This window comes from Mesorhizobium sp. CA12 (assembly GCF_020165255.1).
Lineage (GTDB): Bacteria > Pseudomonadota > Alphaproteobacteria > Rhizobiales > Rhizobiaceae > Mesorhizobium.
Genome location: NZ_JAIUHT010000008.1, coordinates 170028 through 226298, shown reverse-complemented (window position 1 = coordinate 226298; position 56271 = coordinate 170028). Strand labels below are relative to the sequence as shown.

The following is a 56271-nucleotide window of genomic DNA, read 5'->3' as shown; positions in this document are numbered from 1 at the left end:
TGCCGTGATATTCGAAATAGGAGAAAAGCAGGTTCTCCGGCCGCTTCAGGTAGATCGAATAGTTCTTGATGTTACAGGCCGAGATCATGGTCAGCACGTCCGGCCAGACAGCAGCGTGAAGGCGGACATATTCTTCGACCTTTTCGGGCTTTAGGCCCAGCACCATTCCCATCCGCTGCATATCCGTCTCCCTATTTCGCGATCGCCGTGGTGAACTCGGCCATGCTCTTTGCCTTCACGGCGTCCCAGTCCCAGTCGATGCCGATGCCGGGCTCACTGGGCGCCAGCGCATGGCCATTCTCGATGCGCATCTTGTCGCCCGTCAACTCGTCGAGTTGCGGAATATATTCGACATATTTGCCGTTCTGGATGGCGCAGACCAGGCTGACATGCAGTTCCATCAGGAAATGCGGGCAGACCGGCATGTCGAAAGCCTCCGCGGCGTGGGCGACTTTCAGCCAAGGGGTGATGCCGCCGATGCGACCGGCATCGACTTGGACGATGTTGCATGCACCCTTCTGCATGTATTCGCGAAAATGCCTTATCGAATAGAGCGACTCGCCGACCGCGATCGGCGTCGCGGTCGAGTTCGACAGCCGCACATGGCCGCCGATGTCGTCTGCCGGCAGCGGCTCCTCGATCCAGGCGAGATCGAGATCGCGCAACCGCTCGGCGCGGCGGATCGCCTCGTCGACGGAAAAGCCCTGATTGCAGTCGGTCATGATCTCGTAGCCGTCGCCGACCGCCTTGCGCACTGCCGACAGCCGCGCGACGTCCTCAGAACCGTGCGGCTTGCCTATCTTCACCTTGGAGCCGGCAAAGCCCTTGGCCTTCGCTTCCAGTGAATCGTCGACCAGTGCCTGCGTCTCGATATGCAGCCAGCCGCCCTCTGTCGTGTAGAGCGGGCAGCGGTCCTTGGCGCCGCCGGCGAGCTTCCAGAGCGGCAGGTTCTGTTTTCTCGCCCGCAGGTCCCACAAGGCGATGTCGATGGCGGCGAGCGCGATCGCGGTGATGGCGCCGATGGTGGTGGCGTGGGTGGCGAATTCGAGCTCGTGCCAGATCGCCTCGATCTGGTCGGCGTCGCGGCCGATCAGGCGTGGCGCAAGATAGTCGGCCAGAAGCCGCATCACCGACGAGCCGCCGGTGCCGATCGTGTAGCTGTAGCCGGTGCCCGATGCGCCGTCGGCATCGGTGATGGTGACAATCGGCGTCTCCTGGCTGACGAAGCTCTGGATGGCGTCGGTGCGCTTCACCTTCGGCACGAGGTCGACCATGCGCAGCTCGATTTTCTCGATTTTCGCCATGTCAGCTCCTCAGCGACTTGCCGGTTTCGGCGGAGAACAGATGCGCGCGGTTGAGGTCGAAGCTCATGCCGATCCTGTCGCCGGCTTTCAGCGGCTTGGGATTGAGCATGCGCGAGACCCAGTCGGTGCCGTTGAATTCGGCGAAGACCAGCGTTTCGTTGCCGAGCGGCTCGGTGATGCTGACCGGCAGCTCGATACGATGGACTTCCGCTTCGCCGCCGGAGCTCAGGCCGTGGCCGGTCGGATAGAAATCATCGGGACGGATGCCGAACACGACCTTGTCGCCGGCAGCCGTCTTCGACTTGAACTGGCCGGGCAGCGGCAGGCTGTCGCCGCCGCTGAACATCAGTCGCCCGCCGCTCACCGTCGCCTGGTGCAGGTTCATCGGCGGCGAGCCGATGAAGCCGGCGACGAAGTGGGTCGCAGGCCGGCTGAACACCTCGTCCGGCGTGCCGACCTGTTCTATATAGCCGGCGCGCATGATGACGATGCGGTCGGCCAGCGTCATCGCCTCGACCTGGTCGTGGGTGACATAGATCACCGTCGACTTGACCTTGGCGTGCAGCTTCTTGATCTCGGTACGCATCTGCGTGCGCAGCTTGGCGTCAAGGTTGGAGAGCGGCTCGTCGAACAGGAAGACATCCGGATCGCGCACGATGGCGCGGCCCATGGCGACGCGCTGGCGCTGGCCACCCGAGAGCTGCGAGGGGCGGCGCTCAAGCAGCTCGTCGAGGCCGAGGATGGCGGAGGCTTCGGCAACGCGCCGGTCCATGTTGTCCTTGGCCGCACCCGCGATCTTGAGCGAGAAGCCGAGATTCTCGCGCACCGTCATGTGCGGATAGAGCGCATAGGACTGGAACACCATGGAGATGTTGCGCGAGCGCGGCGGCAGGTCGTTGACCGTGCGGCCGCCGATATCGATGTTGCCGCCGCTGATATCTTCCAGCCCGGCGATCATGCGCAACGTCGTCGATTTGCCACAGCCGGAAGGGCCAACCAGCGCGATGAATTCGCGGTCGGCGATATCGAGATCGATGCCATGCACAATCTCCATATTGCCGTAGCGCTTGGTGAGCTGTTTCAGCGAAACCGTTGCCATGGAAATCAACCTTTCACCGCGCCGGAGGTCAGGCCACCGACGAGGTGTTTCTGGACGATATAGGTGAGGGTCAGCGCCGGGATGATCATCACCACGGCCAGCGCGCACATGCCGCGCCAGTCGATGGTGAACTCGGCCGTATAGTCGAGTAGGCCGACCGGCAGCGTCTTGGAATTGACGGAACGAGTGAGCTGCGAGGCCAAAGCGAACTCGTTCCAGCAGGTGAGGAAGGCGAAGATGGCGGCCGAGGCGATGCCCGGACGCGCCAGCGGGAATTCGACCTGCCAGAACGCCTGCCAGCGCGTGCAGCCGTCGATCTGGGCTGCTTCGGCAAGGTCCTTCGGAACCTGGCGGAAGAAGCCGTCGATCAGCCAGATAGTGAACGGCACGTTGAGCGCGACATAAGCCAGGATCATGCCGATATGGGTGTCGATGATGCCCAGCCGCACATAGAGGAAGAACAAGGGCAGCGAGAGCGCGATGCCGGGCACGGTGCGCGTCAGCATCAGGCCGAGGAACATGCCCGACTTGCCGCGGAAGCGGTAGCGCGCAAAAGCGTAGCCGCCAGCCATGCCGATGGCCACCGCGATCACCGTCGAGGTGACCGAGATGATCAGCGAGTTGCGGAAATAGTCAAGCACCGGGATGCCGCCTTTGCCGATGCCGCTGAACATGGCGACATAAGCGTCGACGGATAGCTGCTGCGGAATCCAGACCGGCGGCTTGGCCATGATCTCGACCGTCGGCCTCAGCGACGACAGCACGATCCATATGCCCGGGAGGCAGATCACCAGCATGGCGAGGAATAGGCCGACACGGTGCGCGATAGTCAGCGCGCGGCGCGTGAGGCGGGCGGAGGCGTTCTCGTCCATTCTCACCACTCCGCGCCGATCTGCGCGCGCGCCGCGGCGAGCTTGTTGTAGAAATAGACGGTGAAGGCGATCGACAGCAGGATCGAGAAATAGGCCATCGCATTGGCGAGGCCCATGCGGGCATCGCTGTAGGCGGTGCGCCCGACCAGCGTCCACAACAGCTCGGTGCGGCCGGCCGGGCCGCCATCGGTCATGATCTTGACGATGTCATAGGCGCGCGCGACATCGAGCGAGCGGATCGTCATGGCGATGTAGGCGAAGGGCATGACGAAGGGCCAGGTGACATAGCGGAAGGTCTGCCAGGGCGTGCAGCCATCGACGCGCGCCGCCTCGATCGGCTCCTTGGGCATGGCGAGCAGGCCGGCCAGGATCAGAATCGCGAAGATCGAGGTCGACGACCAGATCTCGGCGATCGAGATGGCGATGAAGGCGAGATGGCCTTCGATCAGCCAGGGGATGGCGTCCTCAGTGATGCCCAGCGACTGCAGCGCATTGTTCACCAGGCCGATATTGTCGTTGAACATGAATTTGAACTGGAAGCCGACGAGGATCGGCGAGAACATCATCGGGAACATCATCAGCGTGCGCAGGATGCGCTGGCCGCGCGTTGCCTTCTCGACCAGCATGGCCAGGCCGAGGCCGAGCAGCATCTCGAGGTTCAGCGCGATGGTGAGCAACAGAACGGTGCGGCCGAAGGCCCACCAGAAATCCGCATTGGTGAGGATCGACAGATAGTTCCTGAAGCCGACGAAGACGAAGAAGGTCTCGGGCCGCGTCAGGCGGAAGGGCGTGAAGCTGGAATAGAGCGACAGGATCAACGGTAGCACCACCACAGCCGTCAGCACGACCATGGCCGGAAGCAGCAGCAGGAACGGCGCGGATGGCTTGAAGTCCTTCATCAGGATCCTGTGGTGTATTGCATTCATTTCGGGCCGCCACGGGCATGGCCCCGGCCGGAGCGGAAAGTCAGCGGCGACAAGACGCTGTCGCCTCCCCCATTCACGATGGGGGAGGCAGCCTTGGGAGTGCTGCTTAGAGCTTGCCGGCGTCCTGAAGGATCTGCGTCGCCTTGGCGGCCGCCTCGTCCAGAGCCTGCTTGGACGTCTTGTCGCCAAGGATCGCCGCCTGCAGCTCCGGGTAGACGGCGTTGGAGATTTCGATCCATTCAGGCGTCTGCGGCACGGCGAAGGCGTGCTTGGCTTCCTCCTGGAAGGCGGCGAGGACCTCCTTCTTGTACGGATCGTTCTCAGCCTGCTTCAGGTCCCAGTCCCAAACCGCGGTGCGGGTCGGCAGCGGGCCGGCGGCGGCTTCCAGCTTCTGGCTGTCCTCATTGGTCAGCCACCACGCCAGAGAGGCGGCGGCTTCCTTGTTCGGGCAGTTCTCGGTCACTGAGAAGCCATGGAAACCCGACCAGCCGGTGCGCTTGCCGGAAGACCCCTTGGGCGCGACCTTCACGCCGACATTGCCGGCGACCTTCGAGGACTTCGGGTCGTTGAAGAAGCCGGCCCAGCCCGGCCAGTCGAGGTTGATCGCCACGGTGCCCGAGGCAAAGCCTTGGCCGAGATCGTCCCAGAGATAGTTGGTGGTGCCGGCCGGCACGGCCTTGGCCTTGTAAAGATTGACGAACCAGTCCAGCGCACGGATACCGGCCTCGGAGTTGAAGACGGGCTTGCCGTCCTTGTCGAGATATTCGCCGCCCTCGGCGACCACCATCTCATAGAAGCGGCCGTTGATCGCCTCTTCCTTTCCGGCGAACTGCGTGCCGTAGAAATTGGGCGGGTTGGCGAAGAACTCGGCCTGGTCGGTGACTTCCTTCCAGGTGTCCGGCGGCGCAAGGTCGTAGCCGTATTTGGCCTTGAACTTGGCCTTGTTGTCGGCCTTCTCGTAGAGGCTCTTCTGGTAATAGAGCGCTGAGACATCGAACTGCGCGCGCGGCAGCATTTCCAGCTTGCCGCCGATGGTCGCGGCCTTGATCGTCGAGGGCACGAAAGCGTCGATCTCTTCCTTCGGCAAGAGCTTGCTGAGGTCGGTGTAAAGGCCCGTATATTGCGGCGCGAAGGACGAATGGTTCCAGCCGACGCACCAGTTGGTGCTGCCCGAGGCGATGTCGGACTTCAGCTCCTTGTCGATATCGAAGCCGTTCTTCTTGGTCAGGATGTTGACCTTGGCGCCGGTCGCCTTCTCCCATTCGGGGATGCGCTCGTAGAGCTTTTCATATTGCTGGCCGCCGATCAGCTTCACGTCGATCGTCACGCCCGGAAATTTGCCGGGCAGATCGGCCGAAAACGCAGTGCCGCTCAACAGCAGGCCAGCCAGGCCGGCGGAAATGCCTCGAACCAGTCTCGTCATGTTCTCCTCCCATGGGCTCGTAGCGACGGCCTGCCGAGTGCGCGACCGATCGCTTGAGCTTCATTCATATGCAAATAGCATTTTCATTCCCGGGTCAAGCCGATTGTGCTTCCAGCGGAATGAAGTTCATGCATATATGCAGATCGAAATTCACTGGAGGGACGGGTGGCAGAGGAAGAAGACGGGGACCGCTACCGCGCGCCGGCGCTGGACAAGGGGCTGGATATTCTCGAGCTGTTGTCCAGCGTGGACGGCGGGCTGACGCAGGCGGAGATCGCCAAGCGGCTCGACCGCAGCCCGAACGAGTTCTACCGCATGCTCGACCGCCTGGTGCGGCGCGGCTATGTCACCAAGATCGACGGCGACCGTTACTCGCTGACGCTCAAGCTCTTCGGCCTCGCGCAATTGCACGCACCGGTTCGCCGGCTGGTGTCCTATGCGACGCCGATCATGCGGGAGCTGGCCGAAACCTCATCGCAGGCCAACCAGCTGGTGGTGTTCGACCGGGGCGCCGCCGTGGTCATTGCGCAGCAGGAAGCGCCGCGGTATTGGGGCATCTCGATCCGCGTCGGCTCGCATATCAGCCTGTTCGACACCGGTTCCGGCCATGTGCTGCTTGCCTTCCGCTCGCCCGAGGAGCGCAAGATGATGATCGCCGAGCATCTGCAGAGCACCGAGCATCTCGACCTGACGCCGGAATTCTTCGCCCGCCTCGACCAGGTGCGCGACCGCGGTTACGAGATGATGGCGTCGCTGCAGACCGCCGGCGTCTACAATCTTTCGACGCCGGTGCTGGGGCCGGACGGCAGAGCCATCGCGGCGCTGACCATTCCCTACATCACCTTGGTCAACGCGCCCACGGCGCCGGACATCACACTGACGATCCGGCATCTGCAGGATGCAGCGGCAAGGCTCTCGCAGCTCGCCGGATCGGATGTGCCACAATCGTCGTAATTTCTTATTTGAATAATAGATTTTTCGGCGAGATAGTGTCGGAAGCCGGGGAGGATACGCCGTCATGATCATCGACACACATCTGCATCTGATCGACCAGAGCGCGCTTCGCTATCCGTGGCTGGCCGGCGTGCCGGCGCTGAACCGCGATTTCTCCTATGCCGAATATGCCGCCGATGCGCGGCGCTCAGGCATTGAAGCCGTGTTGCATATGGAGGTCGACGTAGACCCCGCCGACATGGCCGCCGAGACGGCGCACGTCAAGTCGATCGCCGGCCAGGCGGGCAGCCTAGTCAAGGGCGCGATCGCCTCCTGCCGGCCCGAGGAGGCCGGTTTCGAGGCTTATCTGGAAACGGTCAAGGCGGAGCCGTTCGTCAAGGGTTTCCGCCGCGTGCTGCATGTCGTTCCCGACGATGTCTCGGAAGGCGCGCTGTTTCGCCAGAACATCAAGCGGCTGGCCGGCACTGGCCTGACATTCGATCTTGTGGTGCTGCCGCATCAGATCCCAAAGGCAATGGCGCTCGCCGACCTCGCGCCCGACGTCCAGTTCGTTCTCGATCATTGCGGCGTGCCCGACATCAAGGGCAATGCCGAGCATCCGTGGCGAGAGCATATGGAAGCAATCGCCAAGCGGCCCAACGTCACGGCCAAGATCTCCGGCGTCGTCGCCTATGCCGATCCGGCAACCTGGACGGTCGAGACGCTCCGGCCCTATGTCGAGCACACGATCCGGTGCTTCGGCTGGGACCGGGTGATCTGGGGTAGCGACTGGCCGGTCTGCACGTTGGGCGGCGGGCTGACGACCTGGGTCGCCGCCACGCATGCGCTGCTGGCCGGTGCAAGCGATTCAGAGCGGACCCGCCTGCTCTCGGGCAATGCACGCCGGCTGTGGCGGATATAGACGTCAAGCTCGCCGAGCGTCGCGGCGGCGATCGGCACATCTAGCCGGCGGCTGGCGCGAAACTCTCCCGGAACAGGCGATTGATGTCAGCGACGACATGGCCGGCGTCCTGTCGGCCGGCAAGGCCTTCATTGATGCGGTCCGAAGCCAGCTGCTGGAAGGCCATGTAGCCGTCATGGCGAGGGCGGACCCAGGCGCCCTCGAGTGTCGCCCGCGTAGCGCGATAGAAGTCGCCGGTCACGGCGTTGACGGCATCGTCCTCCCAGGCCGCGGCGTGGCCGGGCTGGCCGCCTGCGGCAGCATAAGGGCCGCGCTGCACGTCGCCGCTGGCGATCCAGTAGGCGAAGTCGATAGCCGCCTCGCGCGCGGCGGAAAAGGCTGAGACGGCAATGCCGGTGCCGCCAAGCGCCGAGCCGACCGGGCCGTTGCCGCTGGCGACCGGCATGTCGGCGAAGGCGAGGCGGTGCGGGCGGAAACCCGCCACCGCATAGGGAACATAGCCATAGATCAGCGGCGCGCAGGCGATACGGGAATTGGCTTCCGCCATCCTTTCGAACACCGCGATCGGATCCATCGTCAGGCATGCGGGATCGACGAGCGCCGCGATCTCGCGCAGCATCTCGAAAGCGGTTTCGCCGGTCTCGGCGTCAACAAGGTCGGCCGGACCGTCGACGATGCATGGCCGGCCGAGATCGGCGGCCAGAGTGTAGAAGCACATCAGCGAATGCGGCGGCCGAAGCGGCAGGAGCACGCGGCCCTGCTCGGCAAGCGCCAGCACCTCGGTCCAGATCGCCGGCGCGGCTTCGATCAGATCGGGCCGCCAGGCCTGCACCTGGGTCGCGGCGTCGATCGGGAAAGCCCATTGCCGGCCCTGCCAGCTATAGCTCGGATAGGACTGGCCGACGCTTGCCGCAGCCAGCGCTTCGCGTTCCGCCTCGCGTCCGGGCACATCGAGCGGCGCAAGGCATTTCTCGGCGGTGATCTGGCCGACATGCGGGTGGTCGATAACGATCAAATCATAGGCGCGGGCGAGTTCTTCCACCGGGAAGGATTCGAAATCCTGCAGCGAGCGTTTTTCCCATTCGATCGAGACGCCGGTCCTTTCCTTCCACAGCGCCGAGCATGCCACCATCGGGTCGTAGCCGCGCGGATGGCTCCAGGTCATGCCTTTCAACGAAATATCGCTCACAGGCCGAACTCCGCGCGGATTTTTTCGCTGTGCTCGCCGATCCGCGGGGCGGCGCGATCCACCTTGGCGCGCGCGCCGTCGACGCGCAGCGGCGAACGCGTGGTGAGGATCGAGACATTGTCCTCGCGGGTCACGGTCTGCAGCATGTCGAGCGTCTTGAAGCCGTCGCTCGCCATCAATTCCGGCCAGATCAGCACCTTGGCGCACCAGACGTCGGCGGGCTCGAGGATGGCCAGCCATTCGTCGATGGTCTTTTCCGCGATGCGTTTGGCGATGATCGCCTTGATCTCGTCGCGGGCGGTGAACCAGGTCTCCGGCTTGTCGCGGAAAGGGTCTAGCTCGGGCAATTCGAGCAGGTCGGCTATCTTCGGGATCGGCGTCATGGCAATCGCCAGGTAGCCGTCCTTGGCCGGATAGACGCCGTAAGGCGCCGAGAGATAGGCATGGGCGCTGCGGAAGGACGAGCGCTTAGGCAGGCGGCGACCGTCATTGAGGTGCGTGGTCAGCACTTCGAACTGGAAATCGACCAGCGCCTCGAGCAGGCTGGTCTCGACATGGCCGCCCTCGCCCGTGATGCCGCGCCGCACCAGCTTGGCGAGGATGCCTTGCGCGCAGCCGGCGCCCGCCAGCATGTCGGCGATCGCCAGGCCGAACGGCACCGGTCCCTGCTCCTCGTCGCCGTTCAGCCACATCACGCCGGAACGAGCCTGCGCGAGCAGATCCTGCCCAGGGCGCTTTACCCATGGCCCTTCCTCGCCATAGCCGCTGATCGAGGCGTAGACGAGCCGGGGGTTGATCGTGCTGACATGCTCATAGTCGAGGCCGAGCCGCTCAATGACGCCCGGCCGGAAATTCTGGATCAGCACGTCGGCCTTGGCGACAAGACCGCGCAGCGCGGCGAGGTCGGCTTCGTTCTTCAAATCGATGGCAAGGCTTTCCTTGCCGCGGTTGATGGCGTGGAAAATGGTGGAATCGCCGCCGATCTCGGTGTCGCTGAGATAGAGCCGGCGCGAAAGGTCGCCGCCATCGGGCCGCTCGATCTTGATGACGCGCGCGCCGAGGTCGAGCAGGCGCAGCGAGCAGTAGGGTCCCGACAGGAACTGGCTCATGTCGACGACGACGAGGCCGGTCAGCGGAAGTTCTTTATCAGCGGCCACGGTTCACTTCTCGGTCTTGCCGACAAAATCGGCCGGGTTCTTGTATTTCACGGTCTGCAGATGCTCGCAGTAGAGCACCAGCTCCCCTTCACCCTTGAAGACTTCATAGCTGGCGCGGATCAGGCCCATATCCTGGTAGCGCGGCTTTTTGTCGAGGTTGGTGCGGATCGAGTAGATGGTGTCGCCGATGAAGACCGGCTTGATGAAGCGCAATCTGTCGTAGCCATAGGAAAACGCGTTGATGCAATTGGTGGCAACGAGGCCGAGCCCGGCCGAAAAGACGAAGGCGCCCGCCACCAGCCGCTTGCCGAAGATACCTTCCTTCTCGGCGAACATCTGGTCCTGCACGTAAGGATGGATGTCCAGCACCAACGCGTTGAACATATGGCTTTCGCCCTCGGCGATGGTGCGGCGAAGCGAGCGGATTTTGTGGCCTGGCTGCCAGTCCTCGTAGAACCAGTTTTCCGAATTCCAGACAGGGATGTCGGCATGCGCCTCAGGCATGTCGGCGGGATGCGTCGAGGCGACACCGACGGTCGGCGAGAATGCGCTCATGATCCTCTCCGGCAGCTTCCGGCGCGGCCTGCAAGGCGGTTCCGGGCGCGGTGCCGGATGGCGAGATGCATGGTCGCTTTCCTCCCACAGTTTTCTTTTGTGAATAATATTTTCACATATGGGATTGCCTTGCAAGCGACGATCGACGAAATTTTTCGCAAGGCCGGCACCAGAGGAGCCGCCGGCGACGCCAGGAAGATCGATGCAAAGCGCCTGTCTTGCCTTTGTTGGCAGCCTCAATCGCGAGGCGCCCTACTTCCAGGGCGTGGCGTCTACGACGAGGCGACGCTCGCCGTGCAGAAGCTTGCCGAGACCGACGAGGTCGGAACGCCGATGTGCGTGCGGATCATCGGGGACCGGCTTCAATCCTAAACTTAGCGAGTGGAGTTCTTAGCGACTGACTTTGCTCACTGGCCGATCCGCGCGAACGAGCCTGTATAGGTCTGACCGGCAAGCGCGTAGGTGACGTTGAGCGTTCCCGGCGACGCCATCGTGGCGGTGATATCGGCGCCGTTCGGCAGGCGCCCGAGCTTCAACGTGCTGCCGACGATCCTGCCGGAGCCGTCGGCGACGCCGGGCTTGTTGTCGGCCAGATCGCCCCATGCGTAGCTAGCCGTCACCTGCCCGCCTGAAGACACGGTCAGGATCGCCAGCTTGCCGTCATACATGCCGTTGAGCTGCCCCGCCCATATGCCGGAGAATGCGGCGTATCTGGCGGGAACGCCCTTGCCGGGTGGAACGACCGCAGCCGCCTCATCCAGCACCGCCGAATTCGGTGAGGCCGGAGCGGGAGCGGCGGCCGGAGCGGGTTGCGGGTCAGCAACAGGCTGTGTGTCCGGGGTCGATTGACAAGCAGCAAGCGCGGCTGCAATGCAAAGCATCGGCAAGAGATTGTTTTGTCGCGCAAGCAGCCCGGATCGAACACGTCCCTGCGCCGGATTTCCACCCAAAGCCGGAATTCTCATAAGCATCCCTCTGACAGGAAGCCCTTAGCCTAGTTGCGGCCACCAGCATAGGGATTTCCTCCGGCGCTTGTTTCGCCGGATACGAGCTGCGTTCGCTTCCGTTGGAGCAGCTTTCCCGACATCTCGACTTGCAGGCATCCATCGACGCTCCGTCGCGGGCATGATGCCGGAACTCCCGCCAATGCCCAGCGTTCCAAAAGAAACCAGTAGCGAGCGCGCTCCGCCGATCCGAGCAAAGATCGTTCGTGAATTCTTTCGAGAAGAACGCGATAGGTGCACGGAGTTCCAGCCATGGCTTTCACGATAGAGAGTCCAGCCTTTGAAAACGGCCAGACCATTCCCGAGCCCTATGTCCGCAACGGAGGCAATTTGTCGCCTCCCCTGCGGTGGAAGAACGCGCCGGCCGGGACCAAAAGCTTCCTGCTCGTCGTCGAGGATCCCGATGCGCCGCGCGGCATGTTTCGCCATTGGGCGGTCTACGACATTGCCGCCGGGCGAGACCGCTTGCCGGAAGGCACCGCTGGACCGGAAACTTTCCACCAAGCCGTGAACGACTTCGGCAATGCCCATTATGACGGTCCCCAGCCGCCAAAAGGGCACGGCGTTCACCACTATCACTTCCGCCTTTCAGCACTCGACGTTGAGGCGCTGGAACCCGGCGGAGAACCGGAAATCGCGAATCTTCTGGCCCAGGCGGAGCCGCATATGATCGCCACTGCCGACCTCGTCGGCACATATGAAAGCCGCTGATGCGCGATCCGACGCATCCTGTCGGCATTCGATCATGCCCCCGTTCGAACGAGGAGAAAGACAATGCCGGACAAGAAAACCATCGAAAAGGCGCGCGAGGACAAGCGCGAAGGCAAGTCGGCAAGCACGCAGGCCGGTGAATTCGTTCACGCGGAAATCGACAAAGTCCGCAAGGGCAAGCATGGCGCCCGCTCCACCAAACAGGCGATCGCCATCGGCCTTTCGGAGGCGCGCCGCGCGGGCGTCGACCTGCCGCCTCCGAAGAAAGGCGATGTGAAGGAGAGCACGCGCAAGAGCGCCAAATATGCTTACGAGGCAGGCCAGGGCGAACGGAAGCCGAAGCGCCAGCCGAAGGTCTCGAAGGCGGTGTCGAAGGTGCTTGAGGGCGAGCCGAAGAGCACCGCCTCCCACAAGGCTCTGTCGAAGCAGGCCAAGAGCGCCGCAGCTGGTCGCACAGCCGAAGAGCAGTCGGCGGCGGCAAGGAAGGCCGCGCAGACCAAAGGCGCAGCCGGACGATCGGCTGCAGCGCGCAAAGCAGCCAGAACCCGCGCCCAGCGCGGTTAGAGCAATTTCAGGAAAGACTGTTTGGTGGAGCCAATCGGAATCGAACCGACGACCTCTTGAATGCCATTCAAGCGCTCTCCCAACTGAGCTATGGCCCCACTCCCGGCAGTCGGCCGGCGCCGTTTCCGGCGAAGAGATCCGGCGCGATTGGGAATCGCGCCGTCGTTTAGTGCTGGCGGCTTCTAGCGCCGCCTTCGGTCAAGATCAAGCCTTGAAAAGCCGCTTTTTCGTCACAGGCCAAAATGGCCGGCAAACGAACTCAGACTTCGTCATCGTCGTCGCCGACGCCGATCATATCGGCGACGTCATCGTCCTCTTCCTCTTCGTCGGCAAGGAAGGTGTCGTCTTCATCGTCGCCGAGATCGACATCCTCTTCATCGTCGCCAAGATCTGGAAGGTCGTCGCCGCCGCCCTTCACCTCGTCATCGGCCTCCTCGAGCGAGACGACTTCGGCGCCTTCCTCTTCCTCGGCGTCCACTTCCTTCTCGGCGACTTCCTCATCTTCCTCGAGGGCGGAAATCTTGCCTTCCTCGAAATAGGAGCGTGGATAGCTCTTGCCGGTATAGGGCGAGACGATCGGGTCTTTGTTGAGATCGTAGAATTTCCGACCCGTTTCGGGGTCGACACGCTTGGTGCCAAGTTCAGCTTTTGCCACAGCAGGCCTCGTCAATAAAAGAGTGGTCCCCATAACGGCAGTTTTGAGCGCTGTCAAAGCCAAAAGCCGGCATTGTAAAATGCTCGTATTCGAAGGCCTCGCACAAGGGGATGACCATTGCAACGCACCGTGATACGAGACCGCCGCAGCATGACGAACCGAGCCGGTCAGCCGGCATTTCATTTGGAAGACAAGGATGTCTCACTCCGCCGCCGCTAAGCCGGCCACGGCCCGCAAATCCCCTGCCCTTGCCGGCACCGCGCGCGTGCCGGGCGACAAGTCGATCTCACACCGCTCGTTCATGTTCGGCGGCCTTGCCTCCGGCGAAACCCGCATCACCGGCCTGCTCGAAGGCGAGGACGTGATGCGCACGGGCGCCGCCATGAAGGCGATGGGCGCGCATATCGAAAAGAACGGCGGCGAATGGGTCATCCGCGGCACCGGCAACGGCGCGTTGCTGCAGCCTGAAGGCCCGCTCGACTTCGGCAATGCCGGCACCGGCTCGCGCCTCACCATGGGGCTCGTCGGCACCTATGACATGGAGACGACCTTCATCGGCGACGCCTCGCTTTCGGGCCGGCCGATGGGCCGCGTGCTCGACCCGCTGCGCCAGATGGGCGTGCAGGTGCTGAAGGCCGCTCCCGGCGACCGCATGCCGATCACGCTGCGCGGCCCGAAGCATGCAGCACCCATCACCTATCGCGTACCGATGGCATCCGCCCAGGTGAAGTCGGCGGTGCTGCTTGCCGGCTTGAACACTCCCGGCATCACCACGGTGATCGAACCCGTGATGACGCGCGACCATACCGAAAAGATGCTGAAGGGTTTCGGCGCCAACCTGAGCGTCGAGACGGATGAGCGCGGCGTGCGCCACATCTTTATCGAAGGCCAGGGCAAGCTCACCGGACAGACGATCGCCGTGCCAGGCGACCCCTCCTCTGCCGGCTTCCCACTGGTCGCGGCGCTGGTCGTGCCGGGTTCGGACATCGTCATCGAGAACGTGCTGATGAACCCGACCCGCACCGGGTTGCTGCTGACCCTGCAGGAAATGGGCGGCAAGATCGACATCCTCAATCCGCGCAATGCCGGCGGCGAGGACGTGGCGGACCTGCGCGTGCGCTCCTCGGAGCTGAAAGGCGTGGTGGTGCCGCCCGAGCGCGCGCCCTCGATGATCGACGAGTATCCGGTGCTGGCCGTCGCCGCGAGCTTCGCCGAGGGCGAGACGCTGATGCAGGGGCTGGAGGAATTGCGCGTCAAGGAATCGGACCGTCTGGCGGCGGTCGCCAGGGGCCTGGAGCTCAACGGCGTCGACTGCTCCGAGGGCGAGGCCTCGCTCGCCGTGCGCGGCAGACCGGGCGGCAAGGGACTGGGCGCTCATCCCAACGGCCCCGATACGGCGGTGAAGACGCATCTCGACCACCGCATCGCCATGAGTTTTCTGGTGATGGGCCTAGCCACCGAGAAGCCGGTGACGATCGACGACGCCAACATGATCGCGACGAGCTTTCCGGAATTCATGGGGCTGATGAAGGGGCTGGGCGCGGAGATTGGGTGAGGTCGATGGGTTTAAGCCAAACTGAAACGCCGGCGGGACAGCGCCCCCCTCTGTCCTGCCGGACATCTCCCCCTCAAGGGGGGAGATTGGCGGCTTTGGCGTTCCGCTCAATCCTGCAACACAGACAATTGGCGAAAGCCGCGATGACGGCTGATCTCCCCCCTAGAGGGGGAGATGTCCGGCAGGACAGAGAGGGGCGCGAAGGATCGCGGCGTCCGTCTTATTCAGCGCGTCTTCCGATCGCTGTGCCCGTCCAATGAGCACCCCCTTCACCATCGCCATCGACGGGCCTGCCGGTGCCGGCAAGGGCACACTCGCGCGCCGGCTTTCCGACCATTACCGGCTGAACCTGCTCGATACCGGCCTCACCTACCGCGCGGTCGCTCACAAGCTGCTCGAACTCGGCCTGCCGCTCGACAATGTCTCGGCGGCGGAAACCGCTGCGCGTCAGGTGGACCTCTCCAACCTCGATCGCACCGTGCTGGCCGCGCATGCGGTAGGCGAGGCGGCCTCCAAGGTCGCGGTCATTCCGACCGTACGGCGCATCCTGGTAGAGAAGCAGCGGGCCTTCGCCAAGGCACCGCCGGGTGCTGTGCTCGACGGCCGCGACATCGGCACGGTGGTGTGCCCCGATGCCGACATCAAGCTCTATGTCACGGCAAGCGCCGAAGTGCGCGCCAGGCGCCGGCTGGCCGAGATCGAGAGCATGGGCGGCAGCGCCGATTTCGCCACCATCCTTGCCGATATCGAGCGCCGCGACGAGCGCGACATGGGCCGCGCCGACTCGCCGCTGAAGCCGGCGGCAGACGCGCACTTGCTTGATACCAGCGAAATGGCTATAGAAGCCGCGTTTCTGGCGGCGATGGCGATCGTTGACGACGTCCTTGCCAAGAGAAACAAGGCCTGATCAGATTTTTCGATTGCCGTTGGCGGCGAAAATACCCATATCGGGCACGAACCAGCCTGCCAGCATTCTTCATGCGCCGGACTTGCCGCCTGAACAGCGGCCAAGGGCTTTCAGCCCGGAACGCCGGCAGGCTCACGCAACGCTAACCCACGGCGCCCGCCCCGCTTGAAGACCGGGGTATTCCAGGAGAAACAATGTCAGTAGCTAATCCGTCTCGCGACGATTTCACGAGCATGCTCGAAGAATCATTCACCGCCGGCCATTCCGGCGAGGGCCAGGTTGTCCGGGGCACGATCACCGCGATCGAAAAGGACATGGCCATCATCGATGTCGGCCTCAAGGTCGAAGGCCGCGTGCCGCTGAAGGAATTCGGCGCCAAGGGCAAGGAATCCTCTCTCAAGGTCGGCGACACCGTCGAAGTCTATGTCGAGCGCATCGAGAACGCGCTTGGCGAAGCCATGCTGTCGCGCGAGAAGGCTCGCCGCGAAGAGAGCTGGGTGCGTCTCGAAGAGAAGTTCACCAAGGGTGAGCGCGTCGAAGGCGTCATCTTCAATCAGGTCAAGGGCGGCTTCACCGTCGACCTCGACGGCGCCGTGGCGTTCCTGCCGCGCAGCCAGGTCGATATCCGCCCGATCCGCGATGTCACCCCGCTGATGCATAACCCGCAGCCCTTCGAGATCCTTAAGATGGATCGCCGCCGCGGCAACATAGTGGTGTCGCGCCGCACCGTGCTCGAAGAGAGCCGCGCCGAACAGCGTTCGGAAATCGTGCAGAACCTCGAGGAAGGCCAGGTGGTCGAAGGCGTGGTCAAGAACATCACCGACTACGGTGCGTTCGTCGACCTCGGCGGCATCGACGGCCTGCTGCATGTCACCGACATGGCCTGGCGCCGCGTCAACCATCCGACCGAGATCCTCAACATCGGCCAGACGGTCAAGGTGCAGATCATCCGCATCAACCAGGAAACCCACCGCATCTCGCTCGGCATGAAGCAGCTCGAGTCGGATCCGTGGTCGGATATCGGCACCAAGTTCCCGATCGGCAAGAAGATCAAGGGCACCGTCACCAACATCACCGACTACGGCGCGTTCGTCGAGCTGGAGCCGGGCATCGAGGGCCTCATCCACGTTTCGGAAATGTCGTGGACGAAGAAGAACGTGCATCCCGGCAAGATCCTGTCGACGACGCAGGAAGTCGACGTGGTGGTGCTCGAGGTCGATCCGGCCAAGCGCCGCATCTCGCTCGGCCTCAAGCAGACGCTGGAAAACCCGTGGCAGGCTTTCGCCTCGAGCCATCCGGTCGGCAGCCAGGTCGAGGGCGAGGTCAAGAACAAGACCGAGTTCGGCCTGTTCATCGGTCTGGAAGGCGACGTGGACGGCATGGTGCACCTCTCCGATCTCGACTGGACCCGTCCGGGCGAGCAGGTCATCGAAGAGTACAATCGCGGCGACATGGTCAAGGCGCAGGTGCTCGACGTCGACATCGAGAAGGAGCGCATCTCGCTCGGCATCAAGCAGCTGGCCCGCGACACTGTCGGCGAAGCGGCCAGCAGCGGCGAGCTGCGCAAGAACGCCGTCGTCACCTGCGAGGTCATCGGCGTGAAGGATGGCGGCCTGGACGTGCGGCTGGTCGACAGCGGCATCGAGACCTTCATCAAGCGTTCGGACCTTTCGCGCGACCGCGACGAGCAGCGCCCCGAGCGCTTCACCGTCGGCCAGAAGGTCGATGCCCGCGTCATCGCCTTCGACAAGAAGACCCGCAAGCTGCAGGTCTCGATCAAGGCGCTGGAAATCGCCGAGGAGAAGGAAGCGGTCGCTCAGTACGGCTCGACCGACTCCGGCGCTTCGCTGGGCGACATTCTGGGCGCCGCGCTGAAGAAGCAGGGCAACTAAAGCCTTCCGGGAAAGCCGTTTGCGGCTTTCCCTCGGAACTGCGTAAGCCCTTTGGCGAACAGCAAAAACCCCGCCGGAGCGATCCGGCGGGGTTTTTCTATTGCCTGGATTTCTGTGCGGTCAGGCGCGTCCGTAGAGCGGCACCAGCGTACCGCTCATCGCGAGGTTGGCGGGCGAGGCGAGGTAGGCGATCGCTTCCGCCGCGGCCTCCAGGCTGACCCATTTGGCGAAATCGGCATCGGGCATGTCGGCGCGGTTGGCGGGCGTGTCGAGCGTCGAGGGCGCCACGGCGTTGACGAGGATGCCCTTGCCCTTCAACTCCTCGGCCATGGCCACAGTCATCGCCGCGACCGCCGCCTTGCTTGCGGCATAGGCAACCATGCCGGAGCCGCGCCTCGGATCGAGTCCGGCGCGCGCGGTGACGTTGACGATGCGGCCGGCCGTGTTGGAGTCCAGCATCGAGCGCACCGCGGCGCGGCTGCACAGGAAAGCCGTGCGTGCGTTGGTGTCCATCATCTCGGCGAAGGAGGCCGACTCGATCTTTTCGACCGGCGCCATGGTGAAGCCGCCGGCAAGGTGGATCGAGGCCCAGAGTTCGGGAACCTGATGGTAGAAGGCCTCGACCTTGGCCGAATCCGACAGGTCGACATTATGCGCCAAATGCACGCTGGCATGGGCTGCGTAAGGAAAATGCGGCGGGGCCGCCGCGTGGGCATTTGGCACGTGGCAGATCGCGCCTTGCTCCAGCAGTCTGCCGACAACCGCGCCGCCGAGCGCCCCAGTGCCGCCCGTCACCACGACATGCCTGCCATTCAGCGTTTCCGTCATACCTAGACCGCTCCTGTCATTTTTTTATGATTATATCTTGGGTTATGCCGCCCCAGGCTCGAACGTCGCGCCTTTCGCGCTGTCACTCAATTGAAATATCGACATGGCTGGCGCAGCGTCTTTGCATGCGTCGGACCTTGGCGGGCGGCATCGATTTGCCGGCGCCGAAAGGGGTCAACCGGCAGATGCACCGATCTTTCAGTCGACGGTGATTTCGATGACGCGTGGCTTGCCGGCCGCCCGCGCGCGCTTCAGCGCCAAGGCCAGGCCGCCGGCCCCGGCCAGCCGCTCGGCCTCGATGCCATAGGCCTCGGCGAGCTTGCAGAAATCGGGCGGTGCCGGCGACACGCCGACCGGCTCGACGCCGACATCGAGCATCGAGGTTTCGATCTCGCGATAGCCGCGATTGTTCCAGACGACGAAGATTACCGGCGCTTCGGCGTCGAGCGCAGCGCCGATCTCCGGCAAGGTGAACTGGAAGCCGCCATCGCCGGTGAGGCACACCACCGGCGCCTCCGGCACCGCAAGTGCTGCGCCGATCGCCGCCGGCGAACCGTAGCCCAACGCGCCGAAGCCGGTCGCGGCGTTGAACCAGCCGCCGGGACGGTCGTGGTCGTAATAGAGGTTGGCGGCATAGATCGGCTGGGTTGAATCGCCGACGATGATGGCGCCCGGCAGCGCGTCGCGGATCATCTCTACGGCGCGAACCTGCGCCAGGTATTCGGGCTTCAGCTCGGCCCGAGCAGCCTCGCGCGCGGCGGCCGCACGAGCCTCGCCATCGCTTGCCGCGGCATGGCCAGATCCGATCGCTGCAAGCAGCGCCTCGATCGCTTCCACGCAATCCGCGTGGATGCCAACCGTCACCGGCCGGCGCGCGATCTGGTCGGCGCCGATATCGATGCGGATCAGGCTCGGCGGCAGCACGAAGCCGCCGTCGCCATAGCCGTCATAGTCGGTCGGGCCGAATTCAGTGCCGGCGGCAATCACCAGATCGGCGCCCGCCATCAACGCACGCACTGCCTTGAGGCTGGGGCTCGCCGGCACGCACATGGGATGGCCATGCAGCAGGCCACGCGCATTGGCGGTCTCGACCACGGGGGCGCCGAGCATCTCGGCCAGACGCCGCAGCGCCGCATCGGCCTTCTTGGCGCCGCCGCCTGAAAGGATCAGCGGACGGCGTGCGGCCCTGCAAAGCCGTGCCGCCTCGGCGATCGCCGCCAACTCCGGAGCGGGCGGCGCGGCATTGCTAAGGACGGCCGCAACACCATCGGCGGGCTTGACCATGACGTCGGTGGGGATCTCGATATGGACCGGCCCCGGGCGTGAGGAGGAGAAAACGGCGAAGGCGCGGGCGAGCGCGCCGGGCAACTGCCCGGCCTCGGTGATGCGCTCGGAAAACAGCGCCACCTTCTCCATCATGCCGCGCTGGTCGGGCAGCTCGTGCAGGAATCCAAGTCCCTTTCCCAGCGTGTCGGTGGCGTTGACGCCGGAGATGACCAGCATCGGCACCGAATCGGCGCGCGCCTGGCCCATGGCGGTGATGGTGTTGGTGAGGCCCGGCCCAGTGATGACGAAGGCGACGCCGGGACGGCCGCCGGCGCGCGCATAACCGTCGGCCATGAAGCCGGCGCCCTGTTCGTGGCGCGGCGTGACATGGCGGATCTTCGAGCCCGCCAGGCCGCGATAGAGCTCGACCGTATGCACGCCCGGAATGCCGAAGACGGTGTCGACGCCATGCGCCTCGAGCAATTTGATCAGCGCTTCGCCGATGGTGGTCATTGGTTTCCTCCCTTTTCCAGCGCCAAGCCGAGCTCGGCCTCTATGGCTTTGACGCCTATCGCCGCCAATTCGCCAGGCGAGAACATCTCTGCTGCCAGGCAGCCTTCGATCCAAAGCCCGTCGATGATCGCGTTGATCGCGATGGCATGGCGGCGCAGCTCGCCTGCGTCCGGCTTGCGCCGCTCGGCGGCGAGCACCTCGGCAACGACTGCTTCCACCTCGTCGCGAAAGCCGAGATAGCCTTCGCGATGAGCACGGGCGAGCGCCGGATCCGCATTGGCGCGGCCAAGGAAGGTTGCCCAGAGCGAAAACACCCGCCGGTCGACGATCGGCGCGTTGAGGTTGGCGGTGACGAAAGCCGCGAGGCGTTGGCGAGGCGAGGCGTCTTCCATGACCAATGCCGCCTTCGCCTGCTCGGTCATGCGGCCGACCAGCGCCATATAGGCTTCCTGCAGCAATTCTTCCTTGCCGGGGAAATAGTGCCGGATCAGCCCGGCGGTGACGCCGGCGCGCAAGGCGATGGTGCGCAAGGTGGCGCCCTGAAGGCCATATTCCGCCACGCTGTCCAGCGTCGCATCGATCAGATCCTGCCGCCGCCGCTCCTCGCCCTCGCGGCGGAACTTGCGGCGCGCATTCATTGGCGCAGGATCGGCCGCGTCAGGCATGTCGGCCCGCCTTCACAGGCGATGCAGAGCGCATCCGCCTCGAATGTCTCGACCGTGCAGCCGGCGGCTTCCATCGCGGCCTTGGTCTTGGGAAAACCAGCAACGGCGATGACCTTGTGCGGGCTGGTCGGCAGCACGTTCAGGCTGAGGCCGTTGGAAGCGGCGAACTCTTCGGCATCGCCTTCGACCAGCCGGATGCCGCGCGCCTTCAGCATCTGATAGAACGCGGCTGGCAGAAGCGGCGAATAGACGAGGGCCAGGTCGTCGGCCAGCGGGCTGATCACCGACATCAGATGCAGGCACGCCTCTTCGCCTTGCCAAAGCGGCAAATCGAAGCCGTAGACGGAAATGCCCAGCGGCGTCAGCAGGTTGGAAACCTGCTGGATGCCTTCCTGGTTGGAGCGCACACCGCGCCCGATCGCCAGCGTGCGGGCATCCACCCATACGCAGTCGCCGCCTTCGACCTGACCAGGCGCCTCGACACGACCGAGGACCGGAATGCCCAGTCTCTTATAGGTTTCCTCATGCAGCGAGGGCTCCCGGGCGCGCAGTGGCTTGCCCATGGACAGGATCAGCGCGCCGCGGTCGGTCATCAGCGACGGGTCATGCGTGAACACCGAATCCGAAAGGCCGTCGGCCCTGTCCTCGATCCATTCGATCTCGGCGCCGGAAGCCGCCACCATGTCGGCAAGGGCCGCATGCTGCACGGCTGCTTCCGCCGGGTTGAATCCCGGGCCATAGTGCCAGGCCGCCCTGTCGGCGTCGCGCATGGCGTTGGCCGCCGACCGCATCAGCACGCGCCGCAGCGGCGCCGCCATGGACTGTGACCCGAAAGCGCTCATCGATGCCCTTTTAAGATGAAAAAAATCGTGAAAATTTCATGAAAGGCTATTTATACACTTGCGCAACAAGGCCGCAAGTGCCGTAATGAGCGGGATTGACGGGCTCGCGCTGTCGGGTCCATGCTGAAGCCTGGAGCGGGTCAGTGCAGCGTATGTTGATTAGCCGGATAGACGTTCGACGACCTGCCGTCGGCCAGATAGAGGTCACCCGGTGAGCGCTGCAGCAGCTGCCGCAGTCCAATCCGGTGAGGCGCAGAACGGCGCCGCCGAAGCCATCCATGTCGAAAACCTGCACAAGAAGTTCGGCCAGTTGCACGTGCTGAAGGGGGTTTCGCTGTCGGCGCGCGACGGCGAGGTGGTCGCCATCATCGGCGGCTCCGGTTCCGGCAAGTCGACGCTCTTACGCTGCATTAACTGCCTGGAGAACCCCACAAGCGGCATCATCCGGGTCAATGGCGAGGAGATCAAGCTCAAGGCCGACAGCCATGGACACACCGTTCCGGCCGACCGCAGGCAGATCGAGCGCATTCGCTCGAGGCTCGGCATGGTGTTCCAGAATTTCAACCTGTGGAGCCACATGACGCTGATCGAGAATGTCATCGAGGTTCCGGTGCATGTGCTTGGCGTCAAGCGCAGCGAAGCGATCGCCCAGGCCGAGAAGCTGCTCGCCCGCGTCGGGCTGGCGGAAAAGCGCGACGTCTATCCGGCTTTCCTGTCCGGCGGCCAGCAGCAGCGGGCCGCGATCGCCCGCGCGCTGGCGATCAATCCGCGCGTCATGCTGTTCGACGAACCGACTTCCGCGCTCGATCCCGAACTGGTCGGCGAAGTGCTGAAAGTCATCGGCGACTTGGCGCGCGAGGGGCGCACCATGGTGCTGGTGACGCATGAAATGAAGTTCGCCCGCGAGGTCGCGACGCATGTCGTCTATCTCTACAACGGGCTGGTCGAGGAGGAAGGTCCGCCGGAACAGCTGTTCGGCGCGCCCAAATCCGAAAGGCTCAAGCAATTCCTCCGCAATGTCGGCTAGGTGCCGGCATCAAGCGGAGCGAAAAACCGGGAACAACAACAAACTGGGAGTCCTGACATGAAGACTGTTCTCAAGACATTTGCCGCCGCGCTGCTTCTCGGCGTCGCGGCGATGGGCGGAGTGGCCAAGGCCGAGCAGGTCAAGATCGGCGTCGCCGCCGAACCCTACCCGCCCTTCACCTCGCCCGACGCCAGCGGCAAATGGGTGGGCTGGGAGATCGACTTCGTCGACGCCGTCTGCGCCGAAGAGAAACTTGACTGCGTGATCACGCCGGTGGCCTGGGACGGCATCATCCCGGCGCTGACGACCAAGAAGATCGACGCCATCGTCTCTTCCATGTCGATCACCGACGAGCGCAAGAAGACGATCGACTTCTCGGACAAGTACTACAACACCCCGACCGCGATCATCGGGCCGAAGGACCACAAGTTCGGCGCCACGCCGGACGATCTCAAGGGCAAGGTGATCGGCGTCCAGGTCTCGACCGTGCATGCCGTGTACGCGAAGAAGCACTTCACCGGCGCCCAGGAAATCAAGGAATACCAGACCCAAGATGAAGCCAACCAGGATCTGGCCGCTGGCCGCATCGACGCGGTGCAGGCCGACTCGATCGCGCTCGGCGAATTCCTGAAGTCGGACCAGGGCAAGGCCTGCTGCGACCTGAAGGGCATGGTGGCGCCCGACGACGAAGTGCTTGGCCCGGGTGTCGGCGCCGGTATCCGCAAGGAAGACACCGCGCTCAAGGAAAAGTTCAACGCCGGCATCAAGGCGATCCGCGCCAACGGCAAGTACGACGAGATCTCGAAGAAATATTTCGACTTCGACATCTATGGCGGCGCCACGCAGTCGAACTGAGCCCTCTCGAAATGAGTGAGGGCATGGCGTCCGCGCCATGCCCGATCTTGCCACGCGTGCCCGCCGCTTACCTGACCGTCGGCGGCTCGCCAGCAATCCGGGGACGAAGCTGATCGACGCCTTTCTTCCGGCCTCCGCGGCCGGCATCATCGAACTCCTGTCGCCCGTGGCGCCCGGCTGGGGCGGCACGCTGCTGGTCGGCCTGCTGCATTCGATCGAGATCGCTATAGGCGCGACGTGCCTCGGCCTCATGATCGGCACCGCGGGCGCGTTCGGCAAGCTCTATGGCGGCCCGGTGACGCGCGATCTGCTCGCGGTCTACACGACTGTCGTGCGCGCCGTGCCGGAACTGGTGCTGATCCTGCTGCTTTATTACGCCGGCACCGACCTCATCAACCAGGTGCTGACTGCGATCGGCTACAGCCGTGTCGACATCAGCGGGCTCGCGGCCGGCATTTTCGTGCTGGGTTTCGTCCAGGGCGCCTATTCGACCGAAGTCATCCGCGGAGCCATCCTCGCCATCCCGCAAGGCCAGATCGAGGCCGCCCGCGCCTACGGCATGTCGCCGGGCCTGATGCTGCGACGCATCACTGTGCCGGCCATGCTGCCCTTCGCCATCCCCGGCCTGGCGAATCTGTGGCTCATCGCCACCAAGGACACCGCGCTGCTTGCCGTCGTCGGCTTCTTCGAACTGACGCTGGCGACGCGCCAGGCGGCCGGCGTGACCAAGGCCTACCTGCTTTTCTACCTTGCGGCCGGCGCGCTCTATCTCGCGCTCTCGCTGTTCTCCAACCTGATCATCGGCCGCGTCGAGGCCTGGTCGCGGCGCGGCATGCCCTCCGTCAGGGAGGCGCGCTGATGTCCGCCGAAGCCTCCGCGATCCACTTGGCGGCGCGCGCCTCGATCTGGCTCAAGCCGCACCGCATCGTGCTGATCCTGATCGGGCTGGCGCTGGTTCTGTGCGCCGCCGTCTTCATGCGCTGGGACTGGCTGCCGCAATATTGGGAAATGGGCCTGATAGGCATCTGGCGGACGCTTTGGATTCTCGCCGTGACCTGCGCGCTGGGCTTTGCGCTGGCCGTGCCGCTCGGGCTCGCCCAGGCCGGCGGACCGATCTGGTTCTCGGCGCCGGCAAAGGCCTTCTGCACCATCATCCGGGGAACGCCGCTGCTCCTGCAGCTCTGGCTGCTCTATTACGGCCTCGGCTCGATCTTTCCGCAATATCCGTGGATCCGCGAATCCTGGCTATGGCCGTATCTCAGGCAGGCCTGGCCCTATGGCGTGGTAGCGCTGACCTTTTCCTTCGCCGGCTATGAGGGCGAGGTTATGCGCGGCGCCTTTGCCGGCGTTCCGAGAGGCCAGCTCGAGGCCGCTCGCGCCTTCGGCATGAGCCGCTGGAAAACCTTCCGGCGCATCTGGCTGCCGCAAGCCTTCTACCGGGCGCTGCCGACGCTGACGGGCGAGACGGTGCTGCAGCTAAAATCGACACCGCTGGTGGCGACGATCAGCGTCATCGATATCTTCGCCGTCTCCTCCAAGGTGCGCCAGGACACCTATCTGACCTACGAGCCTTTGCTGCTGCTGGCGCTGATCTATATGACGATCACCGGTATCCTGGTCTTCGTCTTCAGCCGGATCGAGGCACGGATTCCGGTCAAGATCGGATAGTGAATAGAGAGTAGCGAATAGCGAGTAGCTTCTTTATTTCCCCCTACTCGCTACTCGCTACTCGCTATTCCCTATTCACCACTCGCTGCAGGGCAACACTGATGCAACTCACCCTCGCCCAGGCAACAGGCCTATGCCGGATGGCGGCGCTTGGCGCCGGCGCCAATGAGGAGGCGGCGCAGTCGCTGACAGCCTCGATCATCGCCGCGGAGGCCGAAGGCCTGTCGACGGTGGGGCTGTCGCATTTCATCGACTATCTGGAAGCGCTCGAAGCCGGCCGCATCGACGGCAACGCCGATCCGGCGATCACGCGGCCGGCGCTCGCCGTCTATCTTTCGGATGCGCGCGGCGGACTTGCCCATACCGGCTTCGACCGCACGATCGACGACCTGGTCAAGGCGGCAAAACTGTTCGGCGTCTCGATCTTCTCGCAGAAGAACGCCTACACATGCGGCGCGCTCGGCTATTTCACTGGGCGGCTGGCCGAACAGGGGCTGGTTTCCTTCGCCGCCACCAACGGACCGGCAGTGCTTGCCGGCTCAGGCTCGGTCAAGCCGGTCTATTGCACCAATCCGATGTCCTTTGCGTCGCCCGCCGCCGACGGGCCGCCGCTGGTCATCGACCAGTCGTCGAGCGCGACCGCCTTCGTCAATATCCGCAAGGCGGCGGAGGACGGCAAGAAGATCCCCGAAGGCTGGGCGCTGGATGCCAGCGGCAACCCGACCACCGATCCGGCGGCGGCGATGAAGGGCGCCATGCTTGCCTTTGGCGGCCAGCGCGGCGCCAACATCGCTTTAATGGTCGAGGTGCTGGCCGCGGGCATTTCCGGCGCCAACTGGTCGCTTGACGCGCCCTGGTTCACCGATGGGGCGGAGAGCCCCGGCACCGGCCTTTTCGTTCTGGCCATCGAGCCAAAGCTGCTCGACCCGAATTTCGAGCGGCGCATGAAGGACCAGCTCGAGCGGTTGCGGCGGCGCTATGGCGTGCATATCCCCGGCCGCTCGCGCGCTGACGCCGCCGAGAAGGCAAAGGCGCGCGGCATCACCACGTCCAGGGCAGTGGTGCAGCGCATTTCGGAATTCGCCGAGCGTTATTCGGCCTGATTTTTCCCTGCGCGATTGAACCTTTTTTCGACGCTGCACGACCCATGTCCGGCACCCCTCGCCGCGAGCCGCCCGAATGGCTTCATCCGGCTCGCGGCTGGCGGCGCCGCGCCGAGCGTTCAGGGCGGGGCGGGCGTGCTTGCTTCACGCCACCTTGATGCCGTCTCAGGTCAGGCCGTCTCGTTGGACCCTGCTTCGGTGTGGACACTGCCCGGAAAACCCCGCTTCGGCGGGGTTTTCTGTTCTCTCCAATGCGGCGGGGCAGGGATTCCGGGCAAGTTCAAAAACAAGCCGACGGCGACTTCCGGTCGCTCTTTGCCTTTGGCGAGAAACGGATTAAGAAACGGCTTCAGCCAAGCATTTGCGCGGAGCCAGTCATGACCGAAATCCTGCAGACCCCCAAGCTCGTCGTCGTCTTCGGCGGCTCGGGCTTCGTCGGTCGCCACGTCGTGCGAGCGCTGGCCAAGCGCGGCTACCGCATCCGGGTCGCCTGCCGGCGGCCCGACCTTGCCGGCCATGTGCAGCCGCTCGGCAATGTCGGCCAGATTCAGCCCGTGCAGGCCAATGTGCGCGTGCGCTGGTCGGTCGACCGCGCCGTGCAAGGCGCCGACCATGTCGTCAACCTGGTCGCCATCCTGCATGAGACCGGCCGCCAGAAATTTGGCGCCGTGCACGAGTTCGGCGCGCGCGCCGTCGCCGAGGCCGCACGCTCGGTCGGCGCCGGCCTCACCCAGATCTCGGCACTCGGCGCCGATCTCAATTCGCCGTCCAACTACGCCCGCACCAAGGCGCTGGGCGAAAGGGCAGTGTTCGAGACGATTCAGGATGCCGTCATATTCCGCCCGTCGATCAATTTCGGACCGGAGGACCGCTTCTTCAACCGCTTCGCCGGCATGGCGCGCCTGTCGCCCGTCCTGCCGCTGATCGGCGGCGGGCAGAACAAGCTGCAGCCGGTCTATGTCGGCGATGTCGCCGAAGCGATCGCGCGCTCGGTCGACGGCAAGGTCAAGGGCGGCCAGATCTACGAGCTCGGCGGCCCGCAGGTGCTGACCTTCAAGGAATGCATGGAGGAAATGCTTGCCGTGATCGACCGCAGGCGCCTCCTGGTGCCGGTGCCGTGGTGGGTGGCGAACATCCAGGCGTCGATCCTCCAGCTGCTGCCCAATCCGCTCCTGACCAAGGACCAGGTGCTGCAGTTGCGTGAGGACAATGTCGTCTCGGACGAAGCCGCCAAGGCCGCCAGGACGCTTGCCGGGCTGGGCATCCAGCCGCAGGCGATCGCCACCATCCTGCCCAGCTATCTCTGGCGCTTCCGCGCCGCCGGCCAATTCCAGCAGCGCCGGCCGATCGCGGACCGTTAGACCAGTTTCTACGCCCGCCGGGAGACCTGCATCGGCAGGCCGCCCTGCGGCTGCGTGGTGAGCTTCTGCACCGGCCATGGCCGCGTCTGCGACGTAGCATCGAAGCGAAAGCGCGACAACAGGATCGCCAGCGCGATGATCGCCTCCTGCATGGCGAAGCTGGCGCCGATGCAGACGCGCGGCCCGGCGCCGAAGGGCAGGTACTGGAAGCGGTCGATCCGGTCGCGGTTTTCCGGATGGAAGCGCTCCGGCAGGAAGGCGTTCGGCCTGTCCCACAGCTTGCGGTGGCGATGCACCACCCAGGGCATCACCAGCACGGCGGCGTATTTCGGAATATATAAGCCGTTCCAGGTCTCCGGTTCGATCGGCTCGCGGTTGATCGAGGGCGCAGGCGGATAGAGCCTGAGCGCCTCCTCGAAAGCGGCGCGGGTGAGCGGCATGGCATCCAGCCACTTGGTCGGATCGGGTTCGCGCGCCAGCACGGCGTCGATCTCCTGCTCGATCTTGTCGCGTTCCCAGGGCGCCCCGGCGAGGCAATAGATCGTCCAGCCCAGCGCCCGAGCGGTCGTCTCATGGCCGGCGCCGATGAAGGTGATGATGTTGTCCTCGACTTCGGCGCGGGTCAGCCCGTCCGGCCCCTCAGCGCGCAGCAGAAGCGTGAGAAAATCCTGCGGCACGCCGTCGGGATCGCGCTTCAGCCGCTCCTCGCGCATCTTCACTGTGTTGGCGACGATATTGCGGAAATAGGCCATGGTCTTGCGGCCGCGGATGCGGGTTAGCCGCGGCAGCCATTCCGGCGCGCGCAGAAGGTCAAGGGGGTCGACACGGCCCATGGTCTCGAACAGGCGGTCGATCTCCTTGGCGAAGCTGCCGGGCTCGCCGGCGATCTCGCCGGAAAACAGCGTTTCGGCGAGGATGTCGTAGGTGAGCAGCGTCATGTCATGCGCGACATCGGTCATGCCGCCGGCCTCGTAGCGGTTGACGAAATCCAGCGTGCGCTTCAGCATCGGCCCGGCGAAGCCGAAGATGTGGCGCGGTGTGAACACCGGCGCCATCGCCTTGCGCGAGCGCCTCCACACCTCGCCTTCGGCGGTGAGCAGCCCGTCGCGCAGGATCGGCCGCAGGATCAGCTGGCGCACAGTCGCCATCTTGTAATTCCTGGCGTTATCGATCAGCACATGGCGGATGAGGCCGGGATCGTTGGCGATGACCAGAGGGCCGCCGATGCCGGTCACCGAGATCCAGGGCTCGTTGTAGGTATGCTCGCCCCACAGCTCGAGCGGATTGCGGTAGACGATGCGCATCATCTCCAGCGTCGAAGGCGGCGTTGTGCGCGGCGTCGGCGCCGGCGGCACGAAAGGGGCGGGCTTGGTGTCCATGAAGCATGCTCCGCTGACAGCCGAATGTAGTGTCCGACGAAGCGGGCGTCCATCTAGCCGAGCAGGTCCGCGATCGTCACCAAATACGGCTCGCGTCAGCCGGCTTGCCGGCCCGTCGGCTCGGGGTGAATGAAAGGCTTCTCGCCAAGCCGGCAAAATGGCCGCAAACCTTGGAAAACCAGCCGTTTGCGCCTATATCTAGGACATCAAAACGGCGCGATTCGGGGTGACTTTCCCGTGCCGGACCATCGACATCAATCAGACAGGTATTCATGAGCGACCAGACCGAAAGCGCCATTGGCGTGGAAGCCGAGTACGGCGCCGATTCCATCAAGGTTTTGAAGGGGTTGGATGCCGTTCGCAAGCGTCCAGGCATGTATATCGGCGATACCGATGACGGCTCGGGCCTGCATCACATGGTCTATGAGGTGGTGGACAACGCCATCGACGAGGCGCTGGCGGGCCATGCCGACCTCGTCTCGGTGACGCTCAACCCCGATGGTTCCGTCACCGTGATCGACAATGGCCGCGGCATTCCGACCGATATCCACTCCTCAGAGGGTGTTTCTGCGGCCGAAGTGATCATGACGCAGCTGCATGCCGGCGGCAAATTCGACCAGAACTCCTACAAGGTTTCCGGCGGTCTGCATGGCGTCGGCGTCTCGGTGGTCAATGCGCTTTCCGCATGGCTCAAGCTCAAGATCCGCCGCAACGGCGAAATCTTCGAGATGAGCTTCACGCATGGCAATGCCGACGCGCCGTTGAAGGTGACGGGCACATATGAGCAGAACAAACAGCCCGGCACCTATGAGGGCCGCAGCGGCAGCGAGATCACCTTCTTCCCGTCGGCCGAGACCTTCACCATGGTCGAATTCGACTATGGCACGCTGGAGCACCGGCTGCGCGAGCTCGCCTTCCTCAATTCCGGCGTGCGCATCGTGCTGACCGACGCGCGTCATGCCGACTTGGTGCGCCACGAGCTGCATTACGACGGCGGCCTGGAAGAGTTCGTCAAATATCTCGACCGGGTGAAGAAGCCGCTGATCGAAACGCCGATCGCCATCCGCGCCGAGCGCGACGGCATCACCGTGGAAGTCGCGATGTGGTGGAACGACAGCTACCACGAGAACGTGCTGGCTTTCACCAACAACATTCCGCAGCGCGACGGCGGCACGCATCTGGCGGGCTTCCGCGCGGCGCTGACCAGGCAGATCACCGGCTATGGCGAATCGTCCGGCCAGACCAAGAAGGAAAAGGTCTCGCTGACCGGCGACGACTGCCGCGAAGGCCTGACCGCCGTTCTATCGGTCAAGGTGCCGGACCCGAAATTCTCCTCGCAGACCAAGGACAAGCTGGTTTCGTCCGAGGTCCGCCCGGTGGTGGAAAGCCTGGTCAACGAGGCGCTGGGCACCTGGCTGGAAGAGCATCCGAGCGAGGGCAGGGTGGTGGTCGAGAAGGTGATCCAGGCGGCGGCCGCGCGCGAGGCCGCGCGCAAGGCGCGCGACATCACCCGCAAGAGCTCGCTCGGCGTCACCTCGCTGCCCGGCAAGCTCGCCGACTGCCAGGAGCGCGATCCGGCGAAGTCGGAAATCTTCATCGTCGAGGGCGACTCGGCCGGCGGCTCGGCCAAGGGCGGACGCTCGCGCCAGAACCAGGCGATCCTGCCGCTGCGCGGCAAGATCCTCAATGTCGAACGGGCGCGCTTCGACCGCATGCTCTCTTCGGACATGATCGGCACGCTGATCACCGCGCTCGGCACCTCGATTGGCAAGGACGAGTTCAATGCCGACAAGCTGCGCTACCACAAGATCATTCTGATGACGGACGCCGACGTCGACGGCGCCCACATCCGCACGCTGTTGCTCACCTTCTTCTTCCGGCAGATGCCGGAGCTGATCGAGCGCGGCCATCTCTACATCGCCCAGCCGCCGCTCTACAAAGTGACGCGGGGCAAGAGCTCGCAATATCTCAAGGACGAAAGCGCCTATGAGGAATATCTGATTGGGTCCGGACTGGATGAGGCCTCGCTGGTGCTGGCCTCCGGCGAGGTACGGACGGGACAGGACCTGCGCGCCTCGGTCGACGACGCGCTTTCGGTGCGCCAGCTGATCAACGGGCTGCACACGCGCTATAACCGCAGCGTCGTCGAGCAGGCGGCGATCGCCGGCGCGCTCAATCCCGACGTGCTTGCCGATCTGGGCCGCGCCAACACCATGGCCGAGCGCGTCGCGAAGCGGCTCGACATGATCGCCGAGGAGACCGAGCGCGGCTGGACCGGCAGGCTGTCGACCTCCAATGACGGTTCGGGCGGCTATGTGTTCGAGCGCACCGTGCGCGGCGTGAAGGATGTGGTCCAGCTCGACGCGGGGTTGATCAATTCGGCCGATGCGCGCCAGCTCGACCGCTACGCAGCGCGCCTGGCGGAAGTCTATGGCGAGCAGCCGGCCTTGCGTCGGAAAGAGACCTCGGAACTCCTCTCGGGGCCGCTGGCGCTGCTCAACGCCGTGTTCGCTTCAGGCCGCAAGGGCCTCACCATGCAGCGCTATAAGGGCCTCGGCGAGATGAATGCCGAGCAGCTTTGGGAAACCACGCTGGACCCGAATGTTCGCTCGCTGCTGCAGGTCAAGGTCAACGACGCAACCGACGCCGACTCGCTGTTCTCGCGGCTGATGGGCGACGAGGTGGAACCACGCCGCGAGTTCATCCAGGACAATGCGCTGTCGGTGGCCAATCTGGATATTTGAGCGCGACCTAGAGCAATTCCAGGAAAAGTGTGAGCGGTTTTCCGTCCGGAATTGCTTTAAATCAAAGAGATAGGGCGTTTCGCCGTTTCCGTGAACGGCGAAACGCACTATTAGCCGACAGTTCCTGCAATAAAAAAGCCCGCATCGAGCGGGCTTTCTTATTGCAGGAACTGCGGCTGGATCAGTGATCAAACGCCTTGACGATTTCCTCGGTCATCTTCTTGGCGTCGCCCAAGAGCATCATGGTGCCGTCCTTGTAGAACAGCGTGTTGTCGATGCCGGCATAGCCGGAGCCGAGGGAGCGCTTGACGAACAGGCAGGTGCGGGCCTTGTCGACGTCGAGGATCGGCATGCCGTAGATGGGCGAGGACTTGTCGTCGCGCGCGGACGGGTTGGTGACGTCGTTGGCGCCGATGACATAGGCGACGTCGGCCTGCGCGAATTCGGAGTTAATGTCCTCGAGCTCGAACACTTCGTCATAAGGCACGTTGGCCTCGGCCAGGAGCACGTTCATGTGGCCGGGCATGCGGCCGGCGACCGGGTGGATGGCGTATTTGACCTCGACGCCATTGGCCTTGAGCTTATCGGCCATTTCGCGCAGCGCGTGCTGCGCCTGGGCGACCGCCATGCCGTAGCCCGGCACGATGATGACCTTCTGCGCGTTCATCATCAGATAGGCCGCGTCGTCGGCCGAGCCCTGCTTGACGGTGCGCTCGATGCCGTCGCTGGCCACGGCAGCGGTCTCGCCGCCAAAGCCGCCGAGGATAACCGAGATGAAGCTCCGGTTCATGCCCTTGCACATGATGTAGGACAGGATCGCGCCCGACGAGCCGACCAGCGCGCCGGTGATGATCAGCGCCAGGTTGCCGAGGGTGAACCCGAGCGCCGCCGCCGCCCAGCCGGAATAGGAGTTCAGCATCGACACCACGACCGGCATATCGGCGCCGCCGATCGGGATGATCAAGAGCACGCCGAGCACCAGCGAGGCGGCGACGATCAGCCAGAAGACGAGCTTGGATTCGGTGGTCACGAGCAGCACGATCAGCACCACCAGGGCGATGCCAAGCGCGATGTTGATGAGGTGACGGCCGCCGATCATGATCGGCTTGCCGGACATGCGGCCGTCGAGCTTGAGGAAGGCGATGACCGAGCCGGTGAAGGTGATGGCGCCGATGGCGACACCCAGGCTCATCTCGACCAGCGCCTGGGCGTGGATGTCGCCCGCCGTGCCGATGCCGAAACTTTCCGGCGCGTAGATGGCGGCAGCCGCCACCATCACGGCGGCGAAGCCGACGAGGCTGTGGAAGGCGGCGACCAGCTGCGGCATCGAGGTCATGGCGATGCGACGCGCGGTGACCGCGCCGATGCCGCCGCCAATGGCGAGACCGAGCACGATCAGGCCGAAGCGGCCGGCCGAAGGCAGCGCCAGCGCCAGCGTTGTGGCGATGGCGATGCCCATGCCGATCATGCCGTAAAGATTGCCCTGGCGGCTGGTGGTCGGGTGCGACAGGCCGCGCAGCGCCAGGATGAACAGGATGCCGGAGACAAGATAGAGGAAGGAAGCGAAGTTGGCGTTCACGTCACTTTTCCTTCTTCTTGTACATGGCGAGCATGCGCTGGGTGACGAGGAAGCCGCCGAAGATGTTGACCGAGACCAGCACCAGCGCGACGAAGCCGAAGCCCGCGGCCAGGCCGGAAGCGGCGATGCCGACGGCGAGCAGCGCGCCGACGACGATGACCGAGGAGATGGCGTTGGTGACGGCCATCAGCGGCGTGTGCAGCGCCGGCGTCACCGACCAGACGACATAATAGCCGACGAAGATCGCCAGCACGAAGATGGCGAAGCGGAAGACGAAGGGATCGATGGCGCCACCCGAAAGCGCGTGCGCGGCATTACCGGCAGCCTCGCCTGCGGGCGCGTTGGCAAGGTCCTGCACGGCAAGGCGGACGGCGGCGGTCGCCTGATCGAGCTGATCGAGAGCTTTCTGCAGCTGTTCCATCACGCGGTCCCTTTCGACTTAGACGAGGGCGACTTGGCTGCGGCGGGTTTCTTCGCCGCGATCTTCTTCGCAGCAGGCTTGTCGAAGGCGTCAGCGACGATGGTCGTCGCGGGAATGGCAGCCGGCTCGGTGCGCGGCTCTTCCGCCGCCTTGGCGAAGGCAGGATGCACGACTTTGCCGCCATCGGTCAGCATCGTGGCCTTGACCAACTCGTCGTCGCGCTTGATCGAAAACTGTTTCGCCGCCTTGTCGACCATCGTCTCGAGGAAGGCGTAGAGGTTCTTGGCGTAGAGCAGCGAGGCGGAAGCAGCAACACGACCGGGCACGTTGAGATGGCCGACGATCTTGGCGCCGTTTTCCGTCGTCACGACCTTGCCGGGCACGGCGCCCTCGACATTGCCGCCGCGCTCCACTGCCAAGTCGACGATCACCGAGCCCGGCTTCATCGAGGCGACCATGGCAGCCGAGATGAGCTTCGGCGCCGGACGGCCAGGGATCAGCGCGGTGGTGATGACGATGTCCTGCTTGGCGATGTGCTCGGCAGTCAGCGCCGCCTGCTTGGCCTGGTATTCCTTCGACATTTCCTTGGCGTAGCCGCCGGCCGTCTCGGCCGCCTTGAACTCCTCGTCCTCGACCGCCAGGAATTTGGCGCCGAGCGATTGCACCTGCTCCTTCACCGCCGGACGCACGTCTGTAGCGGTGACAATGGCGCCTAGCCGCCGCGCGGTGGCGATGGCCTGCAGGCCGGCGACGCCGACGCCCATGACGAAAGCTTTCGCCGCCGGCACTGTGCCTGCCGCCGTCATCATCATCGGCAGCGCGCGGTCGTATTCGGCGGCCGCGTCGATCACCGCCTGGTAGCCGGCGAGGTTGGCCTGCGAGGAAAGCACATCCATCGACTGGGCGCGGGTGATGCGCGGCATGAATTCCATCGAAAAGGCGGTGATGCCGGCCTTGGCCATCGCGGCGACAGCGGCATCGTCGCCGTAAGGATCCATGATGGCGATGACGGCGGCGCCCGGCTTGTAGCCCTTGAGCTCGCCATCCGTCGGCCGGCGCACTTTCAGCACCACATCGGCCTTTTTGGCGTCGGCCGCCGTTCCGATCGCGCCGCCGGCAGCAGTGAAATCCTGGTCGGGAATGCGTGAGCCGAGGCCGGCACCCTTCTCGACGATCACGTCGAAGCCGAGACCCGCCAGGCGCTTGACCGTCTCCGGCGAGCCCGCGACGCGCGGCTCGTTCGGGTCAATCTCGCGAGGGATGAATACGATTTGTCCCACCGGATGATCCTTTCGGCTGGAACCTTGACTGCGCAAGGCGTCGGCCGGACGTCCGGCGACGTCGAGGGCAATGGGCTTGGGAAGTCTACCGCAGAATGAGAGTGCCGACGGCCATGATCAGGATGAACAGGATGGTCGCCGAGAAGAAGCCGCCGACGAAGAAGCCGAAGGCCATTGCAATAAGGATGGCGGCACAGAACAGAGAGCCGTATTTGGCAAGACCGAGGAAGCCTTTGTAGGTACGGTCGTGCTCGGCATAGTCCATCTGCGCGCCCAGCTCGACAGGACCGGTCGGCGTGTGATCAGCCATGGAAGTACCCCTTCGAAAATGCCTTCGAGGCACATAGCGAAAAGCCGAACCAAGAGCAATGGCGCTATTGCCGCACAGTCCGCGACAACAGCCTCAAACGAAAGTTGAAATCGAATGCCGCGCGATGTCGACGCGGCCGGCGGGGAATTTCAGCCGGCGAGATGAGGGAAAAGGCCGAGCAGGCCGACAACGATCAGGTAAAGCGCGACGATGTAATTGAGGAGCCGAGGCATCACCAGGATCAGCACGCCGGCGATCAGCGAGATCAGCGGCGTCAGCGCGAGCGAGTGGATGGTCATGCGGGATCCTTTCTTATGACAGGCGCGATCGCCTGGGCAGACCGGGCTGCGGAGCTTGTATCGACGCAATTCCGGACGGAAAACCGCTCACACTTTTCCTGGAATTGCTCTGACAATGCCGCCGCCGGCGAAAGGTTCATGGCCTGTCTTCAAGCAGCGGCGCGGTAGTATTTCGCCGTCGGCAGAATGGTGAGGGGCGTCAGCCGGTTGATGGCCGGATTGCCGAACATCATCCGCTGCTCCATCGGCGTCGATCTGAAGAACGGCAATCGTTTGAGCGTCAGGCGCATGTTTTCGCCGGCCGGGATTTCGAACAGTGCGAGCGGGGGAAGAACGCCCGGAAATACTTTAGCCTCTGTCCTCTGGACGGCCTGAAAGTAACGAACGTAAAAAGCGGAATGCTCCATCTTGACCGGCGTCAGTACCGAGTCCTGGCCAAAATAACAGGAGGCGACCATGGCAATCCTGAGTGTCAGGAAAGGTATCACTCCGGGCGACGGTGCGCTGGCAGGATCGGCTGCGAACCGGGTCCCATCGATGAAGGTTTCTCCGCGCGCAAGCCGCTCCCTCAATATTTCCGGATAGGCATCGACGGAGGGCGAGAACGGGCACTCGCTGGTAATATAATGGAAACGCAGTGTGCTGACCAATTGGCCATAGCAATAGACACCGAACCGGTAGGCGTTGGGCAGATTATCCCAGCGATCCTCGAACATACCGCTCGCGATCGGACCACACATACCTGAGCGCCGATAGGAATTGTAGCGGAGCCGGTATATCGCCTCCTGATCTTCACCCCCGGTGATGAGACGATATTCGACATGATCCAGCAGTTGCATCATGGATCGGTTGAGCGCCGAGTCGATTCTAGCGCTGGCGTCGACCGACGCGCTCTTTCTAGCAACAACCATAGTCTGTCCTCGAATTCCGCTTATAAATAAGCTATTCGAGTTGAAATGAGACACAAGCTGAAAATTCGATATCGCTGGTTTACCGGTTGTTAACCTTAACGGCCGTGAATCGTTCGGCGATCTCATGTGAAAAATGCAGGATCGTGCAGCCGGGTTGTCTGATCCGAACTGGCGGCGATCACCGCGGTGATTCTGAAATCACGTGCTGCGCGCACCAGGACGTGGCGGATTTAGACAGCGCCCGAGCTGTCATCCTTTCATTGGGTGAACATTCGATCTGTTTTTTTGAACGCAATAGCGTTCAGCTGGCTGTCCGTTTGCCGGCGATATACAGATCCGCTGCAAACGGCCACGTGACACTCGACATCGTCTCGATGCCCGACGCGCTGAGCGCGGCGCCGAAGAGGAAGCCCTGCACGAAGTCCGGCTTGACCAGATGGACCAGCGTCTTCAGCTGCTCGAAGGTTTCGACCCCTTCGATGGTGACAGAAAGACCCAGCGTCCGGGACAGGCCGACGATGCCCTTCAGAAGATCGAGCGACTGCCGGTTCTGGTTCAAATCGATCAGGAAGGAGCGATCGATCTTGATCTTGTCGAGCGGCAGCTTGTGCAAATAGCTGAGGCTGGAATAGCCGGTGCCGAAATCGTCGAGCGCAATGCGGACGCCAAGCGTCTTCATCTCTTCGATCAGCTCGCGCGTCAGCGATTTGTCGTCGAGCAAGGCGGTCTCGGTGACCTCGATTTCGAGCCTGTGCGGCGCAAGGCCTGACGCCGCCAGCGCGTCACGAACCTTCTGCACGACATCGCGGTTGCGGAAATCCTTGGCCGAAAGGTTGACCGATACGCTGGTCTGCGTCGGCCATTTGGCGCATTCGGCGCAGGCCGCCTGCAACACGAAAGTACTGATGTCGGCAATGATGCCCATCTCCTCGGCGAGCGGGATGAAGACGCTGGGCGAGATCGGGCCGAGATCGGGATGGTCCCAGCGGCAGAGCGCCTCGCAACTGGCGATGCGCATGGTGCTGATGGCCACGATCGGCTGGTAGACGACGCGCAACTCCCTGGCCTGCACGGCATTGCGCAGGTCGGCCTTCATCAGCTGGCGACTGCGGAACGCGGCATCCATTGATGCCTCGAACAGCCGCCAGCTGTTCTTGCCGAGCTCCTTGGCCTTGTAGAGGGCAAGGTCGGCCTTGACGATCATGGCGTCGACATCGGTGTCTTCGACCCTGGACAACACGGCGCCGCCGCTGGCCTGGATGCGTAGGCTGTGACCGGCGACATCCACCTCCCCCTGCAGGTTGACGAAGATCTCGTCGAGCAAATCGTTGAGATGGCTCTCGTCCTCGATGCGGTCGAAGAAGACCATGAACTCGTCGCCGCCGAAACGGCTGACATTGATGCCTGGCCCGGCGACCGCAGCCAGCCGCTCGGCCAAGGCATAGATCAGCCCATCGCCGACCGGATGGCCGAGTGTGTCGTTGACGCTCTTGAAATCGTCGAGGTCGAGCACGGCGAGGCCGCAGAGCCGGTCGCGGTCGCCGGACGCCATGGCTTCGCCGACCAGTTCGTTGAAATAGGCGCGGTTCGGCAGCCCCGTCAAATTGTCGTAGCGCGCCATGAAGCGGATCTTTTCCTCCGCCTCGACGCGGGCCGTCACGTCCTCGAAGGTGATGACGCCCAATTCCTGACTGCCTTCGCGCGCGGAAAATTCATAGTGCTGGCCATTGGCAAGCGAAACCAGCACCTTGCGGTCGCGGCCTTCGCGCAAGGCGCGCGTCAGCTGCGCCTCGATGTAGCGGCAGTCCTTTGGCGCCAGCATGCCGCCGGCAACGCCGCGCATCAGCAGGCTGTGGATCGAGCGCCCGAGCAGCGCCTCGGACGATTTCAGCGACATCAGATGGGCAGCCTCGGCATTGGCCACCGCGACGCGGCCGTCCGGGCCTAGCATGACCAGGCCGTGCGACATGGTGTTGAGCGCGCGGTCGAACCGGCGCGTCAGGTTCCTCGCCTGCTTGTGGCCGATGACCGCGGAGAAGAGCACGTTGCGGACATGGTCAGCGCTGCTGATCGTGACGAACGTCAGTGGGATGATCATCAAGCCGAGGACGACAGAAGCCATATCCATACGCAGGATGAGCGCAAGAGCCGCCGGCCCGACGAGGGTCAATGAAAAAATCTGGACCATGCGCATGGACCCGTAACTTCGCCCGACAACCGTTACCAGGGTCGTCAACGACAACGACACCGACGCCAGTTCACCAAACTGGTCAGGACGCAGGTAGATCGACACGAAGCAGAATGACCCCAATGCGAGGCCCTGCGCGCTGCCTTTGATAATGTAGTTGCGCTCTATCGCTTCTGCCTCTGCGACACTTGCTATGGTGCCGCCCGCTCTATGGAAGCCTTGGATGCTGAAGTACCGCCAGAGGCTGGCCGATAGCAGAACGAAAGCCAAGGCCAGATAAAGCAGATCCTGCGTGCGCAGGTAGACCATGAAACCGACAATCCAGTAGCATACGCCGCCGATCGCCACCATGCCGGCGTTGTCGAACAATGCCCGCACGAACTGGATATAGACGTCCGCCGGGATGCTCTCGGTCTTCGCTCTGCCCATACACTCGGCCCAACACTACGCCTTGTCATGCCACACCCCGCCTTAAGAAAGGCTTAGAACGGCGCGCGGCGACGGTTGCAGAGGGTTGCTATAAGCAGGACGGATAAGGGATTCGGGATTTTGGCGCGGCGTCCAACGCGCCGGCGCGATCATTCCGCCGCCCGAAGCGAAGGCTCCGCGGGGGCTTGCTTCAAACGCTCGATCAAACGCGAGCGCTCGCCCGCCGCCTTGTCGGCGCTGGCCTGCCGGACATGGCCGTAGCCACGGATAAGCGCCGGCACGGAGGCCAGGGCCGTCGCGGCTTCCATCCTGCCCGGCGCCAGCGCGCCGGCGATCAGCTCGAGATCGGCTTCGTATGCCCTCAGCGACTGCCGCTCGATGCGCCGCTCGGCCGTGTAGCCGAAAAGGTCGAAGGCGGTTCCACGCAGGCCCTTCATCGCCGCCAGCAGCCGAAAGCCCTTCATCATCCACGGGCCGAAGCTCGATTTGCGGGGCTTGCCGTCATTGCCGCGCCGCCCGAGGATCGGCGGCGCGAGATGGAACTCGAGCTTGTCGTAGCTCTGGAACTGCTTGGCGAGGTCGGCGGCGAAAGTGCCGTCGGTGTAGAGCCGCGCCACCTCATACTCGTCCTTGATCGACATCAGCTTGAAGAGGTTCCTGGCGACGGCCTCGGTCACTGCGGTCGAGCCGGGCACGGCCTTGGCTTCGGCGGCGCGCAACGTCGCCACGCGGTCGGCGTAACGCCTGGCATAGCCTGCGTTCTGATAGGCGGTAAGGAAGGCGACACGGCGGGCGATGACATCGTCCAGCGTCTCCGCCGGTCGGGAAGCCGGCTTGTCCGTCTGGCTGACCAGGCCGCGCACGAAATCGGGCTGATGCGCGGCGCGGCGGCCCCAGCGGAAGGCCGCGATGTTCATCGGCACCGCCTCGCCGTTCAATTCTATCGCCTTTTCAACGGCTTCGGCGGAAAGCGGCAGCCCGCCATGCTGGAAGGCGAAGCCGAGCATGAACATGTTGGCGCCCAGCGAATTGCCGAACAAAGCCGTCGCCGTGCGGGTGGCGTCGAAGAAATGCGCCTTGTCGTCGCCGGCCGCCGCCCGGATCGCCTTCTTCAGCCGCTCGATCGGCAGCGAGAAGTCGGCGGACCGGGTGAATTCGCCGGGCATGATCTCGGCGGTGTTGGCGAGGAAGATCGTGTGGCCCTCGCGCACCGCGCCCAGCACCTTCTTGGCGCCGGAGACGACGAGATCGCAGCCGAGCACAAGGTCGGCCTTGCCGGCCGAAACGCGGATGGCATGGATGTCCTCGGGCGTCGGGGCGATGCGAACATGGGTGAAGACCGAGCCGCCCTTCTGGGCGAGGCCGGCCATGTCGATCATGCCGCAGCCCTTCCCTTCGAGATGCGCGGCCATGCCGAGCACCGCGCCGACGGTGACGACGCCGGTGCCGCCGACCCCGTCGATGATCGCCGCCCAGCCCTGGATGCCTATGCGGAATTCGGCCGGCGCGGGCACGCCGTCGAGAGGATCGGCCTTGCCGGCAATGCCCTCTGCCTTCCTGATCTTGCCGCCATGCACGGTGACGAAGGACGGGCAGAAGCCGTTGAGGCAGGAGAAGTCCTTGTTGCAGCTCGACTGGTCGATCCGGCGTTTGCGGCCGAATTCGGTCTCGACCGGCTGGATCGAGACGCAGTTCGACTGGACGCCGCAATCGCCGCAGCCTTCGCAGACCAGTTCGTTGATGAAGACGCGCTTGTCCGGATCGGGGAAGGTGCCGCGCTTGCGGCGCCGGCGTTTCTCGGCGGCGCAGGTCTGGTCGTAGATGAGAACGGAAACGCCTTTGAGCCCACGCAACTCGCGCTGGACGAGATCGAGGTCGTCACGGTGATGGATGCTGACGCCGGCCGGGAAATCGGCCTTGCCGGCATATTTGTCGGGCTCGTCGGTGACGACGGCGATGCGCTCGACGCCCTCGGCGCGCACTTGTCTGGCGATCATGTCGACGGTCAGGCCGCCCTCATGCGGCTGGCCTCCGGTCATGGCGACGGCATCGTTGTAAAGGATCTTGTAGGTGATGTTAGCGCCCGAGGACAGCGCGAAGCGGATCGCCAGCACGCCGGAATGGTTATAGGTGCCGTCGCCGAGATTCTGGAAGATGTGGTCGCGCTTCGAGAACGGCGCCTGTCCGACCCATTGCGCGCCCTCGCCGCCCATGGCGGTGAAGCCGACCGTATTCCTGTCCATCCACAGCGCCATGAAATGGCAGCCGATGCCGGCGGCGGCGATCGAGCCGTCCGGTACTTTGGTCGAGGAATTGTGCGGGCAGCCGGAGCAGAAGAAAGGCGTGCGCGAGCCGATATCGACAGTGTCTGCGAGCATCGCCTGGAACTGGCGCAGCTTCGCCAGCCGCGCGGCGATTTCTTCCGACGGGCCGATGGTGCGCAGAATCCGTTCGCCGAGCGCGATGGCGATCTCGTTCGGATCGAGCGCGCCCTTGGCCGGAAACAGCCAGTCGCCGCGCTCGTCCTTCTTGCCGACGATCACCGGCTGCGTGGCGGTGCCGTAGAGGTTCTCGCGCAGCTGAACCTCGATCAAAGAGCGCTTTTCCTCGACAACGACGATGGTGTCGAGGCCGCGCGCGAACTCGGCGATGTGCTGGAAGTCGAGCGGCCACGGGCAGCCGACCTTGAACAGGCGGATGCCGATGCGGTTGGCGGCCGCCTCGTCGATGCCGATATCCTCCAGCGCCTGGCGGACATCGAGATAGCTCTTGCCGATGGTGATGACGCCGAGCTTGGGATTGCGGCCGCCGGAATAGACGATGCGGTTGAGACCATTGGCCTGGATGAAGGCGGAGGCGGCGGCGCGCTTGTACTCGTGCAGCCGCTCTTCCTGGCCAAGCATGTCGATCTCGTGGCGGATGTTGAGGCCGCCCGGCGGCATGTCGAATTCGGGAATGACGATGCCCAGACGCTCGATCGAGGCGTCGACCGAGGCGGTCGATTCGATGTTGTCCTTGACGCATTTGATCGCCGCCCAGGTGCCGGCGAAGCGCGACATTGCGAAACCGTAGAGGCCGTAGTCGATGATCTCCTGGACGCCTGCCGGATTGAGGATCGGCACCATGGTGTCGACGAACAGGAATTCGGTGGCATGCGCATTGGTCGAGGATTCGGCCATGTGGTCGTCGCCCATCAGGGCAAGCACGCCGCCATGCTTGGACGAGCCGGCAAGATTGGCGTGGCGGAAGACGTCTCCGGAACGGTCGACGCCCGGCCCCTTGCCGTACCAGACGGAAAAGACGCCGTCATGCGTGCCCTCGCCCAGCAATTCGGTCTGCTGAGAACCCCAGCAGGCGGTGGCGGCGAGTTCCTCGTTGAGGCCGGGCTGGAAGACGATGTCGGCAGCCGCAAGCTGCTTCTTGGCCCGCCACAGCTGCATGTCGAGGCCGCCCAAAGGCGAGCCGCGATAGCCGGAGACGAAGCCCGCCGTGTTGAGGCCCGCGCGGCGGTCGCGCTCGCGCTGCATCAGAAGCATGCGCACGACCGCCTGCGCGCCGGACAGGAAGACGCGCTCCTTGCCAAGGTCGAACTTGTCGTCGAGCGCGACGTCGTGCAGCGTCATCAGGTATTTCCTCTGCGGAGGCGGCTCAAATCAGGCAGCCAACGTCGGAGTGGGACGCCGCAGTCTTTCTTCCCTTGGCGGAGAGGTCAAACAAAATCGCAGCAGCCAGATAACACGCAACAAACGGTCTGGCGAGTGGCCGACGGCGCATGCAAGACCGCGCTAACCGCTTCCCGAGGAACAAAAATTTCGTGAGCGCTGGGCGTTTCAGGTCGCTTTCGAGCAATCCGGCTTCTGCTCGTCCGGCAGCTTGCCATCGGGATGGCCGGCAAGGTCCGGGTTGAGCTCGTATTTCGGGCCGATCACCAGCGGCCGGTCCGGCAGCATGGTCTGATCCTCCGACGAGGTCATGGTGGTGTCGATGCTTTGCAGCAATGTGCCGCTGGCATCCTGGATGCGGATCGAGACTTTGTAAGGCTTGTCCTTGACCACGCAGGAGAGCGGCGGGCTGGTGAGCGTGATATGGGGCAGCTTCGGCCAGATCTTCTGGTTGACCACGAGCGGATCGCCGCCGGCCGGATTCTGGAAGCTCACCACCGCGACCTGGCCGTCGACCATCGGCCGCAGCGGCTTCAGCGTGATGACATAGGTGGCGATGGCGAGCCGGTAATTGAACTCGAACAGCTTGCCGGAGATGGCGAAGAGTTGCTCCTTGCCGGTGTCGCGGCACGCGCCGAGCGCGACAGCGGCTACCAGGGCGGCGCCGAGAACGATTGAACGCGACAATTTCCTAAGCATTGCTGACCTCCCTCGCCGCTGTGCGGCGGCGGTAATAGCGGTTTGCCTTCTGGCGGTTGCCGCAAACCGCCATGTCGCACCAGAGGCGACTGGCGTTGCGGCTGCGGTCGACGAACAGCCAGCTGCAATTGGGACAGATCCTCAGCCTCGCCACCGTTTCGTCGCGCAGCAGCGACAGCGCCGAGACGGCCAAAGCCGCCTCGAAGGCGATCGGCGTTTGCGGATCGCCGAAAGGCTGGCCCGGCACCCCGATCTCGGTCGCGCTGCCGGACAGCCCGCCGGCGCAGGCCGTGAGGAAGTCCGGCAAGTGGCTGGTCGCAATCGCGCCGTTCGATACGGCATGGCGAAACAGGCGGTCGGTCGCTTCGCGAATCGAGACGACGGCTGGCTTTATCTCGCCCGGCTCCGGCGCCTGCAGCCTTCGGCCGCCGAGCTCGGCCGCGCGAAAGCCGCTCGCCGCCTCGGCGAAGCGGGCGATCTCGGCCGGATCGTCAAAACGGTCAAAGGACTTTTGCGGATCGTTGCGCAGCACGACGGTGTTCGCCGTGTCGAGCGCAAGGATGCCGCCGGTGAAGCGGTGCGGGGTCCAGGAAACCGTCATGACAGAAATCTAACCGATAAAACGCATTTGACAAGTTAGATTCCGAGTGCAACGGTCCGGCGGGGTCGCGTCATACGACCTGTAGGATATCGCATGCTCTATTTCTTCCAGCAGGTGCTGAACGGGCTGCATTCGGGCGCTCTCTATGCGCTGCTCGCCTTCGGCTATGTGCTGACCAACGGCATCCTGCATCGCACCAACCTGGCTTACGGCGCGCTGTTCGCCTTCTGCGGCCAGACGATGATCCTGACCGCCGCCTTCGGCTATCAGGCGCTGTGGCTTACGCTGGCCGCCGCGGTAATGCTCGGCGTCGCCGCCGCCGTGCTTTATGCCGCGTTGATCAGTCATGTCCTGTCGCGCAGCGTTTTCGAGAGGCTCGCCGACCGCTCGCCCAACGCCATCGTGGTGACGACGCTCGGCATTCTCATCTTCCTGTCGGAAGCGAGCCGCATCGCCGCCGACACGCATGACCTGTGGCTGCCGCCGATGCTCGCCAACCCCGTCATCTTTGCCCAGGGTGACGGCTTCAAGGTGACGCTCACGGTGATCCAGCTGCTCGATTGCGCTTGTATCATCGCGGTGGTGGCGCTGGCGGCCTGGCTGTTCTCGCATTCGCATTTCGGCCGCGCCTGGCGCGCCGTCTCCGACGACCCGAAAGCGGCGGCGATGTGCGGCATCGACGTCACCGCGGTGTTCCGCCGCGCCGTGCTGTTCAGCGGCTTCTGCGCCGCCCTGGCCGGCGTGCTTGCCGGTCTCTATTATGGCAATGTCTCCTTCGGCACCGGGCTGGTCTACGGCCTCAAGATCCTATTCGTGACGGCGGTCGGCGGCTATCTGTCGCCGCTCAAGGCGGCGCTTGGCGCCGCGGCCTTCGGCATGGCGGAATCGCTCTGGGCCGGCTATTTCCCGCTCGAATGGCGCGACGCCTGGATCTATCTCTTCCTCGTCGCCATGCTGGTGCTGATCGGCGCCGGGCGCGACCAGGCCAAGATCGCCTGAGCTCCGAGACTTTGGTTGCATGACGTGGCGTCAAGCGGCGGCATTCCGCCTCTGCGCGGCTTGCCGATCTGTTTGCCGTCGCTTTGTCATGTTGACCTGCCGTACCACGCACTGCATATCGTTGGGCCAAGCGGCGCGACACCGGAGGGGGAATCGGGCGCGCTGCCGGTACCAGGGAGGACTATGCATGGCAGGGCTGCTCGCGCTATCCAGGACGATCGACCGCATCAACGAGTTCATCGGCCGCTGGGTGTCGTGGCTGATCCTGCTCGCGATCCTGGTGAGCGCTGGCAATGCCGTCATCCGCAAGGTGTTCGACATCTCCTCCAACGCCTGGCTGGAGCTGCAGTGGTACCTGTTCGGCGCCGCCTTCATGCTGGCCGCCGCCTACACGCTGAAACAGAACGATCATATCCGCATCGATATCGTCTACGGCATGTTCTCGCGCCGTGTGCAGCACTGGATCGACCTCTTCGGCCATCTCTTTTTCCTGATGCCGTTCGTGGTGCTGATGGTGATCTATTTCGTGCCTTATGTGTCGCTTTCCTTCCGCAGCGGCGAGATGTCGACCAATGCCGGCGGCCTGATCGTGTGGCCGGCCAAGGCCATCCTGCTGGTCGGCTTCTTCCTGCTCGCGCTGCAAGGGATTTCCGAAATCATCAAGAAGATCGCCATCATGCGTGGCGACATGGACGATCCCACTCCTTTTATCTCGGCCCATGAGCAGGCCGAGCTCGAGGCCAAGGCGCTGGCCGAGGAAGCCAAGGCGCACGCGGGCGAGGTGCGCTCGTGATCGAATTCATCGCGCAGAACATGGCGCCTATCATGTTCGCCTCGCTGGTCATCTTCCTGTTGATCGGCTACCCCGTAGCCTTCTCGCTTGCCGCCAACGGGCTGATGTTCTTCTTCATCGGTGTCGTGCTGTCGCCCTATTCCGGCGGGTCGATCAACCTTGCCTGGCCGCTGCTGCATGCGCTTCCCGACAATTTTTACGGCACCAGGGTGATGTCGAACGACACGCTCTTGGCGATACCGTTCTTCACCTTCATGGGTATCGTGCTGGAGCGCTCCGGCATGGCCGAGGATCTGCTCGACACGATCGGGCAGCTGTTCGGGCCGATCCGCGGCGGGCTTGCCTATGCGGTGATCTTCGTCGGTGCGCTGCTTGCTGCGACGACCGGCGTGGTGGCCGCTTCGGTCATCGCCATGGGCCTGATCTCGCTGCCGATCATGTTGCGCTACGGCTACGACCGGCGCGTGGCCTCGGGCGTCATCGCCGCCTCCGGCACGCTGGCGCAGATCATCCCGCCGTCGCTGGTGCTGATAGTGCTGGCCGACCAGCTGGGACGCTCGGTCGGCGACATGTATGCCGGCGCGTTGATCCCCGGCCTCGTGCTCACCGGCATCTACATGCTCTACATCCTGATCATGTCGATCGTCCGGCCGAACTCGATGCCGGCGCTGCCGCTCGAGGCGCGTACGCTCGGCCACGGTGTGATATCTCTGCTGGTGGCAGTTGTGGTGACGGGCGCGATTTCATACGCGGCCTATCGCTACCTTGCGCCGACACACGGCGACAATGCCGACATCCTCGGCTTCGCCGTCGGCGTCATCATCATTTATGTCGTCGCCATCCTCGATCAGCGGCTCCGTATCAACATGATGTCGAAGCTGGCGCAGCAGGTGGTGATCGTGCTGATCCCGCCGCTGGCGCTGATCTTCCTGGTTCTGGGCACCATCTTCCTCGGCATCGCCACGCCGACGGAAGGCGGCGCCATGGGCGCCGTCGGCGCGCTCATCATGGCGGCAATGAAGGGCCGCCTGACGATGGACGTCATCAACCAGGCGCTAGCCTCGACGACCCGGCTTTCCGCCTTTGTGCTGTTCATCCTGATCGGCGCGCGCGTGTTTTCGCTGACCTTCTATGGCGTCAACGGCCATATCTGGGTCGAGCACCTGCTGACCTCGCTGCCCGGCGGCGAGACCGGCTTCCTGATCGGCGTCAACATTCTGGTCTTCGTGCTTGCCTTCTTCCTCGATTTCTTCGAACTCGCCTTCATCATCGTGCCGCTGCTGGCGCCGGCGGCGGACAAGCTCGGCATCGACCTGATCTGGTTCGGCGTGCTGCTCGGCGTCAACATGCAGACCAGCTTCATGCACCCGCCCTTCGGCTTCGCGCTGTTCTACCTGCGCTCGGTCGCGGCCCGCGTGCCCTACCTCGACAGGATCACCGGCAAGCAGATCGCGCCGATCACCACCGGGCAGATCTATTGGGGTGCCGTGCCGTTCGTCCTGATCCAGGTGATCATGATCGGGCTGACCATCGCCTTCCCGCAGATGGTCATGCGCTACAAGGGTGCCGCGGTGGAGCCCAGCACCATCGACCTCAGGCTGCCCGACATGCCTTCGCTGTCGCCGCTCGGAACGCCCCCGGCGAACAACAATGGAGCTGCGCCATCCAATGGCGGCGCGCCGGCGGCACCCGGCACGCCCGACCTGTCGCAGCCGCCGAGCTTCGGCGATGCGCCGGCCAAGCCGGCGGCGCCGGCGCCCGATCTCTCGCAGCCGCCCAAATTCAATTGAGGATACCCATGAGAGCCGTGCGGCTGGAAGCGGTAGGTAAGATCGGGTTGCGCGAGGTCGCAAAACCCGTTCCCGGGCCTGAGGACGTTCTGGTGCGCATCGAGGCCTGCGGCGTCTGCGGCACCGACCGCCACCTCTTCCATGGCGAATTTCCCTGCACGCCGCCGGTGACGCTCGGCCATGAGTTCTGCGGCATCGTCGAAGCGGTCGGCGCGGCGGTGACGGGCATTGCCGTCGGCGACCGCGTCACCGGCGATCCGAACATTGCCTGCGGGCGCTGCGCCCATTGCCATGCCGGCCGCGTCAATCTCTGCAGCAATCTGCGCGCCATCGGCATCCACCGCGACGGCGGCTTCGCCGATTACGTGCTGATGCCGCAAAGCCAAGCCTTCCGACTGCCCGCAAACCTCAAGCCGATGCATGGCGCTTTCTGCGAGCCGCTCGCCTGCTGCCTGCACGGCGTCGACCTGGCCGCGATCCGGCCGGGCGCATCGGTCGTGGTGCTGGGCGGCGGCGTCATCGGCCTGCTCGTCCTGCAACTGGCCAAGCTCGCGGGCGCGGCGACCATCATTCTGTCGACCCGGCAGGCTTCGCGTCGTGCGCTAGCCGAGGAACTCGGCGCGACCGCGACGATTGACCCAAGCGCCGGCGACCCGATCGCGGCCGTCGCCGGGCCGAATGGCCTGGCGCCCGGCGGCGTCGACGTGGCGCTGGAATGCGCCGGCGTCCGCGACACGGTGGAGCAGTCGATGCGCATGGCAAAGGCGGGCGGCACGGTGGCGATCGTCGGCGTCGTGCCGCAAGGGATGAAGGTGGAAATCGAGCCGTTCGATCTCTTGTTTCGCGAACTGAAGGTGCTCGGCTCCTTCCTCAACCCGTTCACGCATGGCCGGGCGGCCCAGTTGATCGCCTCCGGCGCGATCGAGATCGACCGGCTGATCTCGAAGCAGGTTAGCCTCGAAGAGGCACCGGACGTGATCGCCAATCCGCCGGCGCCGGGCGAGGTCAAGGTGCTGGTGGTGCCGGGCCGAGGCTGACCCACTTCCTGGGAAAGCGTTCCAGTTCACTGATGTACAGGCGCTGGCGCTGCCCGTCATCTGGCTAGGCGCGGTTTTCCCTTCTCCCCTTGTGGGACAAGGTGTCGCCGAAGGCGACGGATGAGGGGTGCTCCAGCTTGGCAAGGACGGCGATCCTTCCAACACCCCTCATCCGTCTCGGCGCTTCGCGCCGATCCACCTTCTCCCACAAGGGGAAGAGGAGGGCGGCGGTCTACAGCTTGCCGTTGCGCTGCTGCACCATCATGAAGGTGTCGTAATTGTATTCGGCGACCTGGGCCCAGAGATAGTGCTCCTTGCGGAAAGCCTTGATCGATTCCCAGATCTTCTTGAACGGCGCGTTGTTGGATTCCATCTCGGCATAGACCTCGTTGGCCTTCTCGAAGCAGGCGGCCATGATCTCCTGGCTGAACGGCGCCAGCTTGGCACCGTTCGACACAAGCCGCTTCACCGCCGCCGGATTGAGATAGTCGTACTTCTGCAGCATGTTGGCGTCCGCCGCTTGCGCGGCGGTATGCACGAGCGACTTGTAGGCCGGCGAAAGCTCTTCGTATTTGGCCTTGTTGAACATCAGATGCACGGTCGGGCCGCCTTCCCACCAGCCGGGATAGTAGTAGTAGGGCGCGACCTTATAGAAGCCGAGCTTCTCGTCGTCATAGGGGCCGACCCATTCGGCGGCGTCGATGGTGCCCTTCTCCAGCGCCGGATAGATGTCGCCGCCGGCGATCTGCTGCGGCACGACGCCGAGCTTCTGCACAACTTTGCCGGCAAAGCCGCCGATGCGCATCTTGAGGCCCGAGAGATCGGCCACCGTGTTGATCTGCTTGCGGAACCAGCCGCCCATCTGAACGCCGGTATTGCCGCCCGGCAGGCCGAACAGCCCTTGCGTGGCGAGGAACTCGTTGAACAGGTCGATGCCGCCGCCATGATAGTGCCAGGCATTCATACCGCGCGCGTTGAGCGAGAAGGGCACTGCGGCACCGAGCGCCCAGGTCGGGTCCTTGCCCCAGTAATAGTATGCGACCGTATGGCAGGCCTCGACTGTGCCGGCCGTGGTGGCGTCCGCAGCCTGCAGGCCGGGCACGAGCTCACCGGAGGCGAAGACCTGGACCTGGAAATTGCCGTCGGTCGCCTCCGACAGCATTTTTGAGAAGACTTCGGCGCCGCCATAGATCGTGTCGAGCGACTTCGGGAAGGACGATGCCAATCTCCACGTCACTTTCGGATTGGACTGGGCTATTGCCGGCGTGGCAAGCGCTGCGGCCGCAGCTGCAGCACCGACGCCGGACGCACCGGCCTTGCGAATGAAAGAACGACGATCCATTAAGTTTCCTCCCTTGCGGATCAGCTGACCGACGTCAGGGCATCCTCGTTGCCCGGATCGGTTGGGGAAGAAACATACACAGGCAAAGAGTCGAGTCCAGTGTTGCGGGCGAGGGTTGCAGCCATTCCGGCGCCGCGTGCAACTATAGTCTAACGAGCCTGCCGCTGGCCCATGCAAGGCAGCGAAACTTGCCATGGCAAACCGCCTTCAGATCGCCTATTTTGTAGGCAGATTAACTCCTTAGCTCTCGAAGGAATTCAAACCCAAAATGCAGCAACCGCTCGTCGCAGTCTCGTCCGACGTCCGCCAGTTCGACAACTACACGTGGCACGCGGCACCCCAGCAGTATCTGGAAGCGGCGGTCGCCGGCGCCGGCGTGTTCCCGCTGCTGGTGCCGTCCTTCGGCGACCGGCTCGATTTCGACGAGCTGCTGTCGTCGGTCGACGGCGTCATGGTGACGGGCTCGAAGTCCAACGTGCATCCCTCGCTCTATGGCGGCGATCCCAGCGAGGCCAACGGCCCCTACGATACGGCGCGCGACGCAACCACGCTGCCGCTGATCCGCAAGGCGATCGAGCGCGGCGTGCCGTTGCTTGCCATCTGCCGCGGCATCCAGGAGCTGAACGTCGCGCTCGGCGGCACGCTGGGCACCGAGATCCAGGAACGCGATGGCTCGCTCGACCACCGCGCGCCGGTGAGCGACAATCAGGACGAGCGCTTCGGCATCCACCAGACGATCTCGATCAAGCCCGGAAGCTGCCTTGCCGGCGTGTTCGGCGCCGGCGAGATCAAGGTGAACTCGCTGCATCGCCAGGCAATCGACCTGCTGGGCTCCAGGCTCCAGGTCGAGGCTTTGGCCAGCGACGGCACGATCGAAGCAGTCTCCGTCAAGGATGCCCGTGCCTTCGCAGTCGGCGTGCAATGGCACCCCGAATACTGGGTGAAGTCGGACAGCAATTCCGCCAAGATCTTCAAGGCCTTCGGCGATGCGGTGCGCCTGCATGCGGCCGCCAAAACAGGTGCCCGCGCCGCGGCAGAGTAAGCCTGGACAGTTCCGCGGCTATTCGCTTGTGCTCAGCGCCAGAAGCGGCGCGGCCGGCGCGTAGGATTCGTAGCCGTCGCCATCGGCAACGCCGAAGGTGACAATCGGATCGACCCCGTCGTCACTGAAAGCGACCGAACCATCCGCCTGCTCGCGCCAGAATTTCGCGTGCTCGATGCCAGGCATCAGCTTGCGGCAGTTCGGGGCGACGGAAAGCAACGACAGGCCTTCCGAGACTTCGGCGCGGTGGATGGCGCAGGCCGCTTCATCGCCATTGGCGGTCAGCCGATAGGCGTTTGTCGGGATGAGTTCGGTGGCCTCGCTTTGGCCGTTGCCGCCATGCAGGAACTGAACGCCCCCGAACAACGCTACCGATGCTGCCAAGCCAACGAACAGCTTCACCCTGCCTCTCCGCACATAACCAAGTATGCAGAATGATTCCACAGGGTTAAGTGGGCGTTAATAAATGTGGCGACGCGTGCGGATTGGAGCAATTTCCAGGACGGCTTTCCGTCCGGAATTGCACCAAACAAAGAGGCAGGCGGTTTGCCGTTTCCGTGAGGACCGAGAAATGCCTCAGGCGCGCGCCTTAACGTTGAGCGTCTCCGGCACCGGCGTCAGCGGCCGGCGGTCGGTAAACCAGGCGACGAGGTTGTCGACGCACAGATCGGCCATGGCGCGGCGGGTGTGGACCGACGCCGAGCCGACATGCGGCAGAAGCGAGGCGTTGGGAGCATCGAGCAGGGCCTGCGGCACGTTCGGCTCGTCGGCAAAGACGTCGAGCCCGACGGCTGCGATGGTGCCGCTCTTGAGGGCGGCAGCAAGGGCTGCCTCGTCCACCGTCGAGCCGCGGCCGATATTGACAAAGACGCCGTTCGAACCCAGCGCCGACAGGACCTCGGCATTGACCGCTTTCTCGGTGGAGGTGCCGCCCGGGGCAATGCAGATCAACGTGTCGACGGCTTCGGCAAGCCCCTTCAAAGTGGCATGATATTCGTAAGCCAGGCCTTCGACCTTGCGCCGGTTGTGATAGGCGATCGGCAGGCCGAAGGCTTCAAGGCGACGGGCGACGGATCGGCCGATGCGGCCCATGCCGAAGATACCGACGCGGCGGCCACGCAAGGTAAGCCGGCTCAGGCGATAATTGCCCTTGGTCACCCAGTCGCCGTCGCGCAGCCATTTCTCGGCGGCGTAGAGCTCGCGCACGGTGTTGATCAGAAGGCCGATGGCGGTGTCGGCGACCTCCTCGGTCAAGACATCGGGCGTGTTGGTGACCATGACGCCGCGCTTGGCCGCATGATTGGCGTCGACCGAATCATAGCCGACGCCGAAGCTGGCGATAATCTCAAGATTGGGCAGCGCATCGATCATCGCCGCGTCGATGCCTGCATAGGAGGCGATGCCGCGCACCGTGGCGCGGATCTCGTCCGTAACCAAAGACGGATCGGCGCGTTCGATCCGCACACACTTGAACGCCTCGTCGATGCGGCCGAGGGCATGGTCGTTGAAATCGCCCGGCACCAGGATGGCGACCGGCAATTTTCCTTCGGCCTTCATGCACGCTCCACTGGCTTGCCGGTCGACTGCCGCACATGCAGTTCCGGCTTGATCAGCTCCTGCGAGGGCCGCACTGCCTGTCCGTTCAATTTGTCAAGCAGGGCGCTGGCGGCGCGGCGGCCGACCTCGCGCTGGCCGTTCCAGACCGTGGTCAGGGCCGGTGTCGCGATTGCCGCCTCCTCGAGATCGTCATAGCCGGTGACCGAGATATCGACGCCCGGCACGAGGCCGGCGCGCGCAATGCCGTTCATCAACCCGATCGCGACCAGATCGTTCCAGCAGCAGGCAGCGGTGGGCCTGTCCTTCAGCGCCAGAAACTGTCCCGAGGCCTCGAAACCCGCCTGCTTGGTGCGCGGCCCGGGAATGCGCCAGGACGGCTTCACCTCCAGGCCGGCCGCCTCCATCGCGTTGAGATAGCCCTGGTAGCGGTCGCGGCCGGTCGAGGTCTGGTCGGTGCCGCCGACCATGGCGATGCGCTTGTGGCCGAGCGAGATCAGATGATTGGTGGCGAGCGCCGTGCCATAGGCATCGTCGCCGCGGAACACCGGCACATCGGCGCCGGCAACGGTGCGCGCGATCAGCACTGCCGGCAGGCCGTTTTCCTCGGCCATGATGATGTCCTCGGCCGGCGTGCCGATGGCCGGCGACATGATGACGCCGTCGGCGCCGAGCTGCAGCAGCGTGTCGATGAAGGTGCGCTGCTTTTCCAGCTGGTCGTAGTGGTTTGACAGGATGAAGGTCTGGCGGCTGCGGTCGAGCTCGCTTTCGATCGAGCGCAGTATCTCGGCGAAGAACGGGTTCATGATGTCGTGCACGACGACGCCGACGATGCCGGAGCGCGAGGTGCGCAACGAGGCGGCGCGACGGTTGTAGATATAGCCGATGGCGCGGGCGTGCTCCTTGATGCGCTCGCGCGTCGTGCCGGCGACCAGCGGGCTGTCGCGCAGCGCCAGCGACACCGTTGCCGTGGACACGCCGAGCGCATCCGCGATCGTCGAAAGCTTGATCTTCTGTGCCAGTGCCCTTCGCTCCCCAGGGTCTTTAAATTTTTTAAAACGGCCTTATGCCACCGGATTCGGCGCAAATCAAAGTTTTTTCGCCAGCGCCTCGGCCTCGGTGTCGAGCGAGGCGGAGTTGCGGACGCGAAGCCGGTGCTCGCGATGGATGATGTAGAGCCCGCTGGCAACGATGATGGCGGCGCCGAGCAGCGTCCAGCGGTCGGGGAACTGGTGGAAGATCAGCCAGCCGGAAATGATCATCCACACCATCTGCGAATAGGGATAGGGCGCGAGCTGGGTCGTGGTCGCCAGACGATAGGCCCGGACCAGCAAATAGTGGCCGCCGGCGCCGAAGACGCCGAGCATCAACAGGATGACCCAGTGCCAGCCATCCTGCGGCAATGACAGCGAGAAAGGCAGCAGCGGCAGGAGCAGCACGGCGGGTGCCAGCGCCGAAAAGAGGATCAGGCTCTCCGAGGTCTCCGTCGACGACATGCGCCGCGTCATGATCACGTAAAAACTGTTCGACAGCATCGAGCCCAGCGCGAAAAGATGACCGATGCCGAACACGCCGACGCCAGGCCTGGTGATGATGAGCACGCCGACAAAGCCGGTGAGAATCGCCAGCCAGCGCCGCCAGCCGGCCCATTCGCCGAGCAGCGGGCCGGCAAGCGCGGTGATGACCATCGGGCCGAAGAAATAGATCGACGTTGTCTCGGCCAACTGCAGCGTGCGCAGCGCCAGGATATTGAACATGGTCGAGCCGAACAAAAGGACGCCGCGCAAGAGGTGCGCCGGCAGGTTGTTGGCGCGGAAGCGAACCGGCTCGCGCCAGCCGCGCAGGAAGATGCCGACCAGCAGGACATGCATGGTGAAGCGGGCCCACGCGACGATCAGGGCCGAGACGCCGGCCAGCACCAGATATTTGCTGGAGGTGTCGAGAAAGGTGAAGCAGACATAGACGCACAGCATCAGAAGCATCGCCGCGGGCGGCGTTGCGCTGTCGTCATTGTTTCTGGGAGCGCTCAAGGTCGGGCCGAAGGAAGATAGACGGTACCCTTCTGAGGCAATCGGCCCTTGCCAGCAAGCCAAAAGCGACTGGCCCAACAAGCGCTTCGGACAGGCTTAGAACGCATTGTCTGTTGGCGATTGGCATGAACGCCCCTCGCGACGTGATAGCGTTCAGGCCAACCCCAAACGTCCGCAATTGGTCCTTCGGGCGAAGGATGCCACCCATTCAGCCATGCATACGGGCGCCCTTGGTGATCTTGTCGACGAGCTTTTTCTCGCCGCGCATGGCGATCCCGACGACCTTGGCGTCGTCCGGGGCGAATTCGGCGAAGACGGCGCGGTTGGCGACGTCGTGCCCGGTCGAAAACATCTCCTCGACATAAGCGGACGTCGTCACGCCGCGTTCCAATGCCCGGCGGTGAATCGTACCCAGCGTCGCCGCATCGGCCGACAAGACAATGACCGGCTGGATCGACATCGGGTTGTAGAGGTTGCCGGCACGATCACGGTAAGCCTCGCCGATGATTTCGGGGAACTGCGCAACGATGCCGCTGGTCAGGAATGCGGTGACGTTGAGCTTCTGCCACACCGGCAGGTCCTCTCTGAGAACAATTGCAATTTTCGTGTCGAACACCAAGATTGAGACTCCGAGACGGCCCGTGACGGGCGGGACAGGCGATGGCGCAGGCTCTAAGCGAAGAAGCGAAGGAAGGTCTTGAACGTTCGTGCGCGGATGCGGCCAACGGCGATCGCATCGTTTCGGCTCCGGGCGGCTCGGGTCTCGAACGCATCGAGGCGCGCTTCCATGGCAACGCCTTCGAGCTCCACCGGCACGACACCTACGCGATCGGCGTGACCTTGCATGGCGTGCAGCGCTTCCATTATCGCGGCGCGCTGCAACACAGCCTGCCCGGCCAGGCGATCGTGCTGCATCCAGACGAATTGCACGATGGCGGCGCCGGCACGGAAGACGGCCTGCGCTACAGGATCCTGTATCTGGAGCCGTCCCTGCTGCTCGACTGCCTCGATGGCGAGCCGCTGCCTTTCGTCCGCGACGCCGTGGTCGACGATCCATGCTTGCGCGACGCGTTGTTGTCGGCGCTGGCACCGCTGGACGAGGCACTCGGCGACCTGTTCGTGGCAGATTTCGTTGCGCAGTTGGCGCAACACCTCAAACGCCATGCCGGGCAGCCGGCAAAGTCAACGGGCAAGACCGCATGGCGCGCCGCCGCGCTTGCCCGCGACTATCTCGAGGAGAATGCCGAGCGACCGGTGCGCTCCGATGAGCTGGAGGCCGTCACCGGCCTCGACCGCTACGCGTTGTCGCGCCATTTTCGCGCCACCTATTCGACCAGCCCGCACCGCTTCCTGTTGATGCGCCGGCTGCAAAAGGCGCGGCGCATG

General features: G+C 64.1%; 53 protein-coding genes and 1 tRNA gene (2 of these 54 running past the window's edge). 21 read left to right on the top strand and 33 right to left on the bottom strand.

From position 1 onward, the window contains the following. From LB520_RS15855 to LB520_RS15830, 6 genes are all read right to left on the bottom strand, one after another. Positions 1 to 181: the 5' portion of an L-rhamnose mutarotase gene (locus LB520_RS15855; RefSeq protein ID WP_135886830.1), read on the bottom strand. 149 nt of this gene lie to the left of the window's left edge; 181 of the gene's 330 nt are visible here — the first part of the coding sequence; its start codon is at positions 179 to 181; its stop codon lies beyond the left edge, outside the window. A gap of 10 nt (positions 182 to 191) precedes the next feature. Beyond that, a complete protein-coding gene (locus tag LB520_RS15850) occupies positions 192 to 1304 on the bottom strand; it encodes a mandelate racemase/muconate lactonizing enzyme family protein (protein WP_224638101.1) in 1113 nt (370 codons plus the stop codon). A gap of 1 nt (position 1305) precedes the next feature. Next, positions 1306 to 2403: an ABC transporter ATP-binding protein gene (locus LB520_RS15845; protein WP_224638100.1), complete on the bottom strand. Its 1098-nt coding sequence runs from the start codon at positions 2401 to 2403 to the stop codon at positions 1306 to 1308. Positions 2404 to 2408: 5 nt separating this feature from the next. Further along, positions 2409 to 3275: a carbohydrate ABC transporter permease gene (locus tag LB520_RS15840; protein ID WP_224531480.1), complete on the bottom strand. Its 867-nt coding sequence runs from the start codon at positions 3273 to 3275 to the stop codon at positions 2409 to 2411. Between the two features lie 2 nt (positions 3276 to 3277). After that, positions 3278 to 4174 (bottom strand): carbohydrate ABC transporter permease, encoded by an 897-nt coding sequence (locus LB520_RS15835; RefSeq protein WP_224638129.1) that lies wholly within the window; start codon positions 4172 to 4174, stop codon positions 3278 to 3280. 133 nt (positions 4175 to 4307) lie between these two features. After that, positions 4308 to 5624, bottom strand: coding sequence for an ABC transporter substrate-binding protein (locus LB520_RS15830; protein ID WP_224638099.1), 1317 nt, complete (start codon positions 5622 to 5624; stop codon positions 4308 to 4310). A 165-nt stretch (positions 5625 to 5789) separates the two neighbouring features. Here LB520_RS15830 and LB520_RS15825 point away from each other — a divergent pair, with 165 nt between their 5' ends. Both LB520_RS15825 and LB520_RS15820 read left to right on the top strand, forming a co-directional pair. Next, on the top strand, positions 5790 to 6578 hold the full coding sequence (locus LB520_RS15825; protein WP_224638098.1) for an IclR family transcriptional regulator: 789 nt from the start codon (positions 5790 to 5792) through the stop codon (positions 6576 to 6578). Positions 6579 to 6642: 64 nt separating this feature from the next. Continuing rightward, positions 6643 to 7479, top strand: a complete 837-nt coding sequence (locus tag LB520_RS15820; protein ID WP_224638097.1) for an amidohydrolase family protein — start codon at positions 6643 to 6645, stop codon at positions 7477 to 7479. A 40-nt stretch (positions 7480 to 7519) separates the two neighbouring features. Here LB520_RS15820 and LB520_RS15815 read toward each other — a convergent pair whose 3' ends face one another. From LB520_RS15815 to LB520_RS15805, 3 genes are read right to left on the bottom strand one after another with little or no spacing between them, the layout of a single operon-like run. Continuing rightward, the gene (locus LB520_RS15815) at positions 7520 to 8644 is read right to left on the bottom strand and encodes an extracellular solute-binding protein (protein WP_224638128.1); all 1125 of its coding nucleotides are present in this window, start codon (positions 8642 to 8644) and stop codon (positions 7520 to 7522) included. A gap of 20 nt (positions 8645 to 8664) precedes the next feature. Continuing rightward, on the bottom strand, positions 8665 to 9825 hold the full coding sequence (locus tag LB520_RS15810) for a CaiB/BaiF CoA transferase family protein (RefSeq protein WP_224638096.1): 1161 nt from the start codon (positions 9823 to 9825) through the stop codon (positions 8665 to 8667). Between the two features lie 3 nt (positions 9826 to 9828). Then, on the bottom strand, positions 9829 to 10380 hold the full coding sequence (locus tag LB520_RS15805) for a MaoC family dehydratase (RefSeq protein WP_224638095.1): 552 nt from the start codon (positions 10378 to 10380) through the stop codon (positions 9829 to 9831). 69 nt (positions 10381 to 10449) lie between these two features. Here LB520_RS15805 and LB520_RS15800 point away from each other — a divergent pair, with 69 nt between their 5' ends. Then, a complete protein-coding gene (locus LB520_RS15800; protein ID WP_224638094.1) occupies positions 10450 to 10752 on the top strand; it encodes a hypothetical protein in 303 nt (100 codons plus the stop codon). 35 nt (positions 10753 to 10787) lie between these two features. On the opposite strand, the gene LB520_RS15795 is transcribed toward LB520_RS15800, so the two are convergent. Continuing rightward, positions 10788 to 11144: a hypothetical protein gene (locus tag LB520_RS15795; protein ID WP_224638093.1), complete on the bottom strand. Its 357-nt coding sequence runs from the start codon at positions 11142 to 11144 to the stop codon at positions 10788 to 10790. A 492-nt stretch (positions 11145 to 11636) separates the two neighbouring features. Here LB520_RS15795 and LB520_RS15790 point away from each other — a divergent pair, with 492 nt between their 5' ends. Next, on the top strand, positions 11637 to 12095 hold the full coding sequence (locus LB520_RS15790) for a YbhB/YbcL family Raf kinase inhibitor-like protein (protein ID WP_224638092.1): 459 nt from the start codon (positions 11637 to 11639) through the stop codon (positions 12093 to 12095). 63 nt (positions 12096 to 12158) lie between these two features. Next, positions 12159 to 12659, top strand: a complete 501-nt coding sequence (locus LB520_RS15785) for a DUF6496 domain-containing protein (RefSeq protein WP_224638091.1) — start codon at positions 12159 to 12161, stop codon at positions 12657 to 12659. 22 nt (positions 12660 to 12681) lie between these two features. Here LB520_RS15785 and LB520_RS15780 read toward each other — a convergent pair. Both LB520_RS15780 and LB520_RS15775 read right to left on the bottom strand, forming a co-directional pair. After that, a tRNA-Ala gene (locus tag LB520_RS15780) sits at positions 12682 to 12757 on the bottom strand. 161 nt (positions 12758 to 12918) lie between these two features. Then, complete coding sequence (locus LB520_RS15775; protein WP_224545357.1) at positions 12919 to 13314, bottom strand: TIGR02300 family protein; 396 nt, start codon at positions 13312 to 13314, stop codon at positions 12919 to 12921. 196 nt (positions 13315 to 13510) lie between these two features. Between LB520_RS15775 and aroA the strand changes: the two genes are divergently transcribed. From aroA to rpsA, 3 genes are all read left to right on the top strand, one after another. Continuing rightward, the gene (aroA, locus tag LB520_RS15770) at positions 13511 to 14869 is read left to right on the top strand and encodes a 3-phosphoshikimate 1-carboxyvinyltransferase (RefSeq protein WP_224638090.1); all 1359 of its coding nucleotides are present in this window, start codon (positions 13511 to 13513) and stop codon (positions 14867 to 14869) included. 256 nt (positions 14870 to 15125) lie between these two features. Then, positions 15126 to 15776, top strand: a complete 651-nt coding sequence (gene cmk / locus LB520_RS15765; protein WP_224545355.1) for a (d)CMP kinase — start codon at positions 15126 to 15128, stop codon at positions 15774 to 15776. Between the two features lie 194 nt (positions 15777 to 15970). Continuing rightward, a complete protein-coding gene (gene rpsA, locus LB520_RS15760; RefSeq protein WP_224638089.1) occupies positions 15971 to 17668 on the top strand; it encodes a 30S ribosomal protein S1 in 1698 nt (565 codons plus the stop codon). Positions 17669 to 17788: 120 nt separating this feature from the next. Here the strand turns inward: rpsA and LB520_RS15755 are convergent, their stop codons facing one another. The 4 genes from LB520_RS15755 to LB520_RS15740 form a co-directional block, all read right to left on the bottom strand. After that, positions 17789 to 18496, bottom strand: coding sequence for an SDR family NAD(P)-dependent oxidoreductase (locus tag LB520_RS15755; protein WP_095769360.1), 708 nt, complete (start codon positions 18494 to 18496; stop codon positions 17789 to 17791). A 198-nt stretch (positions 18497 to 18694) separates the two neighbouring features. Next, positions 18695 to 20275 (bottom strand): 5-guanidino-2-oxopentanoate decarboxylase, encoded by a 1581-nt coding sequence (locus tag LB520_RS15750; RefSeq protein WP_224638088.1) that lies wholly within the window; start codon positions 20273 to 20275, stop codon positions 18695 to 18697. After that, positions 20272 to 20940, bottom strand: coding sequence for a TetR family transcriptional regulator C-terminal domain-containing protein (locus LB520_RS15745; RefSeq protein WP_224638087.1), 669 nt, complete (start codon positions 20938 to 20940; stop codon positions 20272 to 20274). The genes LB520_RS15750 and LB520_RS15745 overlap by 4 nt, the downstream gene beginning before the upstream one ends. Continuing rightward, the gene (locus LB520_RS15740) at positions 20910 to 21782 is read right to left on the bottom strand and encodes a dimethylarginine dimethylaminohydrolase family protein (protein ID WP_224638086.1); all 873 of its coding nucleotides are present in this window, start codon (positions 21780 to 21782) and stop codon (positions 20910 to 20912) included. The genes LB520_RS15745 and LB520_RS15740 overlap by 31 nt, the downstream gene beginning before the upstream one ends. Positions 21783 to 21993: 211 nt before the next feature. Between LB520_RS15740 and LB520_RS15735 the strand changes: the two genes are divergently transcribed. From LB520_RS15735 to LB520_RS15710, 6 genes are all read left to right on the top strand, one after another. Beyond that, positions 21994 to 22809 carry an ABC transporter ATP-binding protein gene (locus LB520_RS15735; protein ID WP_140845568.1) on the top strand — a complete coding sequence of 272 codons (816 nt, stop codon included), beginning with the start codon at positions 21994 to 21996 and terminating at the stop codon, positions 22807 to 22809. Positions 22810 to 22866: 57 nt separating this feature from the next. After that, positions 22867 to 23664 carry a transporter substrate-binding domain-containing protein gene (locus LB520_RS15730; RefSeq protein WP_224638085.1) on the top strand — a complete coding sequence of 266 codons (798 nt, stop codon included), beginning with the start codon at positions 22867 to 22869 and terminating at the stop codon, positions 23662 to 23664. Positions 23665 to 23857: 193 nt separating this feature from the next. After that, the gene (locus LB520_RS15725; protein ID WP_224545402.1) at positions 23858 to 24523 is read left to right on the top strand and encodes an ABC transporter permease; all 666 of its coding nucleotides are present in this window, start codon (positions 23858 to 23860) and stop codon (positions 24521 to 24523) included. Continuing rightward, positions 24523 to 25332, top strand: a complete 810-nt coding sequence (locus LB520_RS15720) for an ABC transporter permease (RefSeq protein ID WP_224638084.1) — start codon at positions 24523 to 24525, stop codon at positions 25330 to 25332. The genes LB520_RS15725 and LB520_RS15720 overlap by 1 nt, the downstream gene beginning before the upstream one ends. A 101-nt stretch (positions 25333 to 25433) precedes the next feature. Further along, a complete protein-coding gene (locus LB520_RS15715; RefSeq protein WP_224638083.1) occupies positions 25434 to 26435 on the top strand; it encodes an Ldh family oxidoreductase in 1002 nt (333 codons plus the stop codon). 377 nt (positions 26436 to 26812) lie between these two features. After that, entirely contained in the window at positions 26813 to 27796 is a 984-nt protein-coding gene (locus LB520_RS15710; protein ID WP_224631421.1) for a complex I NDUFA9 subunit family protein, read from the top strand. An 8-nt stretch (positions 27797 to 27804) separates the two neighbouring features. Here LB520_RS15710 and LB520_RS15705 read toward each other — a convergent pair whose 3' ends face one another. Then, a complete protein-coding gene (locus LB520_RS15705) occupies positions 27805 to 29175 on the bottom strand; it encodes a cytochrome P450 (RefSeq protein WP_224638082.1) in 1371 nt (456 codons plus the stop codon). A gap of 272 nt (positions 29176 to 29447) precedes the next feature. Here LB520_RS15705 and gyrB point away from each other — a divergent pair, with 272 nt between their 5' ends. Then, on the top strand, positions 29448 to 31919 hold the full coding sequence (gene gyrB / locus LB520_RS15700) for a DNA topoisomerase (ATP-hydrolyzing) subunit B (RefSeq protein ID WP_224638081.1): 2472 nt from the start codon (positions 29448 to 29450) through the stop codon (positions 31917 to 31919). Between the two features lie 181 nt (positions 31920 to 32100). On the opposite strand, the gene LB520_RS15695 is transcribed toward gyrB, so the two are convergent. From LB520_RS15695 to LB520_RS15650, 10 genes are all read right to left on the bottom strand, one after another. Beyond that, on the bottom strand, positions 32101 to 33498 hold the full coding sequence (locus LB520_RS15695) for an NAD(P)(+) transhydrogenase (Re/Si-specific) subunit beta (protein ID WP_224545349.1): 1398 nt from the start codon (positions 33496 to 33498) through the stop codon (positions 32101 to 32103). Position 33499: 1 nt separating this feature from the next. After that, a complete protein-coding gene (locus LB520_RS15690) occupies positions 33500 to 33919 on the bottom strand; it encodes an NAD(P) transhydrogenase subunit alpha (RefSeq protein ID WP_140545871.1) in 420 nt (139 codons plus the stop codon). Continuing rightward, positions 33919 to 35199 carry a Re/Si-specific NAD(P)(+) transhydrogenase subunit alpha gene (locus LB520_RS15685; RefSeq protein WP_224638080.1) on the bottom strand — a complete coding sequence of 427 codons (1281 nt, stop codon included), beginning with the start codon at positions 35197 to 35199 and terminating at the stop codon, positions 33919 to 33921. The genes LB520_RS15690 and LB520_RS15685 overlap by 1 nt, the downstream gene beginning before the upstream one ends. 85 nt (positions 35200 to 35284) lie before the next feature. Next, positions 35285 to 35509 carry an aa3-type cytochrome c oxidase subunit IV gene (locus LB520_RS15680; RefSeq protein WP_140545869.1) on the bottom strand — a complete coding sequence of 75 codons (225 nt, stop codon included), beginning with the start codon at positions 35507 to 35509 and terminating at the stop codon, positions 35285 to 35287. A gap of 149 nt (positions 35510 to 35658) precedes the next feature. Beyond that, complete coding sequence (locus LB520_RS15675; protein WP_023729728.1) at positions 35659 to 35808, bottom strand: DUF3096 domain-containing protein; 150 nt, start codon at positions 35806 to 35808, stop codon at positions 35659 to 35661. 149 nt (positions 35809 to 35957) lie between these two features. Then, positions 35958 to 36650, bottom strand: a complete 693-nt coding sequence (locus tag LB520_RS15670) for an N-acyl amino acid synthase FeeM domain-containing protein (protein WP_224545347.1) — start codon at positions 36648 to 36650, stop codon at positions 35958 to 35960. Positions 36651 to 37020: 370 nt separating this feature from the next. Beyond that, a complete protein-coding gene (locus LB520_RS15665; RefSeq protein ID WP_095769378.1) occupies positions 37021 to 39336 on the bottom strand; it encodes a putative bifunctional diguanylate cyclase/phosphodiesterase in 2316 nt (771 codons plus the stop codon). 149 nt (positions 39337 to 39485) lie between these two features. Next, positions 39486 to 42959, bottom strand: coding sequence for an indolepyruvate ferredoxin oxidoreductase family protein (locus tag LB520_RS15660; protein WP_224638079.1), 3474 nt, complete (start codon positions 42957 to 42959; stop codon positions 39486 to 39488). A 207-nt stretch (positions 42960 to 43166) separates the two neighbouring features. Beyond that, on the bottom strand, positions 43167 to 43697 hold the full coding sequence (locus tag LB520_RS15655; protein ID WP_224638078.1) for a hypothetical protein: 531 nt from the start codon (positions 43695 to 43697) through the stop codon (positions 43167 to 43169). Continuing rightward, positions 43690 to 44298, bottom strand: a complete 609-nt coding sequence (locus LB520_RS15650; RefSeq protein ID WP_095769381.1) for a CGNR zinc finger domain-containing protein — start codon at positions 44296 to 44298, stop codon at positions 43690 to 43692. Before LB520_RS15650 ends, LB520_RS15655 begins: the two co-directional genes overlap by 8 nt. Positions 44299 to 44391: 93 nt before the next feature. Here LB520_RS15650 and LB520_RS15645 point away from each other — a divergent pair, with 93 nt between their 5' ends. From LB520_RS15645 to LB520_RS15630, 4 genes are all read left to right on the top strand, one after another. After that, positions 44392 to 45297 (top strand): branched-chain amino acid ABC transporter permease, encoded by a 906-nt coding sequence (locus tag LB520_RS15645; protein ID WP_095769382.1) that lies wholly within the window; start codon positions 44392 to 44394, stop codon positions 45295 to 45297. 187 nt (positions 45298 to 45484) lie between these two features. After that, positions 45485 to 46090: a TRAP transporter small permease subunit gene (locus tag LB520_RS15640; RefSeq protein ID WP_224545344.1), complete on the top strand. Its 606-nt coding sequence runs from the start codon at positions 45485 to 45487 to the stop codon at positions 46088 to 46090. Then, positions 46090 to 47880 carry a TRAP transporter large permease subunit gene (locus LB520_RS15635; RefSeq protein ID WP_224604591.1) on the top strand — a complete coding sequence of 597 codons (1791 nt, stop codon included), beginning with the start codon at positions 46090 to 46092 and terminating at the stop codon, positions 47878 to 47880. Before LB520_RS15640 ends, LB520_RS15635 begins: the two co-directional genes overlap by 1 nt. Positions 47881 to 47888: 8 nt before the next feature. Next, complete coding sequence (locus LB520_RS15630; RefSeq protein ID WP_224638077.1) at positions 47889 to 48917, top strand: zinc-dependent alcohol dehydrogenase family protein; 1029 nt, start codon at positions 47889 to 47891, stop codon at positions 48915 to 48917. 232 nt (positions 48918 to 49149) lie between these two features. Here the strand turns inward: LB520_RS15630 and LB520_RS15625 are convergent, their stop codons facing one another. Further along, complete coding sequence (locus LB520_RS15625; RefSeq protein WP_095769385.1) at positions 49150 to 50259, bottom strand: TRAP transporter substrate-binding protein; 1110 nt, start codon at positions 50257 to 50259, stop codon at positions 49150 to 49152. A gap of 268 nt (positions 50260 to 50527) precedes the next feature. On the opposite strand from LB520_RS15625, the gene LB520_RS15620 reads away from it, so the two are divergent. Next, the gene (locus tag LB520_RS15620; protein ID WP_224638076.1) at positions 50528 to 51301 is read left to right on the top strand and encodes a gamma-glutamyl-gamma-aminobutyrate hydrolase family protein; all 774 of its coding nucleotides are present in this window, start codon (positions 50528 to 50530) and stop codon (positions 51299 to 51301) included. An 18-nt stretch (positions 51302 to 51319) separates the two neighbouring features. Here the strand turns inward: LB520_RS15620 and LB520_RS15615 are convergent, their stop codons facing one another. The 5 genes from LB520_RS15615 to LB520_RS15595 form a co-directional block, all read right to left on the bottom strand. After that, positions 51320 to 51703 (bottom strand): hypothetical protein, encoded by a 384-nt coding sequence (locus LB520_RS15615; protein ID WP_224638075.1) that lies wholly within the window; start codon positions 51701 to 51703, stop codon positions 51320 to 51322. A gap of 174 nt (positions 51704 to 51877) precedes the next feature. Further along, positions 51878 to 52858 (bottom strand): 2-hydroxyacid dehydrogenase, encoded by a 981-nt coding sequence (locus LB520_RS15610; RefSeq protein WP_224638074.1) that lies wholly within the window; start codon positions 52856 to 52858, stop codon positions 51878 to 51880. Beyond that, positions 52855 to 53877: a LacI family DNA-binding transcriptional regulator gene (locus LB520_RS15605; RefSeq protein ID WP_095769389.1), complete on the bottom strand. Its 1023-nt coding sequence runs from the start codon at positions 53875 to 53877 to the stop codon at positions 52855 to 52857. Before LB520_RS15605 ends, LB520_RS15610 begins: the two co-directional genes overlap by 4 nt. A gap of 66 nt (positions 53878 to 53943) precedes the next feature. Further along, positions 53944 to 54828 carry a DMT family transporter gene (locus LB520_RS15600; protein WP_224638127.1) on the bottom strand — a complete coding sequence of 295 codons (885 nt, stop codon included), beginning with the start codon at positions 54826 to 54828 and terminating at the stop codon, positions 53944 to 53946. Between the two features lie 265 nt (positions 54829 to 55093). Beyond that, positions 55094 to 55501 carry a DUF2000 family protein gene (locus LB520_RS15595; RefSeq protein WP_095769391.1) on the bottom strand — a complete coding sequence of 136 codons (408 nt, stop codon included), beginning with the start codon at positions 55499 to 55501 and terminating at the stop codon, positions 55094 to 55096. 44 nt (positions 55502 to 55545) lie between these two features. On the opposite strand from LB520_RS15595, the gene LB520_RS15590 reads away from it, so the two are divergent. Then, positions 55546 to 56271, top strand: partial view of an AraC family transcriptional regulator gene (locus LB520_RS15590; RefSeq protein WP_224638073.1) — the 5' portion only. Its footprint extends 135 nt past the window's final position; 726 of the gene's 861 nt are visible here — the first part of the coding sequence; it begins with the start codon at positions 55546 to 55548; its stop codon lies beyond the right edge, outside the window.

Coding starts and splice junctions, on each gene's coding strand:
- LB520_RS15850 (WP_224638101.1), bottom strand. CDS start 1,304: ATGGCGAAAATCGAGAAAATCGAGCTGCGCATGGTCGACCTCGTGCCG.
- LB520_RS15845 (WP_224638100.1), bottom strand. CDS start 2,403: ATGGCAACGGTTTCGCTGAAACAGCTCACCAAGCGCTACGGCAATATG.
- LB520_RS15840 (WP_224531480.1), bottom strand. CDS start 3,275: ATGGACGAGAACGCCTCCGCCCGCCTCACGCGCCGCGCGCTGACTATC.
- LB520_RS15835 (WP_224638129.1), bottom strand. CDS start 4,174: ATGAAGGACTTCAAGCCATCCGCGCCGTTCCTGCTGCTGCTTCCGGCC.
- LB520_RS15830 (WP_224638099.1), bottom strand. CDS start 5,624: ATGACGAGACTGGTTCGAGGCATTTCCGCCGGCCTGGCTGGCCTGCTG.
- LB520_RS15820 (WP_224638097.1), top strand. CDS start 6,643: ATGATCATCGACACACATCTGCATCTGATCGACCAGAGCGCGCTTCGC.
- LB520_RS15815 (WP_224638128.1), bottom strand. CDS start 8,644: ATGACCTGGAGCCATCCGCGCGGCTACGACCCGATGGTGGCATGCTCG.
- LB520_RS15805 (WP_224638095.1), bottom strand. CDS start 10,380: ATGAGCGCATTCTCGCCGACCGTCGGTGTCGCCTCGACGCATCCCGCC.
- LB520_RS15800 (WP_224638094.1), top strand. CDS start 10,450: ATGGTCGCTTTCCTCCCACAGTTTTCTTTTGTGAATAATATTTTCACA.
- LB520_RS15790 (WP_224638092.1), top strand. CDS start 11,637: ATGGCTTTCACGATAGAGAGTCCAGCCTTTGAAAACGGCCAGACCATT.
- LB520_RS15785 (WP_224638091.1), top strand. CDS start 12,159: ATGCCGGACAAGAAAACCATCGAAAAGGCGCGCGAGGACAAGCGCGAA.
- aroA (WP_224638090.1), top strand. CDS start 13,511: ATGTCTCACTCCGCCGCCGCTAAGCCGGCCACGGCCCGCAAATCCCCT.
- cmk (WP_224545355.1), top strand. CDS start 15,126: ATGAGCACCCCCTTCACCATCGCCATCGACGGGCCTGCCGGTGCCGGC.
- rpsA (WP_224638089.1), top strand. CDS start 15,971: ATGTCAGTAGCTAATCCGTCTCGCGACGATTTCACGAGCATGCTCGAA.
- LB520_RS15755 (WP_095769360.1), bottom strand. CDS start 18,496: ATGACGGAAACGCTGAATGGCAGGCATGTCGTGGTGACGGGCGGCACT.
- LB520_RS15750 (WP_224638088.1), bottom strand. CDS start 20,275: ATGACCACCATCGGCGAAGCGCTGATCAAATTGCTCGAGGCGCATGGC.
- LB520_RS15745 (WP_224638087.1), bottom strand. CDS start 20,940: ATGCCTGACGCGGCCGATCCTGCGCCAATGAATGCGCGCCGCAAGTTC.
- LB520_RS15740 (WP_224638086.1), bottom strand. CDS start 21,782: ATGAGCGCTTTCGGGTCACAGTCCATGGCGGCGCCGCTGCGGCGCGTG.
- LB520_RS15730 (WP_224638085.1), top strand. CDS start 22,867: ATGAAGACTGTTCTCAAGACATTTGCCGCCGCGCTGCTTCTCGGCGTC.
- LB520_RS15720 (WP_224638084.1), top strand. CDS start 24,523: ATGTCCGCCGAAGCCTCCGCGATCCACTTGGCGGCGCGCGCCTCGATC.
- LB520_RS15715 (WP_224638083.1), top strand. CDS start 25,434: ATGCAACTCACCCTCGCCCAGGCAACAGGCCTATGCCGGATGGCGGCG.
- LB520_RS15710 (WP_224631421.1), top strand. CDS start 26,813: ATGACCGAAATCCTGCAGACCCCCAAGCTCGTCGTCGTCTTCGGCGGC.
- LB520_RS15705 (WP_224638082.1), bottom strand. CDS start 29,175: ATGGACACCAAGCCCGCCCCTTTCGTGCCGCCGGCGCCGACGCCGCGC.
- gyrB (WP_224638081.1), top strand. CDS start 29,448: ATGAGCGACCAGACCGAAAGCGCCATTGGCGTGGAAGCCGAGTACGGC.
- LB520_RS15690 (WP_140545871.1), bottom strand. CDS start 33,919: ATGGAACAGCTGCAGAAAGCTCTCGATCAGCTCGATCAGGCGACCGCC.
- LB520_RS15680 (WP_140545869.1), bottom strand. CDS start 35,509: ATGGCTGATCACACGCCGACCGGTCCTGTCGAGCTGGGCGCGCAGATG.
- LB520_RS15675 (WP_023729728.1), bottom strand. CDS start 35,808: ATGACCATCCACTCGCTCGCGCTGACGCCGCTGATCTCGCTGATCGCC.
- LB520_RS15670 (WP_224545347.1), bottom strand. CDS start 36,650: ATGATGCAACTGCTGGATCATGTCGAATATCGTCTCATCACCGGGGGT.
- LB520_RS15665 (WP_095769378.1), bottom strand. CDS start 39,336: ATGGGCAGAGCGAAGACCGAGAGCATCCCGGCGGACGTCTATATCCAG.
- LB520_RS15660 (WP_224638079.1), bottom strand. CDS start 42,959: ATGACGCTGCACGACGTCGCGCTCGACGACAAGTTCGACCTTGGCAAG.
- LB520_RS15655 (WP_224638078.1), bottom strand. CDS start 43,697: ATGCTTAGGAAATTGTCGCGTTCAATCGTTCTCGGCGCCGCCCTGGTA.
- LB520_RS15650 (WP_095769381.1), bottom strand. CDS start 44,298: ATGACGGTTTCCTGGACCCCGCACCGCTTCACCGGCGGCATCCTTGCG.
- LB520_RS15645 (WP_095769382.1), top strand. CDS start 44,392: ATGCTCTATTTCTTCCAGCAGGTGCTGAACGGGCTGCATTCGGGCGCT.
- LB520_RS15640 (WP_224545344.1), top strand. CDS start 45,485: ATGGCAGGGCTGCTCGCGCTATCCAGGACGATCGACCGCATCAACGAG.
- LB520_RS15630 (WP_224638077.1), top strand. CDS start 47,889: ATGAGAGCCGTGCGGCTGGAAGCGGTAGGTAAGATCGGGTTGCGCGAG.
- LB520_RS15625 (WP_095769385.1), bottom strand. CDS start 50,259: ATGGATCGTCGTTCTTTCATTCGCAAGGCCGGTGCGTCCGGCGTCGGT.
- LB520_RS15620 (WP_224638076.1), top strand. CDS start 50,528: ATGCAGCAACCGCTCGTCGCAGTCTCGTCCGACGTCCGCCAGTTCGAC.
- LB520_RS15610 (WP_224638074.1), bottom strand. CDS start 52,858: ATGAAGGCCGAAGGAAAATTGCCGGTCGCCATCCTGGTGCCGGGCGAT.
- LB520_RS15600 (WP_224638127.1), bottom strand. CDS start 54,828: ATGCTGTGCGTCTATGTCTGCTTCACCTTTCTCGACACCTCCAGCAAA.